Origin of the sequence: Hymenobacter sp. UYP22 (assembly GCF_040547285.1) — a bacterium.
Lineage (GTDB): Bacteria > Bacteroidota > Bacteroidia > Cytophagales > Hymenobacteraceae > Hymenobacter.
In genome coordinates this window covers 229,182-286,406 of sequence record NZ_JBEPPK010000004.1, presented here as the reverse complement: position 1 = coordinate 286,406, position 57,225 = coordinate 229,182, and the positions used below count along the sequence as shown (strand labels likewise).

The following is a 57,225-nucleotide window of genomic DNA, read 5'->3' as shown; positions in this document are numbered from 1 at the left end:
GAAGCCCGGGACCGGATACCGTTCAACAACCTTACCCCCCTGTTTGCCGAGGAGCGCCTCAAGCTGACTACCAAGCCCAGCCAATACAGCACCCGCATTCTGGATTTGTTTGCTCCCATTGGTAAGGGCCAGCGGGGCCTGATTGTGGCTCAGCCCAAAACCGGTAAAACGGTGCTGCTCCAGGAAATTGCCAACGCCATTTCGGAAAACCACCCCGAGGTGTACCTGATGATTCTGCTCATCGATGAACGCCCTGAGGAAGTAACGGATATGGCCCGCTCGGTGAAAGCCGAGGTGCTCAGCTCTACCTTTGATGAAACGGCGGACCGCCACGTAAAAATTGCCACCATTGCCATGGAGAAGGCCAAGCGCCTGGTGGAGTGTGGCCACGACGTAGTCATTCTGCTTGACTCCATTACCCGCCTGGCCCGGGCTTACAACACGGTGCAGCCCGCCTCCGGCAAAATCCTCTCGGGTGGGGTAGATGCCAACGCCTTGCACAAGCCCAAGCGCTTCTTCGGGGCGGCCCGCAACGTGGAGGATGGTGGCTCTTTGACCATCATTGCCACGGCCCTGATTGAAACCGGCTCCAAAATGGACGAGGTTATCTTCGAAGAGTTCAAAGGTACCGGCAACATGGAGCTGCAGTTGGACCGTAAATTGGCCAATAAGCGCATCTTCCCCTCCATTGACGTACCCGCTTCCGGCACCCGCCGCGAAGACCTGCTGATGAGCAAAGACGAGCTCAACCGCATCTGGGTGCTGCGCAAATTCATGTCGGATATGACGGCCTCCGAAGCTATGGAGTTCCTGAAAGACCGGATGAAAGGCACCCGCGACAACGAGGAGTTCCTGCTGGCTATGAATGGCTAAATGAGTTGCTACCGCATTAAAAAGCCCCTGCTACAGCGTAGCAGGGGCTTTTTAATGCGGTTCTGTAAGGTGGCGTGACTATTGCTGCCGTGCGAAACGCTGCACATTGCGCTTGCCCCCAGCAGTTAGCTCCAAGATATAAACGCCTGCAGGAATGCTTTGCACAGCAATACTGGAATTGCCCGCTGCGTTGCCAGCCAACAATACCTGGCCCGTAAGCGAATACACCCGGTACTCAACCACACCACTGACCGCAGGCAGCGTGATAGTGGAGTTGCTGGGATTAGGGTAGAAGGAAGCCTGCAGCTCATCCGTTGCTGATACCACCGCTATAGAGGACAGCTTAGCCGTACCATCTGCATCTACTTGCCGCAACTGGTAATAGGAGAGACCCGGCAATGCATAGTCATCTACAAAAGAATAGGTGGTACTGCTGTTCGTGGTGCCTTGGCCTTCAACGCGGCCTACGGACTGAAACGCTTTACCGTCGCTGCTGCGCAGCACCTCGAAATAGGCATTGTCTTTTTCAACAGCCGTGGCCCAATTTACTGCCACTGACTGACCTTGCCGTTTCACCGAAAAATTGGTAAGAGTAACCGGTAAGGGATTGTTACCAGCATCTTGGCTTAGTTGCGTGCTGGCTAATACAAAGTCGCCACCACCGCTGAAAGGCTGGCCCGAAGAAATAGTGCCGGAAAAGTATGGAGGAGTGGTAGAGGTGAAACTGGTATTGCCACCTAAATTAACCCAGGTTGCACCTACTGCCTGAGCCAACCGCAGGAAGTTGCTGTTATCCACTTGGTCGTCGGGACCAAAATTTAAAGTAATACGAGCATTATTAAAAGTGGCTCCAGATCCGGGAGTCAAAGTATAGTAGCGGATGCGGGATACCCGTTTGATACTACCGTCTGAGGGGAATGTGCGATTGGCAGGAGCTCCTTCAAATTGCTGAACAGTGTAGGTGCTAGCAGAAGGCTGATTGGGCGCGAAAGTAACAGGTCGATACGCCAGCGTACCAGCACGAACAGATCCAATGGGATACACAATATTTGGCTGACCACTGGCAGTTGCGCTAGTGGAACGGGTTAATGGGCCATTCACGAAGCTGGCGGTACTACCGCCTGTAACTAAAAAGTCCGTGTTGCTATTTACATTGTATGGTATCGTAAGCGCATTACTTACGCCGTCAACAGGTAAAGTAGTTAGCACACCATTGTTGAGCGTAAGACCTGCAGCTACCGTCAATGGTTTCAGGAACGTTACACCGGTAGTGGTGCCTGATGTGTTGTTGACGACTAAGCGAGCCAGTGAACCGAACGACAAAGTACTAGAGCCGCTACCCACTCCTACACCGCCTATCGATTGAGGTGCAGTGCCATTGAAAATAACGTTGCTGGCACTTGCAGGATTGAAATTCAGTGCGCCAGCTGTAAGTGCCGCGTTGCTATTAATAAAAACACTGCCACCGATAGTTGTGCCGGCCGCTGTACCAGTGCCAACCACGTTTAAATTAGCCGTGGAACCAGTTACAGTCAGGTCATTTAGAACCGTCATGTTAATGGTGCCAGCTACTGTAACCGAAGCCAGTAGTTGTAGATTGCCGTATTGTTGACCTTTATTGGAAAAAGTGCCGCCAGAATACATATAAGTGCTTCCTGCATTGAACACTGTTACCGGCGAGACGCCGTCACTAAAAGGTTCAGCACCAGATCTATGTTCAAATATAGAGCCTGAATTAAAGACTACCGAGCCTGCAGTGGTAGCAAGATCTTGAGTGCTGTTATTCCCGGAAGATGTAGTACCAGTACTTCCAAAAGGATATCCAATCACAGCTCGGGCAATAAACCGGGAGCCGTTTTGAAACTGCACGGCGTTGGGGGAGGCTGCAAGCAGCCGGTTAGGCACCACAGATAGGTTGCTGTTGCCGCTGAAATCCACTGTTCCGCTGATGGCTGCTGTAGCACCGGAGTTCAGTGACAGTACAACGTAACGGTTGGCAGTAGAGGCTGTGGAGCGAAGCAGCAGAGAAGAGTTTGGCTCAATGGATAAGTCAGTGCCCGTTAAGTTGCTGATAACTAGTGTGCCTTCGCCATTACCGTTTGTAGGTGCTATAAGCTCTACTGCTGCATTATTAATTATTACGAGCTGCCCTATCGTTTGGCTGCCAGCAGAAATCCTGGATTGTGGGTTAGGTGTTTGTGAGCCATCAAATACAAGTATATCCGAGGAAGTAGGTGCTTGATTGCCGCCAGTTTGGACATAAGTTACGGGGTTTACTACTACCCAGCTGGAAGCTGCTGTGAATGAGGCCCCCTCGTTGCCCGTTGTAGGATTAGGAGCTACCCATTTCAACGTCGCGCCAACTGAGGACAGGGGAGCCGCTAAGGCCAAAAACAGACTCGCTCTTGACAAAAGGTTCAAGCCGGGCTGCACAGGTGTAATTTTCTTGAGCATTTGAAAAGGCACAGAGTGATTGATATTTCGAATATAGGATCTATTTGTGGATAACTCTTTGTTCATTCCCATTTAGATACAAAAATGAAGCATTCAGACACTAAAATGGATCATATAGCAAGGAAATTAAAATTTGTAGGTAATTGTCTATACGTTAGGAGGTTAATCAAAAATAATTAAAGATATTCTATATAACAGTATCTGAAAAATTATTATTGAAATGCTTATATAAAGCAGAAATTGTTATATCGCATAGTTTTCGCAATCCGAACATTTCTAGGAATTGGAAATGGGGCTAGAATTATTTTTATTGTATTTAATTGATATGGTGTGTTGTCATACAGCAGATTGTGTACGTCTCGGATGGCCATCCGCTTTCAGATCTGCTGATGAGTTAGCATGCTAAAAAACACGCACGTATGGTTAGCGAGTAACGCTAACAGGGATGCTTAAGAGTGAGTAGTTAAGAAGGATAGGTATAGATGATCATATCAAAGCGGCTGACAATGCCGTAGGGGAAGAATATACAGCCTTATGTAAGGCAGGCACATTTCTTCTTTGTTTATGTCCTTCACCAACGAGCTGCTCAACACTGTTCTGCGCCACGCCGGCCAAGAGGTATCTCGCAAGGAGTTTTTGAATCTGGCGGGCCGGGGACTGGCGGTGAGCGTGGCGGCCGGCACGCTGGCCGGCTGCAACTCCGCCCCCGATAAGTCGTCGGCCGCCGGGCCCACCACCGGCACGCCCGCCAGCCAGGTAGACGCCTCCACCACCTACACTGCCCCCGGCGGTGCGCAGGTAGCATCTTCCGAGGCCGTGTCGCCGCCGGCCAAGGTGCCCGCCGCCCCCGATCAACCGATTGTGCTGGAGGAATGGAAATCTAAGGTAGACCCGGCATCGGGGCCCACGCCCACGCCCATGCCGCCCGACAAGCGGGTGGGGTATGCCCTGGTGGGCCTGGGTCACCTGACGCTGGAGGAGCTGCTGCCGGCTTTTGGGGAGTGCAAAAAATCGAAGCCCGTGGCTCTGGTCAGCGGCTCGCCGGAGAAGCTGAAGAAGGTAGCCGCCCAGTACGGCATCAAGCCCGAAAGCTGCTACAGCTACGAGAACTACGAAAAGCTCAAGGACAACCCCGAGGTGCAGGTTATTTACATTGTGCTGCCCAACTCCATGCACGCCGAATACGTGATTCGGGGGGCCAAAACCGGCAAGCACATCCTCTGCGAAAAGCCCATGGCCGTATCGGCCAAGGAGTGCGAGCTGATGATTGATGCCTGCAAAAAGGCCCAGGTGAAGCTGATGATTGCCTACCGCATCCAATATGAGCCCTACAACCGCCTGGTGCGCGACATGGTGCGGCAAAACAAGTTTGGCAAGCCCAAGTACATACAGGCCCAAAACAGCCAAAGCTCGGCCAACCCTGACCACTGGCGCCACAAAAAAGCCCTGGCCGGCGGCGGTGCCCTACCTGATATTGGCCTGTACTGCCTAAATACTGCCCGCTTTGTGCTGGGAACCGAGCCCACGGAGGTGTTCGGCTACATGCACAGCACCCCGGGTAACCCGCTATTCAAGGAAGTGGAGGAGGTAATGTCGTGGCAGATGCGCTTCCCGGATGGGGTACTCGTGGACAGCATCACGCACTACAATACCCACGACTCGCGCTTTTACCGCGTAAACTCGGAGAAAGGCTGGCTGCACCTCAACAACGCCTACGCCTACACCGGGCAGCAGCTGCAAACATCGCACGCTGAGGGTGAGGCCAAAATGCAGAACCAGATTACCATTCCGGCCAAAAACCAGTTTGCTGCCGAAATGGACCACTTTTCGGAGTGCATTCTGGAAAACAAGCAGCCACACACGCCGGGGGAGGAAGGCCTGCAGGACCACCGCATTATGGAGGCTATCTACCAATCGGTGCGGGAGGGGCGGCCGGTAAAGCTGCCGGCCGTATCGGGCACGGATGCGTTCCGGGGTTCTGAACCTACACAAGCCTGATGCTACTCCGGTCCGGGCACGGGCGCGTGGATTATCTTTGCAGCTATGGAACAACAACCTGACCTTCCTGAGGTACTCTATATTTCAGACCCCTTGTGCGCGTGGTGCTATGGCATGAGTCCGGTTATTCAGCGCGTGCAGCAGGAGTTTGCGGGCCAGGTAGCCGTGTCGGTCCTGTGCGGGGGAATGGTAACTGGCGAGCAGGTAGGCCCGATTCGGGAGGAGTGGCCGTTGCTGTCGGGGGCGCTGGCGCAGGTGCAACAGGTAACGGGCGTGGAGTTTGGGGCCGGGTTTCGGGCCCTGGGGCAGGAAGGAAGCTACCGGCTGAATTCGGAGTTGCCCAGCCGGGCCATTCATGCGTTTCGGCAGCTGCGGCAGGATGAAACGGCCCAGTTCGCCCACGAGGTGCAGCAAGCCTACTTCCTACACGGCTCCGACCTGAACAACCCCGCAACCTACGACGCCCTGGTTGCGCCCTATGGCCTCGGCGCAGCTGATTTTCGGGAGAGAATTGGGAGCCGGGAGGTTATCCGGGGTACCATCCTGGAGTTTGCGGCAGTGGGTAAAATTGGCGTGCAAGGCTTTCCCACGGCTATTCTGCGCGTAGGTTCGCAGGGCTACGTACTGGCCCGGGGCTATCAGCCCTACGCTACTTTCGCTGCTGGGCTGGAAAAAGCCTTGCAGCAAGCTGAGTAAGCTAAGGTCTGCGGATAGTAAGCAAACCTAAATAACGCCACGTCATGCTTCGCTGTGCTCGGCATGACGTTTCGCTTGGTAGTAAGAAGTGTTACTGTCCACGCAGCCTAGTAAACAGCACTAGGCTGACAGACCCAACGAGCAACACCCCGGTAGCTACTGTAAGCAGCTGCCGGGGTGTTGCTCGTTGGGTCTGACTCGTTAGGGAATATGTACTACCTGTTTGCGTAGCGGCGACCAGGCCACCGTACGCCGGTCTTCCTTACCAACCAGATAGTGAAAGGCCACGGCAGCAGGGCGGCTGCGCAGGTCATCCCAAGCGGCGCGGTCAAGGCCAGCCGGTGCTTCCGTAGACCCCGGAAAAATAGCGGACTTCGGCACGGCGGGTCGCTTGAAGTTCTTTTCCGCGAAGAACTCCTGCACCCGCTTCCGTACGTAGGCTTCCCGCTCGTTCTGGGTGGCGGTAGGGCCGGTCATTTCGTACACCATGGCGGCTTCCAGGTCCGAGGACGTTAGCATTTCCCGGAAAATTACTTCGCCGCCGGCCGTAGTGATGGTGAAGGCTGCCTCGCTGCTCAGTACCGAGGAACCGCGCAGTACCAATGAAAACACATCGGGGGTGCCCGGTGCCGAGAAGACGTGGCGGCTGCGGCTGGTGAGCAGCGTGTCGGCCTGCGCATCAACCGTGGCCGGGCGCACCGTATCCAGTGGCTCAAGCGGGGCCGCAGAAGAGTCAGCCAGGGGCGGTGTGGAGGTAGCCGGCTGTTCCGGCGAGGAGCACGCCCCGGCTAGCAGCAAGGGCAACAGCAGGATGGAACGCATAGTGGGGAAGGAAGAGGGAGTGAGCTGATCTGTACGCAGGCACCGGCTTTACCGTTCCGGCTACCACACCAGCATACAGGCAAAGGCAATACTCAGGCAAAGTGAGGAAACCTGGTTCATGCGCATGGTACGGTCGAAGTTGGCGGCGGCGGGGTTCTGCCACACTGCCCGCGCCCAGCTGCCAAACAACACGACCACCGGCCCGGTAGCCCCCAGAAACAGGAACAGGTGCCGCACCTCCTGGCGCTGCAGATACACCGTGGCCAGCAAGCCTGCCCCTGCTGCCAGGGCCAGCCCCGCCCACACAAACGTACCCCTGATGCCCAGACGCAGGCTTAGGGTTCGGTCGCCGCGCCGGGCATCTTCCTGGTGCTGATATACCTGCGTGAGCGGGTAGGAGCCGCAGAGAAACAAGCTGCTTACCAAGGCCAGCAGCAGGTTGCTGGGTTCCAGCAGCTGCGGCCAGCCGGCCCCCACCCCCACCTGCGTCATCAGGAAAGTGTAGGCCCCCTGAAACACGACTACCACGGCCGTACTGGCCAGCGGGTACTTCTTGAGCCTAATCCCATCAAAGCTATAGGCCTTGGAAACCAGCAGATAACCCGCCACCAAACCCGCAAAAGCCGGGCTGAGCAGCCAGCCGCCTACTACCGCCAGCCCATCAAACAGCCACACCAAATGCAGCAGCTCCCTTGATACTTTGGGTGGGTTGCGCAGGCCGCCAATGCTGCCCTCGTCCCGGTCGTAGTAGCTATTGTAGCCATTGGAGGCGGGGTAGGCCAGCAAGTGCAGCACGCCAAATACCCCGGCGGCCCGCCATCCGCTGAAGGGCTCCCGCAAGGCACTCAGCCCAAACCAGAAAACCGGCATCAGGTACACCGAAAACGGGATGCGCAGCAGGGGCAGAGCGCGGCGGTAAGCAACAAACGAGGGCATGAGTAGGGCGGAAGGGCGCGGGAACAGATGGTGGGCCGGCAGGTGCAACAGGCCGCCCAGACCACGCGCAAGCTACGGGTTATCCGGCACTGGAAACCGGGGTGCCAATCAGGTACGTCACTTCGGGGCCCCAGCGGTGGCGCACCCGGCCGGCCTCCCACGCAAACGTACCGGCTGGGTCGGCACGGTGGGCCAGCTGCAGCAACTGGGCCGGCGGATACATGCGCAGGATACTCACGCACCCATCCCAGATTGTGAACAGCGGAATTAGGGGGATGCAGTACGTAAAGAAGAGCCGGCTCAGGCTGAACGGCCGGATGAAGGGCGTAATCAGGAGTTGGGCTACCGGCAGCACCGTTAAGGCCAGTATTATCTCGAGCCAATGCTTGCCGGCCCCTTCAAACACCCCAATACCCGTTCGGCAACCGACGGCATCCGCCAGCAGCGCCTCGGCGGCAGAAGGCGGGAAGTGGTGGAAGGCGGAAAAAACTACCCGAAACCCCGGCATACCAGCCGGTACGGCGGTAGCATCCACGGGCTGGGGCTCAGCCTCCAGGCCGGGGTTACTGGCCAGCAACTCCTGCCAGGCTGCCGGCTGGGGGTACAAGTCGGTGAGGCGGATGCGGGCGGTGGGCAAGCCGGTAGCGCGCAGCTGCCGTAGTACGCCGGCCGTGCCGCCACCGGCCCCGGCGCACAGCTCCAGTACCTGGTGCTGCCCCGTATGCAGCAGCGCCTTCCGCAGCAGCGGGACTATGGGCTGGTAGATGCGCAAGGCCGAAATCATGAACCGAAGGTAGTCCATCATACCCGCCCGAATCACCCGGGGAAACCACGGCAAATCTTCAAACTCAAATAGCTGGCGGCGAAGCTTCATCAGGCTGCTTACGCTGAAGCCCGCCGGGAAGCTGCCTTCGGGAAGCTAAAAGAATGGGCAGCGGCTGTGGCAGCTACTCCGTGGCGGTTGCCACCTGGCGCTGAGCCGGCCCGTAAAGCCAGAACACCGTTAGTACAGCCGCCACCCCGTACGGCAACGACATGGGCAGCAGAGCCCGTAAAGAATCAACCGGGGAGAGAAGTACCAGCAACTGGTTGGTAAGCAGAAACAGCAGCAGTATTCCGCCCAGGGCCATGCTGCGGCGCGACCAGCCCGGCTTCACCCGGCTCATTACCGTGAAAAAAGGAATAACCAACGGTACAACGGCCAGCGAAACTATGGCGGCCACCATTCCGGCCAGCAGGGCAATGGAGTAGTCGGTTAATCGCTCGGCTGCGAAATCGAGCAGCAGCCACAGGGTACCGCCCACGTTGCTGAGCAGCCACAAAATTAGGGTCCGGACGGTAGTAGAGTGACTGGTAGTGGCGTAGTGGTATAGCATAGCTGCGGGAGGTAAAAGTGAAACTGCGGCCGCCGCGCGGGTGACAGCCTGGCCAGATATACGAACCCGTAAAATGCACTGGTTTGATTTAAACTTGTTTTTTGTTGGGAATACGGGTTTCAGAATGGGACGAATATAGTCGTGCGGCCGCCACCACCGAAGCCAGGAACCAGGGCAGGCTAAGCCTGAAGAACAGCTGGAGCAACAGCCCAATTGGCCGATATTCCCGGTTGGCATAGCCGGATGCAAACACAGGCAGGAAATACACCAGCATCAGTAAAAGCACCGATGCCTCAAACACGAAAGCTGTGCGCCAGAGTAGCTGCGCACGGGAAAGGCTGCTCCGGAAAACCCACTGCATCGCGCGGCGGCGTACCCAAGCTCCCAGCAACGCCGGCAAGCCCATAAAAAGCGTCAGGCCCAGCGCGTACCAGCGGAAATACGCCCCTAAGCTCTCGTCGGGCCTGCTCCAGCTCATGTACCCCCTGCACCGCCACTAGCCCCAGCAATACCAGCCCCAGGCCCCCAAACCATGACCACCACATGTGCCGCCGGGGCAGTTCTTCAAAAGATGAAGTCATAAAAAACAGGATAAGATTGGATAATGCGGATAAATATAGTTGCTTTGTAACGCAAAGTGCTTTTGCCTGAACTATGACGCAGCCCCCTCTCGACCCGCTTGCCCAGCTCACCGAAATCCGCTCCATTATGGAGAGGTCGTCGCGGTTTATCTCGCTCAGCGGCCTGTCGGGGGTGGGGGCGGGGGTGGTAGCCCTAATCGGTGCCGGGGTAGGGCACTGGTATTTGCAGCAGCGCTACGCCGCCGAGGGGTACTCTTACGGGGGCTTTATGCGCCTGCTGCAAAGCACCCCCGAAGAACGCCTGCAGGTGTTGCCGTTTCTGCTGCTGCTAGCGGCCGGCATCTTAGGGGGGGCGTTGGCCGTGGCCGTTTTCTTTACCCTGCGGCGGGCCCGCCGGGCCCGGCAGCCGGTTTGGAGTGCGCTGGGGCAGCGGCTGGCCCTGAGTCTGGCTATTCCGATAGGAGCGGGTGGCCTGTTCTGCATTGCCCTGTTCGTGCAGGGCGCAGTAGGGCTGGTGGTGCCCGGGCTACTGCTGTTTTACGGGTTGGCGCTGCTTAATGCCAGCAAGTATACCCTGGACGAAATCCGCTGGCTGGGCCTCACCGAAATAGGGCTGGGGCTGCTGGCCGTGTTGTTCCCTGGCTTCGGACTGGCGTTCTTTGCCCTCGGTTTCGGCCTGGGCCACATCGGCTACGGCCTGCTGATGTACAACCGGTATGAGCGGTAGGGTAGACGTTCGACGGGCCTGCTCACGCCATTCGCGCCATTCGCCTTACACATAGTGTCCGGCCTTCTGAACGACAGTCTCACCACTTCACTATTTCACCATTTCACTGCTTGAAACACCTGATTCACACGCTCAATAAGGCCTTCGACAACCGGGTACGACTGGGGGTAATGGCCGTGTTGATGGCTAACGAGTCGGTGAGCTTCAACGAACTGAAAGAGGCCCTGGACCTGACCGACGGCAACTTGGCCAGCCACGTGGCGGCTCTGGAAAAGGCCGGCTACGTGACCGTGAGCAAGCAATTCATCGGCAAGAAGCCCAACACCACGTATGCCGCATCAGCGGAGGGAAAGTCGGCTTTTCAAGAGCATTTAACGGCTCTGGAAAAGCTGCTGCGGGGGTAAGCTGTCTTTTTTTTGCCCCAATACTTTGAAATACAAAGTTCTTTTTAACTATTCGATAAAGCCATGACTACCCTTATTGCTCCACTCCCTGCCTCCGGGCCCACCGATGCGGTGCGCCGGGCGCCCGCTCCCCTCACGGCCCTGCAGAAGCTTTTAATTCCGGCCGGAGCCGTGCTGTTCGATATCCTGTTCTGGAACCAGGAAACCGGGCTTAACCTGGCGCTGTATACTGCATTTGTGCTGGTGGCCACGCTGGCTGGCCAGGCGCGGCAGACGGCTGTGTGGCGCTCCGGCTACTTCCGGCTGATGGTGGCCGGCACGGTGGTTAGCGCGGGTTGTGTGGTATGGTACGGCTCAGGGGCCGCCCGCCTGGCCTGCCTGGCCTCCTTGGTTATGCTGATAGGCTACGTGAACCAGCCCCACCTGAAGCTGGTAGCTTACGCCCTGCTGACGGGGCTGGGCGGGGCCCTACGCGCCGTGCCGGCGCTGCTGCCTTATTTGCGGCTGCCGCAGGGTGGGGCTGGCCGCTGGCCCCGCGCCCGGTTTTACGGTCGCCTGCTGGTGCTGCCGCTGGTGGTGCTGGTGGTCTTTCACATCCTGTTTGTGCTGGCTAACCCGCGCTACGGGGCCCTTGCCAGTGCTGTGTTTCGGCAGTTGGGCGAGTGGCTGGCGGCGCTGTGGCCGGCCTTTTCGGTGGTGCACGTGCTGTTTTTTCTGCTGGGCTTACTCCTGACGGTGGCGGCGCTGGTAGTGGTGCCGTTTCACTTTTTCCAGGATCAGGAGTCCCGGTTTGGGGAGTTTGTGCGGCGGCAGCGCGACCGGGTGGCGTCTTTTGGCGTTCGGCGCCCCGATTTCCGGGTGCGCGCCACCGGGCCCCTGGATTTGCGCAAGGAGTACTTGGCGGCACTGGCGGTATTTGGGCTGGTGAATGCGCTGCTGCTGCTGGTCAACGTCATTGATGTGCGCTGGATCTGGCTGGGCTTTACTCCGGAGCCCGGCTTCGACCTCACGCAGTTTGTGCACGAGGGCACCTACGTGCTGATTCTGAGCATTCTGGTGGCCATGGGGATTGTGCTGTGGTTTTTCCGCCGCAACCTTAACTTCTACCAGCCTGGTCTGCCGGCCCTGCGCTGGGGCGCTACCGTCTGGGTGCTGCAAAACCTGGTGCTAACCGTGTCGGTGGGTTTGCGCAACTACTACTACATCCTGCATACGGGCCTGGCCTACAAGCGCATTGGGGTGTATGGGTTTCTGCTGCTCACGGTGTTCGGGCTGCTCACGGTGCTGCTGAAAATCTGGCAGCGCCGCTCGGCTTATTCCCTGGTGCGCCTGAACGGGCTGGCGGCCTACGGCCTGCTGCTGCTGCTGGCTCTGGGCAACTGGGAAATCTGGATTGCCCGCTATAACCTCAGCCCCCGCTTCCGCACTGTAGATCTGGGTTTCCTGCTGGAGATGCCCGAGCGGGTGCTGCCTGAGCTGGCCGCCCGCCAAAGCGTGCTCGACGGGGCCACGCGCATCATCATCAGCCCGCCCGGCAGCTACTACGAAACCACGGCTACGCCCGCACAGGCCAAAGCGGCCATCCACAACCGCATTACGGCCTGGCAGCGCAACTACCCCGAGTACCACCACTGGCAGAGCTGGACCCAGACCGAGTCCTCGGCCTACGAGGCCTTACGCGGCCGCTAGCCCGCCCGGTTTTGCTTATCAAACTTCCACGCTAGAAACTATGAATCTTCTGCAAGTAGGTCTGTCCCTGCTCGGGCTATTGTGGTGCGTTGGCAGCATAGCCGCGCTGGCCGCTTTGCTTACCTGGCGGGAGCGGGCCGCCACCTTCGCCGCCCGCACTCAACGCCTGTTGGCCGTGGTATTGCCCTGCGCCACTCTGCTACTGGCCTCCGTGCTCTGGACGCTGCTGCACGTGATGCTCCTGTGGGGGCAAAATGGGCCACAACCTGTTGCCATCCGCTGATATGCCGACGACTCCTGTACTCCTGCAACCTCACTCCGCCGGCCGCAGCCTGGCGGTGCTGGTGGCCGCCTGCGCCCTACTCTGGACGTGGTGGCAAATTCCGGGTTGGTACCGCCTCGGTGCGGCCGATGAAGCCGTGCTTGCGCAGCTGGTACGGCTGTGGCAGCAGGCGTGGCTGGTAGGCGGCCTGGTAACGGCGGCCAATGCCGTAGTGCTGTACCAGGCCACCCTGCCGCTGGCGCTACCTTCGTCGCCGGGAAGCCTGCTGGATACTCGCCGTTATGTACCCAGCCTGGTGTTCTGGCTATGCGTGGTATTTCACCTGGGGAGTGTGCTGGGCCTGGCGCTGGTGGGAACCGGCCTTATTCACCTCAACCCACTGTGGCTATGATGGGCTGGCTGGATGCGCAGGCGGTCCGGCTGTGGCGGTTCGGGCAGGATACGGTGCGGCCGGCCGTACCCCGGGCGGCCTGGCTGCTGGCGGGCGTTGCGGTGTTCTGCGTCCTGAATCTGGTATTCGAGGATGAAATCTGGCCGAATCACCCGCAGACCGGGGTGTGGTTTGGCGCGACGTTCATCGGGTGCGTGGTGAGCTTGCCGTGGCTGGCAGCTTTTACAGCGGGCCGGATAGCCGCTACACTTAAGAATCGGGCTTGGCTGTGGGCATGGCGCTTAGTCTCTTGGGGCGGGTACGTCGGCGCGGCTTGCATAACCGTAGCAGTGGGTATCGGATTAGTAGTTCTCCTCAGTGGGCAAATGACGGATTAAGGAGCCTGCAACTGCCCTGATAAGTGCGGAAGTGAAGGGCAGGCAGGGGAGGTGTGTAGGGTCCCCATCTGATTATCCGCCGCACGCGCCTATCCGCCAATTGATAAACTACTCACGACCCCGCCGCAACTGGTATATTTGCGGCTCCCAAACCGGCCCCGCCGGTTCTGCTCGCCTCACTGCGCCCTGCATGCCTGCTTCTACGCCGTCGAATAAACCCGTTTCTGCTCCTGTTGCCCGCCGCTGGCCCAACCGCGTTTCCCGGGCGCTGTGGGCCATTTTTGTGCTGGGGGCCGGCACGTTTCTGCTGTACCCGATTTTGGTAGGCATGAACTTCCTGTTCCTGTTCGGGAAGTCGCCGAGCCTGGAGGAGCTGGAAAACCCGCGGGTAGAGCAGCCTTCCCAGGTGTTCACCGCCGATGGGATACTAATAGGCCGCTACTTCCGTGAAAACCGCTCCCCGGTGCCGCTCAGCAAAATGTCGCCTTGGCTGATCAAGGCGCTGGTTTCCACCGAGGATGTACGCTACCAGAACCACTCCGGCATCGACCCTACGGCCATTGCCCGGGCGGTAGTGGGGGCCGCTACCGGCGGCAGCGGGGGTGGGGGCTCTACCATCACGCAGCAGCTGGCCAAAAACCTCTACAAAACCCGCCGCAAGGAAAACACCGGCCTGCTGGGCCACGTGCCGCTGGTGGGTACCATCATCAGCAAAACCAAGGAGTGGCTCACGGCCGTGGAGCTGGAGCGCCGCTACACCAAGGACGAAATTCTGGCCCTGTACTTCAACACCGTGGAGTATGGCTCCCAGGCCTACGGGGTGAAAGTGGCCGCCAAAACCTTCTACAGCACTTCCCCCGACAGCCTGAGCATTGAGCAGGCGGCCATGCTGGTGGGCATGCTCAACAACCCCACGGCCTTCAACCCCAAGTTTCACCCTCAGGCGGCCAAGCGCCGCCGCGACCTGGTGCTCACGCGCATGGGCCAGGCGGGCGTGCTCACGGCCGCCCAGGTGCAGCAGGAGCAGGCCACGCCCATTGCCCTGCAATATCAGGTAGAAAAGCACGTGGACGGGCCCGAAACCTATTTCCGCGGGGCCATCAGCCAGGCTGTGAACGGGTGGTGCAAGCAGAATGGCTACGATATGTACCGGGACGGCCTGCGCATCTACACCACCATCGACTCGCGCATGCAGGGCTACGCCGAGGAAGCGGTGCAGAAGAAGATGAAAATTCTGCAGCGCACCTTTGATAACTTCTGGCGCAACCGAGACTCCAACCCCTGGGTGGATGAGGATGGCAAGGAAATTCCCAACTTCATTGAAACCCAGATGAAGCGCACCGAGCAGTATAAGGAGCTGGCCGCCCGCTACCGGGGCCGCCCCGACCTGCTCGACTCGGCTTTGCACCGCAAGCACCCCACCAAGGTATTCACCTGGAAGGGCGACGGGGATACTACGCTGATGTTGTCCCCGCTGGATTCGTTGGCCTACTACAAGCACTTCCTGCACGCCGGCATGATGACCATGGACCCCTTCACCGGCCAGGTAAAGGCCTGGGTGGGCGGCCTCAATTATCGCTTCTTCCAGTACGACCACGTGAAGCAGGGCAAGCGCCAGGCCGGTTCCACCTTCAAGCCTTTCGTCTACCTCACGGCCCTGGATAACGGCTACTCGCCCTGCGACCGAATCCGGGATGAGCGGGTAACCATCAACTACGTGGAAAATGGCAAGCCCATGGAGTGGCAGCCCGACAACGTAACCCGCGAGTACACCGGCATGAACATGACGCTGCGCTATGCCATGGCCCGCTCCGTCAACTCCGTCACGGCCCAGCTCACCGAGAAAGTGGGCTGGGACAACGTGGCCAAGTACGCCAATAAGGTCGGTATCCGGAGCAAGCTGCTGCCGGTACCCAGCATCGGGCTCGGCTCGGGCGGGGATGTGAGCGTATTTGAAATGGTGAATGCCTACAGCACCTTCGTCAACCAAGGCTTCCGGACTGAGCCCATGCTGGTTACGCGCATCGAGGACGTAAACGGCAACGTGCTGGCCCAGTTCGACCCCCAGCAGAAGCGCGTAATTCCGGCCGAAACGGCCTGGCTAATGACCTACATGCTGCGCGGTGGCATGGAGGAGCCCGGTGGTACTTCCCAGGCCTTGTGGGACTATGAGCTGTGGAAGAAAAACAACCAGATTGGCGGCAAAACCGGCACCACCAGCAACTACTCCGACGGCTGGTACATGGGCATCACCAAAGACCTGGTAACCGGCGTGTGGGTGGGCGGCGAAGACCGGAGCATCCACTTCCTGAATTCCCAGCAGGGCGAAGGGGGCCGCATGGCTTTGCCCATCTTCGGTACCTACATGGAGAAAGTGTACCAGGACCCAGACCTCGACATCCAGATGGGGCCCTTCCCCAAACCTACCGTTACCATCAGCAAAAAGTACGTGTGCACCACCGAGGAGCCCCGCCGCCGACAGCGCGAGGAGCCCGTGGATACCATCGTAGTCGATAACCTGCTGGAAAACCTCAACAACGGCACCGCCCCGCTTCCCGACAGCCTGGGCGGTAACTAGCCCGCCGCAAAACAGGTACGCAGCCCAACCCGGATGCACTATGCGTCCGGGCTGGGCTGCTTTTTACGATTCGTGAGCCGCCACAGCCCTACTATACAAAGCGTCACCGCCCCGGACAGCAACTGAAAAGACGTACGCCAGCCGGCCGCCGCCCTTAGTTGCTGCTGGGGCGCTACGGCGTTTCCCCAGGCAATAAATGCATCGGCAACGGGCAACTGGCCCAGCAGGTAAGATTTACGGTTGTCATTATGCCAGGGCAGGCCAAACGCCTCAATGCTGTTGCGCAAGCCCAGAGCCGTAGTTGTATCACCGAAACGCTGCATGGTGCGCCGGCCTACCAAAGAAGCGGCTCCACCAACGCCCCATATAACCGGGCCCGAATCAATATCTTCGGTAGCGGCGGTGCCCCGGGCCGATTCTCGTATGCCCGGCAAGCCCAGCCGACTCGTCAAGAATAGGGCGCGGTAACGTTGAAAATGCGGCCGCGCGTAGGCAGAGTCAATTTCAACCAGAAAGTTGAGCAGCTGGCTTTGCGAGGAGCCACGCGCGGGCGTGCGCACAGCGCCCGAGCCAGCCTCTACTTCGTGCGGAATCAGCTGGTGAGCATCCAGCCGGGAGGATACGGCCCCTAGCCACTGCTGAAGGACACCGTGGTACTGCGGGGGCGCCAGCCGGTCGTGCCAGGCCAGGGCGGCGGCGCACATCACGCCATCGGCTGGCCAGGCGGCTCCGCTGTACGATTCTGGGAAGGGTGAAGAACTGTTGTGGAGAGCCGTAGCAATCAAGGCGCACTGTTGCTTAAATCGTCGAACCGCCGCCGTATCCCGTTGGGCCGGCGGCAGCGCGTGCAGGTAGCGCCCCAGGCAATACGCCGACCAGCCTTGGTAGAACGCCCCGTAGGACAGCGGCAGCTCCGGCTCGAAGATGGATTGCGCCGTTGGGCTCTGGATTTCACGCAATGCCCACTCCGTTTCCCGCCGGGCCTGCTGGTGCAGCGCTGAAGCGGGGGGCAGGTGGGGCAACAGCTCGGTCCAGGTGAGAGCATACAGCGCATTCAGGTACACAAACCCCTCCGGGTACAGCTCCTGCATTTGCGCGCCCGCCCCATTGTGCAGGCGGCCTTGCAGGTGTTGCAATTGCGCTACCACATCTTGGTTGATGGCGGCCGAGCCCTGCACCGGCTCCAATAGGGGCGTATAGAGTAGCTGCCAGTTCAGGTAAGTCAACACCACCAGCGCGCTTGCCAGCAGAAACCGAGCAATGGCGCGGAACACGGTAGCCTATTCCTCGCTGTAGAATGACTCTAGGGCCCCGCGCAACTGCGGATGTTCGAAGGTGAAGCCCTGCTGCAACGTTTTCTCGGCGCTTACACGCTGGGAGGCCAGCACAATCTCGCTCATTTCGCCCATCATCAGCTTCAGACCAAACTCCGGTACTTTGGGCAGTACCAGCGGGCGGTGCAGCACGTCGGCCAAGGTGCGGGTAAACTCCTGGTTGGTTACGGGGTTGGGAGCCACGGCATTGTAGGTGCCCACCCAACGCGCGTCTTCCAGGGCCTGAATGAACAGGCGGCACAGGTCGTCGAGGTGAATCCAGGACATGTACTGCTTGCCCGAGCCCAAGGGCGCCCCAGCCATCAGCTTCACCGTCCGGGCCAGCGGCACCAGGGCTCCACCTTCCGGGCTCAGGACAATGCCAATGCGGAAAATAGCCGTCCGGACGCCATACTCGGCCACGCCCTGAGCGGCGGCTTCCCAGCGCTGGCACACTTCGGCCAGAAAGTCGCCCTCGGCCGGCGGGGTTTCCTCATTTACAATCTGGTTGTCCCGGTCGCCATAGATGCCAATGGCTGAGGCCGAAATAAACGCCTGCACATGGTGGTTTTGCTTGGCCAGCTGCCGGGCCATCAGTTGCGTGCCCGCCAACCTACTCGACAGAATTTCCCGCTTACGCTCCTGCGTCCACTTGCCATCCGATACGCTGCTGCCCGCCAGATTAATGATATAATCGGCGTAGGGCACGGCGGCCTCGTCAATGGTACCGGCCAAGGGGTCCCAGCGGAAGCTGCGGAACCGGCCGCTACCGGGAGTCCGGCTGAGCAGCGCTACTTCGTAGCCGCCATCAATCAGCATTTCCGCCAGGCGGGTGCCAATCATTCCGGTGCCCCCGGTAATCAGAACTTTACGGGACATAGTGTAGGGTACTTAGCGCGTAAGGCTTGGTGCTGAGCAGCCAGAGCCCCGTAAGCCGAGCAGGGAAAAAGTGGTTGTGTGAAATGTCAGGCGAAGGTAGAGTAAACCGTCGTCTTCTAAAGTCAGCTCCCGCCGGCCCCCAGGTGCTACTTGCCAATCAAACGGATAAACTCCTGGCGTAATGCCTCATTCTGGCCAAATGCCCCCCCGTACTCGGCCGTAATGGTGCTGCTGTTCGTGTCGTTTACGCCCCGGCTCATCACGCACAAGTGGTCGGCTTCAATCAGCACGGCCACATTCTCGGTACCCAAAGTCGTTTTCAACTCCTCGGCAATCTGGCGGGTGAGGCGCTCCTGCACCTGAGGGCGACGGGCAAAGTACTGCACTACTCGGTTCAGCTTACTCAGGCCCACCACATTCTCGCCCGGGAGGTAGGCCACGTGCGCCTTACCGATAATAGGCACGAAGTGATGCTCACAGCAGGAGAAAACCGTAATGTCGCGCTCCACCAGCATATTCTGGTAGTGGTAGCGGTTCTCAAACAGGCGCACCTCAGGGCGGTGTTTGGGGTCGAGACCTTTAAACCACTCGTGCACGTACATTTTGGCCACGCGCCGGGGCGTGCCACTCAGGCTGTCGTCGGTCAGGTCGAGGCCCAGCAGGTGCATAATCTGCTCGAAATGCCCAGCAATGGCGGTTACTTTTTCGTCGTCGCTGAGGGCAAAAGCATCGGCGCGAAGCGGGGTACGCAGGTCGGCGGGCAGCTGCCGGTCGAGGGGAGCGGGGCGGGGGGCGGCTCCGTCCGCGACGGGCGCCGCAGGCACGGGATTATCCATGGTATTCTACAAAATTACGTTCGGTCTCGTACAGCGTGACCGACAAGGCAAAGCGCTCTTCCAGGTGGGGGCGCAAACGGTTCCAGATAACTACGGCAATATTCTCGGCGGTGGGGTTCAACTGCCGAAAATCTTCAGTGTCCAGGTTCAGGTTCCGGTGGTCAAAGGTATCCAGAATCTCGCGTTTGATCAGGTCGCTCAGCCGCTTCATATCATACACGTACCCCGTAGCCGGATCAACCTCGCCCGTTAGGCGCACAATCAGCTCGTAGTTATGGCCATGATAATGAGGGTTGTTGCACTTGCCAAACGTGGCATTGTTCTGCTCCTCGCTCCACGCCGGGTTGTGCAGGCGGTGGGCGGCGTTAAAGTGCTCCTTGCGGCAAACGGTAACAGTCATAGTCAGAATAGAACAGGGCAGAGTTGCGTTTGTTCATCTTGTAAATAAAGGGGTTAGTGGCTGGAGTAGGCTCATTGCATAGGTGATTTTGAATATTTGTTGGTACCTAAATAATGCTAAATATTACTATTTGGATAAAAGGTGATTTTAGCCAAAAAAATCAATCGGCAGCCTAGTATGATGCTCAGAGTCTGGTTAAATTTGGTCAGTCGGATACAGCAATGCCGGCACTACTCACCTGCACAACATTTCTTCAACACTCTATTTCATCCCTTTATGAAACGAGGCGTACTTTTTTCTCTGCTGCTAACGCTGGCAACTACGGTGACGAGCTTCGCGCAAAAATCGCCCGTTGATGAAACGGATATGGCCATCAAAGGCATTCCGCGGAAAGGACAGCGCGTGTCTATGCAGCTTGACAGCAAACGCGTAGAGGATTCCTGGAAAAAGCAGCTGGACGAGCAGTTCGGCAGCAAAGTGAAAGCCGATAAAGGCGTCTACACGATGGATGGGGTGGTTATCGAAGCCATTGCCAAAACCCCCATCCGCGTTATCAGCAAAGTAGATGCCGTGCCTACCGGTACTACCGTGTGGTGGTCGATTGACCTGGGTAACGCTTACCTGAGCAAGGATGCTACCCCCGTGCAGTGGAAATCGGCCGAGGGCTATCTGAAAGACTTCGCCCGTAAGCTCTACCGCGAAGACTTGGCCCTGCAGGTTGCTACGGCCGAGAAAGCCCTGATGCAGTCACAGGACAACCACATGGCGGTTATTGCCAAGTCGGATGCCATCAAAAAGGACATCGAGAAAAACAAGCAGCGCAAAATTGATATCCAGCAGCAGCTGGCCCAGAACGCCGCTGAACTCCAGCAGTTCAACAACCAGGTAGACCTGAACTTGAAAGAGCAGGAAGCCGCTCGCGCCGACATTGTGAACATGCGCGTGGCGCTGGAAGCCGTGAAAGAGCGTATGAACAAAATTGAATAGTCTGGCAACAGAATATTTTGAAAAAGCCCCGCTGGCAGTGTGCTAACGGGGCTTTTTCGTGCGGGTTACTGCATGTGGGCGCGTACGTATTTTTCGGCTTCCTTTTCATCTTTCCAGCCCACTATGCGTGTTTCGGTGGGGCGGGTGCGGTGTTGAAACCAGAGGCTTAGGGAACTGCGCAGGCCGGGGTAGTGCTTGTTGAGCGCGGCCCAATCGGTGGCCTCGGGTAAAGTGCGCTGGCCGGGCCGGGCAGGCACGGCCAATAGCACCGACTGCAGCGCCCCATTGATATCCAGCGTGAGCAGCGCCACCGGGGTTACCTCCAGCACAGTGCCGGCGGGCTGAGCTTCAGCAAGTACTAAAGCTGGTAGGGGCTGCGTGGCCCCTGCTGCAAGCGCCGGAACCTGGGTGGCGGGCACAAAGCCGAGGTTGCCCGGCACCGGCAAAAACTCAATCAGGTCGTCGGAGCCGGCCTGCTGCTGCGGCTCGAACTCCTGGATAGCGGGGTTGTAGCGCTGGATGCGGTTGGTACCCGCGGGCATCTCCACCACTACCTGCAGCAGCTTACGCTCGGCCGAGTAGGTTGGCAAGTCGGCCAGGTTGGAGCCGCAGCCGCTAAGGCTGCCGGTTAGCAGCATGCCGGCCAGCATGAAAGCAGAAATTCGCATGGAGGAAGATACACAAGTCGGGGCACGGATGGCAAAAGATACAACGCCCGGCCGGCATCTCAGATGCTGGCCGGGCGTTGTATCTTTTGCTGGCAGAGGGTTAGCGGGCCAGCTGTTCATCCAGCAGGCGGAACGGGCTAAGTTGTTCCAGGTGCAGTACAAACCGGATGTTGTTGGTGAAGTCCCGGCGACTTTCGGGCAGGCCATTATCGAACTGGGAACCTGCTACCGGAATATATAACCGCAAAATATTCTTGGCTATGGGTAGTACCAAACCAGCCCCGTAGTACGTGCGGGTGCTGGTAGTGGAAGCGGTAGCGTTGAATATTTCTCCAACGCCCAGGTCGCCGTATACTGCCAGGGATGTCACCGGCAAGTCAGCTTCCAGGTTCAGCGTCGTCAGCCAAGTACGGCTCACGGCCGGCACGTAGCCTTTAAAGCCTCCGTCCCGGTCATCCGTCTGGTGCACTTGGGCAGTCAAGGCATCGGAAATTTGCTGCCGGTCGAGGTAGGTGTGCTGGCGGCGGTAATCGAAGCTGCCGCTCAGTCCCATCAGGAAGTCGTTGCTGGACTTCAGGAACGTGCCCCCGAACAGGCGGGCGCGGACCTGTTTTTTGGCGCTGTAGTAGCGGCCGTAGGTGGCCGTAGCGCGCAGCAGGGTAGCCTGCCGGGCCGTATTGTCACTGTTGGCATCCGAAGTCAGGAAATTCAGCTCCGCGTGCGCCGACCAGCTCTGCAGGGCGTTACCGTGCTTGGCGCCATACTCCAGCGTTTGGATACTGCTAGTCAGGTTTTCATCCTCGTTCTGGACGGAGGTGGTAGCCAGTCGCGCCCACTGCTGCACGCCGTTGTAGGCCGAGTGTGGCAGCTGCAGCGTGATGCTGGGCTCCAGCTTGGTAAACCGCTCAAAGCGCGTCAGCTGCACCTTGGTTACCAGCTGGCGCACGTTGCGCTGGGGTAGTACGTTCAGGGATACGCTGCCAATACCATTCACTTCCTTCTGGTTGAAGCTGTACATGGGCATGGCCAGGAAGTTCAGCCGTTTGGGCGTCAGCAGATTGGTATAAAAGGCGGCCCCCAGCATAAACTTGTCGGAGGTGTTGGCACCCAGCACCGGAACCCAATTAATGAAATGCCGGTCCCAGCGCTCAGGGCTGGCCAGGGGTTTCACCCGCAGAGGCTCCCAGGTCGGGAAGCTGCCTTCCAGCTGGCGCTGATCGTCACGGCGGTTAAGCTGGGGCGTCAGGTACTCGGGGTCTATGACTACCGCCGCCACGCCTTCGCGCCGGAAGTTGAGTTGAGTTTCGTCTTTCTCATCATCCTCAGTGCCGCCGAATACGGGCGTCCAGCGGGTTTCCAGCACCTTGCCCTGAGCATCCAGCGTGGCGACAGGTACCGCCAGCGGGGCCGGCGAATCGTTGCGGACCAGCACTTTCACGGCGCCCGGCTGTACCAGCATGTCAGATAGCGCTACCTCATAGTGGTTTTGAGTGGTGAGCATGTTCTGGAAAAACCAATCTAGTTTCTGGCCGGTAGTTTCCTCAAACACGGCCTGCATATCTTCGGGGTAGGGGTGGCGAAACTGCCAGCGCTGGTAATAGGCGTGCATGGCTGCATCAAACTTCTCCTGGCCCAGATAGCCCGCCAGGTACCTGAGCAGAGAAGCCGTCTTGCCATACACAATCACGCCGTAATTCAGCTTGCCGTACTCCCCGGATTTGGGGCCGCTCACGGGTTGGTCGAGGCCCCGGGAAGCCGCCGCCTGGTAAGGAATCTGGTTCAGAGCGGCGGCTGGAAGGCCCTCTACGCCCAGCTTGGTCGCAATTTTGGGTGATTTGGTCAGGAAGCCCAGTTGTCCCGCCGCTGGGTCGTTGCGTTCAGCTATGCGGTTTTCCACGTAGGAGTTCACGCCCTCATCCATCCACGGGAAGTCCCGCTCATTGGAACCCAGGATACCGTAAAACCAGTTGTGGCCCACCTCGTGCACAATGGCCGAAGGCTGCGTTACAGTCACCATGGGGTACTCCATCCCCGAGCCGGCGCTCAGGGCACCATCCACAGCCGTAGCCGAGGCGTACGGATACTCGCCTACCCATTGCGAGTAGTAGGTCAGGGCGTCGTTCACGTCCTGTAACCCCTTAATCCACTGCTGGGCATCCTTATTGGTGAACATGACCCAGGAGGTTACCTGCTTGCCTGACGGTAAGGTAACCCCACTTTTGAGCACGTTAAACCGCTTGTCAGCAAACCAGGCAAAATCGTGCACCCGGTCCTGCACGTAGCGCAGGGTTTTAGTTTCCGCTGCCGACGCCGGAAATTTCAAGTCAGTGCCGAAGTCCTGCTGCGTTTTCTTGCTGGCGGTAGCTGCGGCCAGCTGGTCGAGGCGCTGCTGCTCCTCCGGGTTTTGCAGCACGCCGGTAGCCCCCACGGTGTAGTTGGCCGGTAGCGTGATGCGCACATCAAACGAGCCAAATTCAGAGTAAAACTCGCCTTGGTCGAGGTAGGGCATGGGGTGCCAGCCCTTCTGGTCGTACACGGCCGGTTTGGGGTACCACTGCGTAATCTGGTAGCTCTGCTCTACGTGCCCAAAGCGCGAAAATGAGTCGGGAATTTTTACCCGAAATGGTGTGGTGATGTTTGCTTTGGCTCCGGGGGCCAGGGCCTGGGGAAGTACCAGCTTGGCCATATCAGGGTTGCTGGCATCGTACTCCAGGCGGGCTGCCTGGCCGTTTACCTGAAACTCCAGCCCATCAATGAAGCCCCGCTGGCTAGCCGTGGCAAACTGAAATTTGCGGCTGCCGTTGCGTAGCTGTTGCCGGGCGAAGGCCGTGCTATTGTCGCGGTAGGCGTTAGGCCAGAGGTGAAACCAAATATAGGTCAGCGGCTGAGGCGAATTGTTGGTGTATTCCAATTCCTCACGGCCGGTAAGCACGTGCTGGCGGTCATCAAGCGCCACATCAATAGAGTAATTAACCTGCTGCTGCCAGGTAGCCGACTGGGCCAAGCCCAGCAGCGGTTGGGCCAGTAGTAGGCTCAGTGCTAAAAATTTCTTCATACAGAAAAAACAGGGAGAGAAAAACGATGGTAGCAGCAACGAAAGTAGCCCTTCGGCCGGGAAGATGCGTCACAACCTTTGCTCGTTGCCTGCGTTTGGAAGCCTATTACCAACCTCCGCCGTACCAGGCGGACTAACATTTGCTACCGATGTCTTTCCACAAGCAACCAAAAGACGATACCCAACACCAGAACCACCTCGATGGTACAACCAAGCTCCTGGGCCTCGATTTGCAGGAAGAAGCCGACCGTTCCGGCCTCGATAACCACTTTCAGCGCTGGATTGAAGACCTGAAGGACGTTAACAATCCGGAGCTACACCAGCTGGTAACCGACCTGCAGGATTTGAAAGCCCACTTTAACGGTGGTAGCATTGACAAGGACAAAGTAGCTCAACTGCTGAGCCGCTTGGGTGAAAACACCACCAAAGCTGCCGTATTTGCCGAAAACCCCAATACGGCTGAGCGGGTGGAGAAACTGGGCGCTGCCCTTACCGCCGCCGCCAACCAGGTTAAATAGGCTGCTAAAAACTCAGTTGGTTCTCTCCAGCCCATAAGCTAAACTGCCCCGGTTTCTGCAAAGGAGCCGGGGCAGTTTCGTTAGCAGCTTACTGAATGAGCAACCACCTAGTAAATGCCAACGGCCGGCCTCTTATGCAGGGGCCGGCCGTTGTGGGTAAGTGCGAGGTGTGCTTAAGCAGCAACCACTACGCGACGCTTCTCCTTGATACGAGCTGCTTTGCCCGACAGGCCACGCAGGTAGAACAGACGGGCCCGACGAACCTGGCCACGACGGATAACTTCAATCTTGTCGATGTTGGGCGACAGGAGCGGGAAAATACGCTCGGTACCGATTTGGTTCGAAATTTTACGAACCGTAAAGGTTTCGCCGTTCGAGTTTGGGTTTTTGCGCTGAATCACCACGCCTTGGAACTGCTGAACGCGCTCCTTGTTGCCCTCGCGAATTTTCACGTGAACGATAATGGTGTCACCGGCTGCAAACTTGGGGAAGCTGGCGCGGCGCTCCTGGGATTCCTGCTGAATAAAATCGAGTAGTACGCTCATGGCTGGAAAAACTGTGAAGGACGGCCGCGCCGCCCTGAAGGGTTTCAGGTAAAGAGGCGCAAATATAGCCCTCTATTTTCAAATTGTGAAATGGTGAGTTTGTGAAATTGTGAGTTTGTGGTTCTTACTGCGCCAGTTACAGATTCTAGGCAGTAAATTCACCGTCCGCAGTTTCGCAACGTCACTCTGGTAATAAGTCTGGGCGGCGCTGCTGGGTGCGGGCCAAGGCCTGCTCATGCCGCCAGACGTCAATTTTGGGCGTATTACCGGAAAGTAATATCTCCGGCACTAAGAGGCCTCGCCATTCGGCCGGACGAGTGTACACGGGCGGGGCCAGCAGGTTATCCTGAAAGGAGTCGCTGAGGGCCGATTCCTCGTTACCCAGCACGCCGGGTAACAGCCGCACCACTGCATCTACCAGAATAGCAGCCCCTAATTCACCCCCGCTCAGCACGTAGTCACCTACACTGATTTCGTGGGTAATGTACGCCTGCCGAATCCGCTCGTCTACGCCCTTGTAGTGGCCGCACAGAATGAGCAGATTGCCGGCTAACGATAACCGGTTAACCAGCGGCTGCCGCATCGTTTCCCCATCTGGCGTCATGTAGATGACGGCCTCGTAGCTACGCTGGGCCAGCAACTCATCAAAGCAGGCGGCAATGGGCTCCACGCGCAGCACCATTCCGGCTCCACCCCCAAACACGTAATCGTCAATCTGACCGTGCTTGTTGATGGCATAGCGCCGAAGGTCGTGCAGATGAATTTCAGCCAAGCCTTTATCCTGCGCCCGCTTCACAATGGAATGGGCAAAGGGGCTCACCAGCAAATCTGGCTGACACGTAACGATGTCAATGCGCATAATTCGGCAGACAGCCTAAGGCTCTACAACTTCGTCGGGCTCGTCCCGCTCCCGGGAAGCCGGCGTGAGGTACACCTCCAGCAAGCCCTCCGGCAGATTCACGTAAAGCTTTTTGGCTTCCTGGTCGGCGCTCAGAATCAACTCATCCGCCACCGGAATCAGCACTTCCTGACCCTGGTAGCGCATGGATAGCACGTCCTGCTGGGGTAGTTCGTAGAAGGTCTCCACGTTACCTAACTCACCGAGCTGCTGATCGACTACCGTGAAGCCAACCACATCATGAAAGTAGAACTGGTCGTCTTTCAGAGCGGGCAGCTCCGCGAGGGGGCGCCAGAGCTTGGCGTTCCGCAACGGCTCCGCTTCCTCAATGCGCTCAATGCCTTTCAGCTTCAGCAATGCCCGCTCAGTGCCCTGGGGCTGTAGCTTCTCTACGGCATACTCGATAAGCTTGCCTGGGGCCGTGGGCATTTCCAGCAGCACCATTTTCAGCTTCCGATACGCCTCCAGGTCGTCTACGTCCAGCGCGGCCACCACGAAACCTTTCAGGCCGTGGGGCTTCACAATGGAACCCAGTTCGTAACAGTCGTCGAGCGTCATGGTAGGGAAGTTAGAAAGGTAGAGAGTTTGAAAGTTAGAAAATGGTGAGAGTGATGCGTTTAGCCACACCAACTGCCCATTCTTTAACTTCCAAACTCTCTACCTTCTAAACCTGAAATTAAGCGCCAGCTTCCTCCGTAGTCTCGGCCGGAGCTTCGGCTTCCGTGGTTTCAGCTTCGGCGGCCGGAGCAGCAGCAGCCAGAGCGGCGGCCTGCTTGGCGCGCTGCGCTTCAGCACGGGCTTCGTTTACTTTGGTTTCGGCGGCCAGACGCTGCTTGCGGGCATCCTCCTTGGCGTTGCCCAGGTTGGTGCGCTTGCCTTCGATTTTAGCATCTTTCTGCTCTTTCCAGTCGGTGAAGCGCTGGTCGGCAGTGTCCTGCGAAATAGCTCCTTTGATAACACCCAGTTGCAGGTGCTTGCGGTACAGCACACCGCGGTAGGAGAGCATGGCGCGCACGGTATCCGTGGGCTGGGCACCTTTCATAATCCAGTCGAACGCCTTTTCACCGTCGAAGTTGATGGTAGCGGGGTTAGTCTGGGGGTTGTAGGTACCGATTTTTTCGATGAAACGACCGTCGCGGGGCGAGCGGGAGTCAGCAACAACGATGTCGAACATTGCGGCCTTCTTGCGGCCACGACGGGCGAGGCGGATTTTAACTGCCATAAACCGGTTTGGTTAAGCGACGCATCCCGTGCGTCTGGTTGAAAATGAGGTGCAAAGGTAATCACAGATTTTGCGGATTAAAAGGATTACCCAGATTCAACGCTCACTTGTGAGGGGAGGGACTGCTCACCAGCCACATAAAAAGGCCCTTCCGCATCCGGAAGGGCCTTTTGTTCGTTTCTTCAACGGAAGATATTTTGCTTAAGCGGCCATCGGTACCGATTCCTGCCACTTGCGCTTTACTTTTACCACGCCCACCTTGTCCAGCATCCAGATGAATGCGTAGGTGGGGTCCAGCTCCCATTTCTTCACGCCGAAGTTGACGCGCATGGGCAGCTTGTGGTGGTTATTCTGGAACAGCTCGCCAAATGCCAGGAAGTCGAAGGGCAGCGTGTTTTTGGATTTGTCGTGGTTGTCGAAGTTCTGGTAGCCGTACTTGTGGCCGCCCCAGTTCACAATAGCGCCGTGGATGGGCCCCATCAGGAAGTGAATGGGCAACAGCAGAAACTGCCACCATGCTGTAGCAAACTGCACATAGAACAGCACGTATAGTGCGCCCCAGCCAATACGGCTATAGGCGGTACCACCGAATGCCTCCAGCGTCTTCCACTCCGGGGTGTCACCCTCAAAGCGCTTGGCCTCCTCGTAACGGTTTTCTACCACTTCCCCGTAAATCACTTTGGTTTTCCACATCATGCTGAAGGCGTTAGAGGAAAAGTGAGGCGAGTGGGGGTCCAACTCCGTGTCGGAGTAGGCATGGTGCATGCGGTGCAGCAACGCATAGGCCCGCGGCGAAAGGAACGAGGAACCCTGGCAGATGTAGGTAAACAGGAAGAAGAATTTCTCCCAGAACTTGTTCATGGTGAACATTTTGTGGGCCGCGTACCGGTGCAGGTAGAACGTCTGCGTGAAGAGCGACAGGTAGTAGTGCGCTACGAAGAAAACGAGTATTGCCATAGGGGCAGAAAAGTTAGAGGTCGGAACCAGGAGCGGCGGGCACGTTTGAGGCCAAAAGCTCAAATCCCCTGCTAAAGTTCAAGTGCCGCACCACAAAACTACGGCCCCTCAGCCCCCTAGTGCAATTCACCTTTCTAAAAGGACAAAATGTTATTCAGGGTAACGGCAGCAGCAAAGGAGAAACAACATGAGGAACGGTCATTGCCAGCCACTAGCCAACGCAGCATATTCCTGCTCATGTACGTGTCCGAAAAAGCAACCAAGTCCCGAACGTATGGTTTCAGCGTTCGGGACTTGGTTGGAAAGGGGAGTTGAGAGGCTGAAAACAACGAGTTGTTATGCTTCCGCTGTTGGCTTCCGTTAGTAGTATGCTTCCGCCGCTTCCCAATGAGCAATATCGGGTAGGGGGGCTTTGAAGCACATTTCCTCCTTGGTAACCGGGTGCTGAAACTCCAGCTGGCGGGCATGCAGCGCAATGCTTACGTCGGGCAGGGGCGCAAGGAAGCCGTACTTCACGTCGCCGACGATGGGAGTACCCAGGCCGGAACTGAGTTGCACCCGAATCTGGTGGGGCCGGCCGGTAATGGGGTTTACCTGCACCAGCCAGCGCGAACCGGCCTGGCCCAGCACCTGATAATCCAGATCAGCTTTCAGGCCCTGGCCATGACGTTCCGTGTAGGCTTTGGTGGTGTTGCGGATGGGGTCTTTCACCAGCCAGTGCGTAAGGTGGCCCTGCGCGGGGGCCGGACATTTGCCGGTGAGGGCCCAGTAGGTTTTGTGCACCTTATTATCCCGGAACAGCTCGTTGAGGCGGCTCAGGGCTTTGCTGGTTTTGGCCAGCGCCACTACGCCGCTCACGGGCCTATCGAGGCGATGGGCCACGCCTATGAAGGCCGCGCCGGGTTTCTTGTACTTGAAGCGCAGATATTCTTCGGCCTTGGCCGAAAGAGGCTCGTCGCCGGTGGCGTCGCCCTGTACCAGCAGGCCGGCGGGTTTGTTGATGATGAGCAGGTGGTTGTCCTCAAACAGGATTTCCCGGCCTTCTGCCCACAAATTTGGTCGATTCACTAGGGGGTAAAATTAAGCAGCTGAAGTTTCGGCGGCAGCATCTTTAGTATCATACCAATTGATACGCCGCGAGAGATACATCACGGTAGCCAGTACCAGCACTAGCCCCAGGCTGCCAATGAGCAGGGCATAGTCTTGGAGTTGCAACACCACAAACACAAAGCCATACACCAGCAACAGTACGCCAGCCGTGATAAGCGTGAGACGACGCTGCCGGAATATACTGGCAGCATAAGCCGTAACAAGTCCAATGATAGCCAACCCGGCCAAACCATACGCTGCGTTAAACGGCATGTGCTCGGAAAGGGCCAGCAACAGTACGTAGAATATAACGAGACCCAAGCCAACCAGAATGTACTGAAATGGATGGATTCGCTGGCGGTTAAGCACTTCTACGAAAAAGAAGATAAGGAACGTGAGTGAAATAGGCAGCAACGCATACTTGGCGGCCCGCATGTTTTTTTGGTATTCATCCACCGGAACAATCAGCCGGGCCCCGAATGCAGAGTTGTCAACATCGGGGCGGAAGTCGGCGGTGCGCCAGCGTTGGGGGTAGCTACGGTTGAGGTGAAGCACGCGCCATGTGGCCTGAAACCCCTGGGGGGTTACGCTGTGCTGGCGCGGCAGAAAAGCCCCCCCGAAGCTGGGGTCGGGCCAGGGCGCCTGCAGCTTAACCCGGGTTTCGCGGCCCAAGGGCGCGAAGAAAAGCGCCGAGCTGCCGTTGAGAGCAATAGTAAACTCGAAAGTGTGCTTTCGGGCTAGGCTAGCGGCATCAGGGAGGGGCACCGGGGAGCTCATGGCTTCCGTGACCGGGCCGTTGTTGCCAGCTGCCGCCTCAATTTCGGCGGTGCCCGCGTACCGGGTGGTGTACTGCGTCTCGGCGGTCAGGGAGTTACTCTGCGGAGCCGAGGATACGGGCATCACGTCGGGGGAGGGGACACCGGGTTCGAAAGCAATTGGCCGGCCGTCCCAGCGCAAGGCAATGCTATTGCGAATCCCTTTCATATCCGACAAGCCTACCGCCACAAAGGCTTCCGGCCACCGGATGTCGGCGGGGTTTATGTTCCAGTCAGCCAGGGAAGCAGTCTGGAAAGTGCCTTTCACGCGCAACTGAGAACTGTATACTACCACATCGTAAATGCCTCGCTGGCGACGTTCGGGAGCTAGTGAGCCATCAATGGACAGAGTATCGGGCAGGAAGCAGGCGTAACTGGTAGTTTCCAGCAACTGATTCTTGGCGTCGCGCTCCAGGCGGCGGTAGGGCACTACCAGTACGGGGCCGGTAAATTGCTGGGGCCCGCCCCATTTGGCGCTTACCTCTGCCGTGGCCACGTCGCGGGTGCTGGCCCGCTCCTGCACCAGGTTTTCTACCATCGAAGCCGGAATCAGCAGCAACAGCATCAAAATGCCAATGGATAGCAGCTTGATGGTAATTGAATGCCGGATCCACGCATTAATGCGTTCGAAGGTAGAGGGCGGAGACATGAAAGACGTCGGGTTTCGGGGCCGTAATTCTTAATGACTGGGGGCCGCTTGCCGGAGGCAGCAAGCGGACGCAACAACCTAGACGTAGCAGCGGGTTTGCTGCGTAACCGTAGCCTAGTAGGCTTCCTCCGAAGTAGGAAACTCGCGGGCTTTTACATCCTGAATGTAGCGCTGCACGGCGTCGTGCATCAGGCCGCCCAGCTCGGCGTAGCGGCGCAGGAAGCGGGGCTTGAACTCCTTGGTAATTCCCAGCATATCGTGCACCACCAGTACCTGCCCATCCACATCGGGGCCCGCGCCGATACCAATAACCGGAATAGTCAGCTTTTCGGCTACTTGCTTGGCCAGACTCGACGGAATTTTCTCGAGCACCAGGGCAAAGCAGCCAATTTCCTGCAGCAGCAGAGCATCTTCAATCAGCTTTTGGGCCTCCGCTTCTTCCTTGGCTCGTACGGTGTAGGTGCCAAATTTGTAGATGCTTTGGGGCGTAAGTCCCAAGTGGCCCATTACTGGAATGCCAGCCGTCAGAATCCGGGTGATGCTGTCCTTGATTTCGGCCCCGCCTTCCAGCTTGATGCCGTGCCCGCCCGATTCCTTCATGATACGAATGGCTGAGCGCAGGGCCTCCGAAGAGTTGCCCTGGTAGGAGCCGAAGGGCATATCCACCACCACAAAGGCCCGCTTTACGGCCCGTACCACGCTTTGGGCGTGGTAAATCATCTGGTCGAGGGTGATGGGTAGGGTGGTTTCGTGGCCGGCCATGACGTTGGAGGCCGAGTCGCCCACGAGCAGCACATCCACGCCGGCCCCATCCAGAATTTGCGCCATCGAGAAGTCGTAGGCGGTGAGCATGGATATTTTTTCGCCGCGCTGCTTCATGGCCAGCAACTGGTGCGTGGTCACGAGCTTGACTTCTTTGTGTTGGGACATAGTTTCTAGGGACTTAGGGGCTTGGGAACTTAGGGACTTAGATTCCAGCTGGCTATCCAACGTCCCAAACGTGAGGCCAAAGCTGCGGAATTTTTCAGAAAAGAACTCCGCAAGGCAACCCTACTGCTGCTAAAGCTTACACCCTAAGTCCCTAATAATTCAGGAAGGTGCGGTTGCGGCTGAGCTTGAGGCTCTGAAGCAGCGCCGACTTGGCCGCCACCGTCACGAAGTAGCCCCGGGTGGGGCCGAAGGGCCGCCAGTTGCCCGTAATCTGCCAGCAGTGCAGATCCTTGGTTACGTCTAGGTTGGTGAAGGCGGGCGTGCGGTTGATGAAGTCATAGTTGGTGCTGAAGCCGAAGCGCAGGGTTTCGGTAAGCTTTACGGAGCCGTTCAGGTTAAGCGTAGCGGCCGTGTAGGGCGCTTTGCGGGGCCGGGAAACTAACGCCGGCAGAGGGCCTTGGTTGGCGTAGGAGGCCGTAAAGCTGGTATTTAGCTCCCAGGGAATACTGAAATCCACGTAATCCTCGTAGGGGTTCAGCTCACGAGGTGAGCCAAGCTGCGGGTCGTTTACCGGGGCTGCGTCGCGGCTGATTGTAGACTTCTTGTTGCCCTGGCTGGGGTTGAACTGGTAGGAGAGGGAGGCGTTGGCTGTGGCTAGGCGGGCCAGCTTAATTCTTTTGGTGTTCTGCCACAGAAATTTGTCTTTCAATGTGCCGGTGGAGTCGCGCTGATAGAACTCGAAGTTGGCGTTCAGGGTCACATTCAGCTTGCGGGCTACCTGGGTGCGGAAAGTGGAGCTGAGCGGAGCCAGCTTCAGACGGTCGGCGGCGAAGTTGTAGCCGGTGCTAAAATCCAGGCCGTCAATCAGGCTTACTTTGGTAAAGGGCGTGTTGCCGGTGGTGTCGTTGGAATTGCGCACCTTCATTTCCACGGCGTTCTGGAGGGCAAAGCTAAGTTGGCTGACTTCGGTGGAAGTAGGATAGCCGTACGCAAACCCGTTGTACTGGGGCAGCAGGAAGCCGTTGCCATTTTGAATATAGGTGTCACCTTCCGAGTACAAACGGCCGGTAGAGGGGTCACGCAGCCCGGGTGTGGCAACACGCTCCAGTCCTGAGTTACGGGCCGAGCTGGTAGGCGTGTAGTTGTAGGTGAGGCTGGGGGTGATTTTGTGGCGCAGCGCCTGAATTTTGTGCGTGCCTTTCCGGACAAAGGTACCGTAGAGGTTGGTGCTCATACTCAGGCTGGCGTTGTAGCTGGAGAGACGGTTGAAGCCCGCCACGGTATCCACTTGAATGGCCCGGGCCGTTTCGTTGTAGGAGTAGTCCAGCTTTTTGAAATACCAGATTTCGTTGTAGGTAACGCCGGGGCTGAAATTGAGGTGGGCGAAATTGTAGCTGCCCAGCGTGATGCCAAAGTTGTGGCGCATGCCCGTTTGGGAGTTGCGCAGCAGCTTATCCAGGTTACCCAGCTTTACGGGCATCACGAAGGCCGCCGAGGAGCCACCCAGCAACGGAATAGCGCCGCCATTGATTTGCCGGGCCGCAATATTGTTGGAGAGACGGTTCTGGAAAGTCAGGTCGTAGGAAAAAGCCAGCTGCTCGTACGCCTTGCGGGGCCGGATTTTCAGGATGTCATACACGTACTGCCGGGCCAGCTGCGCCGATATATCGGGCAGGGTGAAATCCATGGTGCCGGTTTGCGTGTTCTGGCTCTGGGCCAGATTAATGCTATAGTTGATGGGGGCGTAGCGCAGCTGCTTGGAGTAGGAAACCGTGGACTGAAACGCCGAGGTGAGGTAGTTGCGCGGGTTGTAGGAGTTTTGGCGGTAGTAAGCGCCGTTGCTGCTGCTCACGTTCACGTTGGCCGAAAACCGCCCGCCGTTGGGGCGCGGTACCGGCGTGTGCGTCCACATCAGGGCAAACGTCTGCTGGGAGCGGGGTACGTTGTAGGTGGGGTTGGTATTGGCATCGGTGGTGCCCAGCAGCCGCTCAGTGGGCTGCCAGCTGTAGTTGAACGTGAACAGGCCCTGGTAGCGGTAGCGGGTGATGTACTGCATTTCGGCCGTACCCCGCCAGCCCCCAAACCGGTCGGCATTGCCGCTGTAGATGTCGCCAGTGAGGCGCACGCCAATATGCTCGTTGGCGGCCCAGTAGTAGCCCCCGTTGCGCAGGAAAAAACCTCGGTCGGCGGCCTGCCCGAATGTGGGAATAATAAGGCCCGAGGCGCGGCTTTTGTTTTTGGGAGTGGGAAAGTACCCGAACAAAAAGCCCAGTGGCGTGGGTATATCCCCAATAACTAGGTTGAAGGGGCCGGTTACCACGTTTTCACCGGGTATCACCTTCATTTTGGAGGCGTTGATGTAGAAGTGCGGGTGCTCCAGGTTGCAGGTGGTGTAGCGCCCGTGTACCCCAAACAGCTCGTTCCGGTCGTTTTTCTTGATGGTTTCGGCGTGGATGTATCCTTCCCCCTGTTGGGTGACCACATCGGTAATGCGGCCTCGCTTGCTTTTGATATTGTAGTCGATGCGGCCGGCCTGGTAGGTGGCCCCACCCTGCACAAATACGGGCTTGTCCTGGACCCGGCCCAGGGAGTCGGCCGCGCCCTCCGCCGTTACCACGTTCTTGCTGTAGTCAACCGTAATCAGGGCCGCCTTCAGATTCATGTCGCCGTAGTCCACATCGGCCTTGTCGTAGAGGATGGCGCGCTTGTTCTGTACCTCAAACCGGATGGAATCCTGGGCCTTGTACTTAACAGTGGTTTCCACGGCTCCCTTACGCCCGCCGGCCGCTACCCGCAAGGAGTCGGGGGTGCCCGTAACCAGCCCGGTCGTGTCACGCACCGGACCTGCTGGCGGCGGGTTCAGAATCTGGGGGGGCGTGTTGCGCACATCGGTGGGCACGTTGGTGGTGCGGGGGCGTTGCTGGGCGTGCAGGGGCAGCAGGAACCCCAGGCTCAGCAGGAGCGTGAGCAGGCTGGGTAGCCGCCGTAGCAGCCAGAACGCACGCAACATAGGAGGGAACACAGGCGCGGATGAGGCCACGTAGTTTTTATCGTTTATTTTGTGGCGGTTTGCAAAGGTAGCGGGTCGCTGCCCCAACTAACGAACACCGTGCGGAATATTGTCGCTCTGGGTGCGGCGGCCCTTTTAGTCCTCGCCGGCTTTACTTCTCCCCAGCTTCCGGCCGCGCCAACGGCCGGGGCGGAGCGGGCCCCCGTGCGGTATCGGCTGCGAACAGTAGTGCTGGATGCGGGGCATGGCGGCAAGGATAGGGGCTGCGCCGGCGTGAAAGCCCGCGAAGCGGATGTAGCACTAAAAATTATCTTGGCCCTGGGCCGGCAGATAGAGGAGAATATGCCGGAGGTGAAGGTGGTGTACACCCGCAAAACCGACGTGTTCGTGGAGCTAGCCGACCGGGCCGGTATTGCCAACAAAAATAGCGCCGACTTATTTATTTCCGTCCACTGCAACGCCTCCGCCGCCGCCGCCAACGGCACGGAAGTTTGGACCATGGGGCCGCACAAGACGGATGCGAACCTGAGTGTAGCCAAGCGCGAAAACTCAGTAATTCTGCAGGAAGACAATTATAAGGAGCGTTACAACGGCTTCGACCCTACTTCGCCCCAGAGCCATATTCTGTTTTCCCTGTTTCAAAGCGCCCACATGGTCAACAGCATCCGGTTTGCTCAGCAGGTAGACCGGCAGTTTCGCACCACGGTGGGCCGACCCTCCCGGGGCGTGAAGCAGGCGGGCTTTCTGGTGCTCTGGAAATCTACTATGCCGGCGGTACTTATTGAGTCGGGGTTCCTTACTAACCGGCAGGAAGAAGAGTATCTGAACGATAAGGCTAATCAGACGTATATGGCCTCGGGTATTTACCGGGCCTTCCGCGACTATAAGAATGAGCTGGAAGCCGCCTCGGGCGAGTAACCCTGCCGGGCTATGCAACCCGGCCGCCGGCTTTCTGACTCTCCCTCCAACCAACCGCTGACCACCGTGTCGAAAGAAATTAAAGTAGCCCTGTTGGGTATTGTGGCCATTGCCCTGCTCGTTGTGGGCTTTAACTTCCTGAAGGGAAGTAATATCCTGTCTTCGGACCGCACCTACTACGCCAAGTATGACAACGTGGACGGCCTGAACGTGGGCAACCCGGTTATCCTGAACGGCATCAAGGTGGGGCAAGTAAAGGAGATGGTGCTGGTGCCCGAGGAAGGCAACCGCGTGAAAGTGGCCGTAGAGCTCCAGAAGGGCGTGGTAGTGGGCGACTCCACCGTGGCCTCGCTGAGCGGCTCTCTGCTGGGCTCAAAAACCATCACGCTGTTTCTGGGCAAAAACTCCAAAGTGTTTGACGGGGGCGAAATTCTGAAATCCTACACTGTGGCCAGCATCACCGACGCCTTCCAGGCCAAAGCCCTGCCCGTGCTTGGTACCGTGGACTCCACGCTAATCAAGGTGAATGGCTTCCTGAACAAAGATGCCAAAGTAAGCCTGCAGGCTACCTTGCTCAACGCTCAGGGCAGCACCGAGGCTCTGAAAAATCTGCTGTTGATGAACCAGCGCAACATCAACCAGATTACTACTAACATGGCCCGTCTCACGGCCGACCTCAATAAAACCAGCGCCAAGTTTGACCGGATTGCCGCCAACTTCTCCACCCTCAGCGACTCGCTGAAGAGTGCTCCGGTGGGCCCGGCCATGCGCAAGCTTAACGCCACCATGACGGAGGCCCAGGGCACCATGACCACCCTTAACCGCTCTTTATCGGACCAGAAAGGCTCTTTGGGCAAGCTCATCAGCGACTCTACGCTCTACAATAACCTCAACGCTACGGCCGCTAGCTCTAACGCTCTGCTGCAGGATTTGAAGGCTAACCCCAAGAACTACGTGCACTTCTCGGTATTTGGCGGCGGCAAGGCAAAGAAGGAAGTAGAAACCACTACCGTAAAACCCAACGGCACCACCACCGAAACTGAAGTGAAAACGACCATCAAGTAGGAGCCTTTCCCAAACGGCATTCCTCTTACCTTTGAATCCGCCCCGCGAGGGGTGGATTTTTTGCTTCTACCCAAAGGTGAAATTGTGAAGTGGTGAGTTTGATGTGCTGATGGCCTATTCGGCACAAATAGCCCGGTACGGATTGTCAGCACATTAAACTCACCATTTCACCACTTCACAATTTCACCACCTCTCCCACCCATTCCCACCCCCATGAATCTCGAATTCAACAAAAACGAAGACAGCGTTAAGCAACTCAACTTTCAGCTGAAAAAGCGGCTGGAGAAAGTGGCCCTTGGCGGCGGCGAAAAGCGCATTGCGGCTCACAAGGCCAAAGGCAAGCTCACGGCCCGGGAGCGGATTGACTATTTGCTGGATAAAGACTCGCAGACCGTGGAAATTGGCGCGTTTGCGGGGGAGGGGATGTACCAGCAGGAGGGCGGTTGCCCCAGCGGCGGCGTGGTGGTGATAATTGGCTGGGTGCAGGGCCGGCAGTGCGTGGTAGTCGCCAACGACGCCACGGTGAAGGCCGGGGCCTGGTTCCCGATTACGGCTAAGAAAAACCTGCGGGCCCAGGAAATCAGCATAGAAAACAAGCTGCCTATTATTTACTTGGTGGACTCGGCCGGGGTGTATCTGCCCATGCAGGACGAAATCTTCCCCGATAAGGAACACTTCGGCCGCATCTTCCGCAACAATGCCGTGATGAGCAGCATGGGCATCGTGCAGCTGGCCGCCATCATGGGCCCCTGCGTGGCCGGTGGAGCCTACCTGCCGATTATGTCCGACGAGGCTATGATTGTGGATGGTACTGGCTCGGTGTTCCTGGCGGGCTCTTATTTGGTGAAGTCGGCCATTGGGGAAAGTATCGACAACGAAACGCTGGGTGGGGCTACCACGCACTCCGAAATTTCGGGGGTAACGGACTACAAGTTCCAGAGCGACGAGGAGTGCCTGGACCACATCCGCAACATCTTCGACAAGATGGGCGGGCAGGCCACGGCGGGCTTTTCGCGCAAAGCCCCCCAGGCCCCGGCCCAAAATGAGCAGGAAATTTACGGCCTGCTACCCGCCGACCGCGCCAAGCCTTACGACATGATGGACATCATCAACCGGCTGGTGGATAACTCGGAATTTGAGCCCTATAAGGACCTCTACGGGCAGAGCCTGATTTGTGGGTTGGCCCGCATTGACGGCTGGGCGGTAGGCATTGTGGCCAACCAGCGCAAAATCGTGAAGACCAAGAAGGGGGCTATGCAGATGGGCGGCGTCATCTACTCAGACTCAGCCGATAAAGCGGCGCGCTTCATCATGAACTGCAACCAGAAGAAGATTCCGCTGGTGTTTCTGCACGACGTGTCGGGCTTTATGGTGGGCAGCCAAAGTGAGCATGGCGGCATCATCAAGGACGGGGCGAAGATGGTGAATGCCATGGCCAACTCCGTGGTGCCCAAGTTCTCGGTTATCGTGGGCAACAGCTACGGGGCCGGTAACTACGCCATGTGCGGTAAAGCCTACGACCCCCGCCTCATCGTGGCTTGGCCTACCGCCCAGCTGGCGGTGATGAGCGGGGCCGCTGCGGCCAACACGCTGCTGCAAATCCAGGTAGCCGCTGCCGAAGCCAAGGGCGACAAGCTCACCGAGGAGGCCAAAAAGGAAATGTTCGACAAGATCAAAGCCCGCTACGACGAGCAACTCTCGCCCTACTACGCCGCCGCCCGCCTCTGGGTCGACGCCATCATCGACCCGCTGGAAACCCGCAACCTCATTTCCCAGGGCATCAGTATGGCCAACCACGCGCCCATCGAGAAGCAGTACAATGTGGGGGTGATTCAGGTGTGATGTCGATTCAACAATGGATAAGGTCTATTCCTTCGACTGGTACGACGGGGTAAGAGGCGGGGTAGCTACATATAACGGGCAGCCCTGCTACTTCGAGAGTCAGTGCGTAGATATTTTCACTGACGGAACCGATTGGTTTAAGCTGAGTCCGATATCAGAAGCAGCCTTCGAACAGAACAAAGAGCAATGGGCTTTGTGGCGTATCTACGACGCGGCCTTTCAAGCTGGGCAAATTGGTATTGAGCATCATCCATTTTTACCTGAGAACCGCGAACGAGGAGAAGAACTGCAACAGCAACTTGAGCATCAGTTGATAATTGATGACAACAATTTTATGATAGCTCAGGCTGAATTTCTTGGTTTAGATAAGCAGATGCAGCGAATGGATAGAGCTGAAATGGAAGTGCGTTGGAATATTCTTCTTGCACCACCTTCGGCGAGTTGGCGGGCTGGCTATGATGTCTAACTGAGACGCTCCACCTGCCCTTACTGCCCGCGCTGTTTGACTACCGCGAGTTCGTCAATGCCGACGGACTCGCTCGGGGCCTATCGCCATTTCAGCCCGAAGAAGTAGATGGATAGAACGAAAGAATCAGCAAATCAATTGGTAGAGCTACTCGTAACCATCGATCAGTTTGTAGATGACTTTCAACCCGGTTGGGTTAGAGGGTTGTTTAACGATATTGACGGTAAGCAATGGTCGATAATTGAGAAAGTACCTGTCGTAACAAAAGAGGACTTGGACAAGCACAGCAGCTATCCAGTGCAAGGATTTATTGCGTGCCAGATGGTTGAATCATCTATTCAAAGTGGGCGAGAAGTGGTGGTAATTGATTTGAGTCGACCGTATAGCATCTGCGCAGAAGATGGAACAGAAGTGTTTCAGGTTTTCAGAGAACAGCTAATCGAGACCTATCAATGACTGAGCGGGAGCAAATCGAGCACGCGCACCAGCAGTTACAGGAGGCACTGGATGCAGCCTATGAAAACATGCTGGCTTTCAAACGCTACAAACGAACTCCTGTAGTGGTTGTGCGCGAAGGGAAGGTGGTAGAAGTATCGCCGGATTCTCTGACACCCGTTGCTCAGACTGCCGCCTAACCTTTTTCAGCCTGCATAGAAACATAACGGCCCGCAGTACCGATTGGTACTGCGGGCCGTTGTTCTTTAAAGCTAAACCTTATTCGTCAGTAATACCCTGGTGCTACTCTTCCTCGGCCGAAATGGCGGCGGGGCCTTCGGGGAGGTTGAGCAGGGGGCCTAGCAGCAGGGCATTGGTGAACAGGCGGGAGGTGCCGTGCCAGTAGTGGCGGAAGTTGGGGTCGTCGGCGAACAGGATTACCCGGCCCGCGCCGGCCTTGCTCACTACCACGGCCGCCGAGTTGCGAATCTGCCGCAGGTTGTTCTGAGACACGTAGCCGCTTACCAGCGGAGTGGGCGTGTACTGCACCACCGTGGCGTAGGGGTTGCGGCTGGGGCGCAGAAACGTGGTGCCATTGCGGAACACGTACAGCTGCCGGCTGGGCAGGCCAAAGCCGATGGGGTTGGTCACGTCCACATCGGCGCGGTAGATGGAGCCGGCAATGGCGCGGGTGCCTTCCTGCTCCTGGGTCACGAAGTCGAGGCGTTGGGCTGCTGGGCTCTTGCCTTTGGCCGCCGTGGCGGTGGTATCGGCCCAGCCGCCGTTGGCCGGAATCAGCAGCTTTTCCTTCACGATACCCTGCTTGATGGCCCATTCTGAGGCGTTTTTCAGGGTAATGAGCGTGCCGCCATCCTGCACCCAGCGGCGCAGCTTGTCCACGGCGGCTTTGTCGAGGGATGCGTAGGAGCCGCCTACCAATACCAGGCTGTTGTAGCGGCCCAGCGGTGCTCGGCCAAAATTGCTCAGCTCCAGGCGCGTTAGGGGCAGGCCTAGCTGCTGGCTGGCCACGAACCAGGCTTCGCCCACTTCGGAGGCGTTCAGGCCGGGACCGACTAGCAAGGCGGCTTTGGTTTCGGGCAGCGTCCGCACGTTGTTCGAGCCCAGGTCGATGCCGCCCAGGCTGAAGCCTGTGCTCACGCCCGTAAACGTCACCTGCTGCTGCCGGCTCACCCGACTCACCACCTGAAATACCGAGTCGGCGGACAGTTTCTGGGCGGCTACTGGAATAACCAAGGTGCCATAGCCGAAGTCGGTGGGCTGCTCGGCGGTACCGGCCCGGAAAGGCTTGAAGCTGACTTTGGCCGTAATGCCAGCCCGCTGCAAGGCTACCAGAGCGCGCGGAGCGTTGTACTCTGACCACGGGAGCAGGTAGGCGTAGCTGCTCTGCCCGCCGCGCACGGTGCCGGCCAGGGCCAGCGGGGCCGATACGGGGGCACCCTGCACCAGGGCGGTGTTTTTCTGCTTGGAGAAGGGGAGGCCGTAGGCGTGGGCCTGGCTCCAGCCCGTTACGTCATAAAATACACTGTCGTGGAAGGTGGTCAGCTCCTCGAACAGGGAATGCACTACCCGGTACTGGGGCTGACTGGCGGGCACCACGTAGGCCTTGCCCGCCCGGAATTCCTGCTTATCCAGCGTGACGTTTTTGCCCAGCGCGTGCACTTCTATTTTGTGCTGCAGCAGTAAGGTCAGAAAACGGTTGGTCAGCGTCTCGTCTTGGGCGCTACCGAACACGTAGGCCTTGGTCGGGAACTTGCGGGCATCGGTGAGGGCGGAGGTGAAAAAGTCGCGTTGGTGGCGCAGGTACAGGTCTTTCTCTTCCACGGCCCCGCGCACCGTGGCCAGGCCGGTGGCCACGTGGTTGCGAATGGTGAACGGAAACGTCACCACGCCGTTACTGCCCTCCTGAGCCAGTCCCCGGGAGCTGCCCACTTCAAACGTAATGCCCACGCCGCCCTGAAAATCGGGGTAGGTAGAGCCGTAAATGGGCGAAAGGTTGTCGAATTGCTCCTTGGTCCAGTACAACGAGCCCAGGTTATCCAGGGACTTGGCGAAGTACTTGGCTAGGTGCACGTTCAGTACCTCGTAGGTAGCCCGGGGTATCAGGTCGTTTTCGGTGCTGAACGGCTTGGAGGGCTCGAAGTAGTAGGTGCCGTTGGTGCCCATTTCGTGAAAGTCTATCATCACGTTGGGGTACCACTCGTGGAAGAACGCCATGCGGGCCCGGCTTTCGGGCTGGGTCAGGGCCAGCCAGTCCCGGTTCAGGTCGGTGTAGAAGTGGTTGGTGCGCCCGCCCGGCCAGGCCTCGGTATGTTCCCGGTCCAGCGGGTCGGTGGGGTTGGGCCAGGATTTGTTCTGGTCGAACCAGTGCGAGGCTCGGTCTCGGCCGTCGGGGTTTTCCAGCGGGTCAATGGTAATAACAGCCTGCTCCAGCCACTGCTTGGTTTCGGGGGCGGTGGAGGCTGTGAGGTAATAGGCCAGCAGCAGGGCGGCTTCCGAGGAACTGCTTTCGTTACCGTGCACCCCAAAGTTGAGGCTCACTACCACCGGCAGCTTGCGATAGTCGGGCGCGGCCAGCTTAGGGTCCACCAAAGCCCGGCGGGCCTGCTGCAGGCCGGCCAGGTTCTGCTGATGCTCGGGGGCCGTGATGGTGGCCACTACCTGGGGGCGCTGCTCAAACGTCGTCCCGATAACGCGCAGGCTCACCTTGTCCGACACCCGGTCCAGCTCCCGCAAGTAGGCCACAATCTGGTCGGTGCGGGTGTAGTGCGAGCCGATGGGGTAGCCCAGGAACTGCTCGGGCGTGGGCACGGCCGGGTCGAAGCTGGCGGCCGAAGCCCCCGGAAAGAAGTAGGTGTTCTGGGCCGCCGCCGGGGCCGCCAAGGCCAGTGCCAACACGACGGTGCTCGATAAAGCTTTTAACATGCGGAAAAGAAAATAGTCAATTGGAGGACAGGTAGTTGGGTATGGGTGGTGGCATGAAATAGCTGCAGGCTGCGCACAAAAAAGCCGGGAACAGGCCCTAAGCCCGCTCCCGGCCAGGGAGTGGGTCACTATACCAGCACCTGAATAACGGCCTCGGAGAAGCGCTCCATTTCTTCCAGTTGTGGGCTACACTGTAGCAGGAACAAGTCCACGCCTACATCTTCAAAAGCACCGATGCGGTCGGCTACTTGCTGGGGCGTGCCGGTGAGGCCGGAGCGCAAGCCCCGGTTGGAAACCGAGTAATCCTGCAGGCTCACCTGCTTTTCGAGCTGGGTGCCGGCCAGCCACTGCTGGTAGTTTTTGTAGCCCGCCGCTGAGCCCTGCACGTTGGTAATGCGTTCCAGTTCTTTTTTCACCTCGGCCTCCGTGTTGCGCACAATGCTGTAGGCGGCCACCCCAAACTTCATGCGGGGCAAGCCCAGCTTTTCGCGCCGCTCACTCAGGTCCTGAATGCGGCGGCCAATGGCCTGCGGGTCGTCACCGTGCATCACGTACCCGTCGCACTGCGCCGCAATCAGGTTCTTGGCCGCCTCCGATTCACCGCCGGCGTACAGAAACGGCCGGGGCCGCGACACGGGCTTGGGCTGCAAAATCGAGTCAGTAACCTTATAGAATTTGCCCTCAAAGGTGAAGTGGTCCTGCTTCCAGAGGTTGTCCACCACGTGCAGCCACTCGGCAGTGCGGGCGTACCGGTCATCGTGCTGCTCAAAGTGTACGCCGTACTTCGTAGCCTCATCCTGCCACCACGACGATACCACGTTCAGGCTCAGCCGGCCGTTGCTGATGTGGTCGATGTTGGCGGCCTGTTTAGCCAACAGGGCGGGGGAGTGGAAGGTAGGACGCACAGCCACCATCAGCTCAATCTTTTTGGTGACGGCTGCTAGGGCCGCCGCCGTGCTCCAGGCATCCAACGAAGGAGCTTCCTCGCCCTTGATGTCGTTGAGGTTCAGCTCGGCAATCAGAGACAGGTCGTAGCCCAGGTCCTCACTGCGCTGGGCCAGGGTTTTTACGTAGTCCCAGTCGGCGCGCATGTTCTCGTCTTCCACGTTGCGCAGCCACCCGCCAAAAACGGGCATCCAATATCCGTACCGCATGATTTTTTTGGTGTTATAAGACCGTCATGCTGAGCCTGCCGAAGCATCTCTACCGTTTCGCCAGGTACTTCTCAACGAAGCGGTAGAGATGCTTCGCTCAGGCTCAGCATGACCGTTCTGGTTTAGTTGGTAGCCAAGCTCAGTTCTGGTTTGGCGGGGGTGCCAATCTGGGTTTCGAGGTAGTCCACGAAGCGGACGTAGGGGTCGAAGCCCACCACGTTCACGGCATCGGCCACGAAGTTGGACAGGGCATTGATGTCGTAGAAGAGCACGTCGCCGGTCCGGTCGTCAATCAGGTATTCAATGCCGCCCACGTCAATTTTGGCAGCGGCCACAATGCGCTCCACGGCCTCAATCACCTCGGACGGGGGCGTAAAGGCTTCCACCTGAATACCTTTCTTGGGCGCTTCCGTCAGGCAGAAGTCACCGGCCGCCGGCTCCTCCGGAATCTGGCAGATTTCGGCCGGGCACAGGTTGAAGCTCTCCCCGCTGGTATACACTTTCATGGCGTAGAGAAACTTGCCATTCAGAGTCTCTACCCGGTGAATATTGCCGCCGCGGGGCGTCACGTACTCCTGCACCAAGGCAGTTTGGTCGATGCCCAGGTCAATTTGCCCGGCGGCTACGGCGGCTTCCACGCCCTCAATGGTATCGAAGCGGATGATGCCGGCCCCACTGCCCCCAATGTTCACCTTCACCACAATGGGGAACTGCAGCTGCCGGGCCGCATCGGGCACGCGGGAGGCGTGGTTGATAACCAACGACTTCGGAAACTTCAGCCCCAGTGAGGCAAACAGGCTGAGCTGCCGGGCCTTGTTGGTTTCGATGGCCGTAGCCGCCGAGCCGTTGATAATGCGCGTGCCGATGCGCTCCAGGTGGGTGGCGTAGCCGGCCGTATGGAAAATGCCCTGGCCGTGCCCGCGCAGGTAGGCCGAGGAGCTCATGCGGTTTACCACCAGCGAGTAGCGGCTCTCTGTTTCCGAGGGGTCGAAGAGGTGGTGGGCGGCGTCAATTTTCTCGTAGGGCAGGCCGCGGCGGTCCAGCTCCGCAAACAGCGGCTTAAACCATTCGGGGTGCTCGAAATAAATACCGATGGGCTTGGGTGAATTTGCCATGGGATGGAAAATGTGAGAGAAGAAAAAAATGGTGGAATCAGGTTAATAGCCGGGATTCTGCTCTAGGTCGGGGTCGGCTACCAGGTCATTGAAGGGCAGAGGGAATATCCAGCGGCGCTGGTCGGTAACGCCAAGCACGGCCCCGGCCCGGCCGGTGCGCACCAAGTCAAACCACCGGTCGGCCTCGAAGGCAAACTCCACCCGCCGCTCGTTCTCAATAGCGAGTAGCAGAGCGTCGGCAGTAGCGGCGGTGCTGGCCGGCACTCCGGCACGGTTGCGCACGGCGTTCAGGTCGGTCAGGGCATCGGTGAGCTTGCCTTGCTTGGCGCGGGCCTCGGCCCGGATAAGGTACTGCTCGGCCAGGCGCAGCACGTAGCTAGGGTCGTCGCGCTGAGCTGAGCGGCTGTAGAGGTTGCCGTAGGTGACGTTGCTGCCGGCAATAACCGTGGTAGCCAGCAGGGCTGAGCGGCTGCCGCCCACGGTGGGGTCGTTGAGCAGGGCAATGGCGGCCGGTACGGGCTGAAAGTTAAACTGTCCGCCCAGGGCGCTCGGGAACCAGTTGTTCCACATGGAGTTGGCGTCGGAATTGCTGAACGTCAGCTCAAACACCGATTCCCGGCTCAGGAAGGGTGCCGTGGAAATGGTCCGGTAAGGTGTTACCAAGCCGTAATTGCTGCTCCCGATTACCTGAGTGGCGTAGGCTTCAGCATCGGCCCATTGCTGGCGGTAGAGGTGCAGGCGGGCCCGGAGGGCGCGGGCGGCGGCCTTTACGGCCCGGTTGCGAGTGGCAGCCTCGGGCAGTAAGTTTTCGGCCTGAGTTAGGTCGGCCAGCACCTGGTCGTAGGTTTGCTCGCGGGTGCTGCGCCGGATTCCCCGGCCGTTTTCCTTGGTGCGGGTGGGCGTGAGCACCAGCGGTACTCCACCCCAGCCCCGGCCCAAATCAAAGTACACCAGGGCCCGCAGGAAGTAAGCCTCGCCCAGTAGCTGGTTTTTCTCGGTTGCCGTCAGCAGCGGGTCACTGATGCCGGGTAGGGCTGCCAGCACGTTGTTGGCCCCGTTCACGGCCTGGTACATCTGGGTCCAGGCCTCGGTAATGAGCACGTTGTCGGCGCTGAGCTGGTTCTGGTCAATCTGCAGAAACTGGTTCAGCGTACCATTGAAGCGCACATTCTCGCCGGGCAGAAAACCCAGCACCGGCCAGTTGAGCTGATAGTAGGCCTGCACCCGGTCATACACGCCGATGGTGGCGGAGCGGGCACTGCTGGCATCGGTAATGGCCTGGTCGTCGGGGAGCTGCTGCACCGGCGTGGGGTCCAGCAGGTCGTTGCAAGCCGAAATGCTCAGGGTAAAAGCACCCAGCACGGCGGCAAACAGCAAGTGGTATAGCGAAGATTTCATCGAAGTCGGATTCTGAAAACAGGGTGTACTGTCATGCTGAGCGCAGCCGAAGCATCTCTGCCGCTGGCTAACTCAATCGTGTGGACGAAGCGGTAGAGATGCTTCGGCTGCGCTCAGCATGACGGGCTTATATCTTGGTTATAAGCCCACCGTGAGGCCCACCTGGAAGGTGCGGGGCTGGGGCACGGTGGCCCAGTCGAAGTTTTTGGTGTTGCTCACCCCGCTCTGGGAGTTCACCTCGGGGTCCAGGCCGGAGTAGGGCGTGATGGTGAAGAGGTTGGCGGCCTGCACGTACACGCGCAGGGAGTTGAGGCGGGCCCGGCCTACTACCTGCTGGGGCACCGTGTAGCCCAGCGAAATGGTGCGTAGGCGCAGAAAGGAGCCATCCTCCAGGTACCGGTCGCTCAGGTTCTGCACCACGCCGCCGTAGTTGTTGGAGGCCGGGTTGGTAGTCAGGCGCGGAATGTTGGTGATGTCGCCGGGCTTCTGCCAACGGTCCAGCTGTTCGCGCAGGTAGCCGATGTTGCTCTGCGTGCCACCGTGCACCAGGAAGAAGCGGTTCATGTTCATGATTTTCGCGCCTTGCTCGAAGTTCAGGGTGAAGCCAAAATCCAGGCCTTTGTAGCTCACCGAGTTGGTTACGCCCCCGAAATAGTTGGGCCAGGCGTTGCCCACCAGCTGGCGGTCGGCCACCGAAATCTGCCCGTCGCCATTCACGTCCTTGTACTGGGCGTCGCCGGTTTCGGGGTTCACGCCGGTTTGGTGATAAAGCCAGAAGGAATAGAGCGGAGCTCCCTCTTCGAGCCGGAATATGTCGCGGGAGCCGGAGGTAATGGGCGCGGCCAGCTTCTCGATGCGGTTCACATTGCGGGCCACGTTGGCGGTAGTGCTCCACTGCACGGCCGAGGTGCGGGGCAGCCAGTTGGCCGTTAGCTGCACCTCGAAGCCCTTGTTGCTCACGGCCCCGTAGTTTTCCACCACTGAGGCAAAACCCGTTTTGCGCGGCACCGGCACGTTCAGCAGCAGACCCGAGGTGTACTTGTCGTAGTAATTCAGCTCCAGCAGCAGGCGGTTTTGCAGCACAGCTGCATCCAGGCCTACGTTCCACTGCCGGGTGCTTTCCCAGCTCAAATTGGGGTTGGCCAGCTGAAGGGGGGCGGTACCGGGCAAATCGAGGTAGTTGGCCCCGCCCTGCACCAGCCCGCGGGCGGCAAAGTCGCTGATGCCGGCCTGGTTGCCCGTTTTGCCCAAGCTGCCGCGCAGCTTCAGCTCCTGAAACACGTTCAGGTTCCGGATAAACTCTTCCTCGCTCAGGCGCCAGCCCAGGCCCACGGCCGGGAAGTAGCCCCAGCGGTTGTCGGCCCCGAAGCGGGAGGATGCGTCGGCCCGCAAGCTCACATCGGCGGTATAGCGCTGCTTAAAGCTGTAGGTAGCTTTGCCGAAGAAGGATAACAGCCCGGCCTGGGAGCGGGACGAGGAACCCGTTTGGGTAGCGGCCGAGGCAATGCTGGTCAAATCATTGCTGGGGAACTGCTGGCCCGAGAGGCTGGTGCGCTGGAAGGTGTTTTTCTGGATGGTATTGCCCACCAGGGCCTGCAACGAATGGTCCTCGCCGAAATCCACCGAGTAGTTCAAAGTCTGCTCGTTGAGCAGAGTGATGTCGCGGGATAGGAAGGAAGTAGCCGTGCCCCGGGGCTGCCCGGCCAGGATGAGCGTGTTGTTGAAGTTGTTCTCGTACATGTCGTTGAAGTCGATGCTCCAACTGCTGCGCAGGGTCAGGTGCTTGCCGAATTGGTACTGCCCATACACATTTGAGATGACGCGGGAGCCCACCGCATCGTTGTTCAGATTGTCAATCAGGGCCTGGTGATTATCGAAGGAGCCGTACTTGGCGTAAGTGCCGTCGGGGTTGTAAATTGGCAGGTTGGTGCGCGGAAATAGGGCCGAGTTGATGACGCCCACCGGGTTGTTGTCGTTGCTGCTCACGTTGCGGTGGGTGCGCGTGAGGGCCGTACTGGTTCCAATGCGCAGCCTATCGGTCACGGAGTTATCCAGGTTCACGCGCAGGCTAAACCGGTCGAAGTTGGTAGGCTTGGCAATGCTTTCCTGCCGGAAATAGCCGCCTCCGATGTAGAACTGCGTTTTAGCCGAGCCCCCGGCCGCCGACAGCTCGTAGCTCTGGGTCTGGGCCGTGCGGAACACATCAGAAAGCCGGTCGTAGGTTTGCTGCTCCTCGGGTAGGCCGCGCCCCCCGGCGGCCACTGGGCGGTAGGGCAGCTGGGCGGGGTTGCCGCCGTCGTTCAGAAACCGCTCGTTTTCCAGCTGAGCCAGCTCCGGGCCGTTCACCAGCTCGTACTGTTTGGGCGCCTTCGACCAGCCGTGGTAGGTGTTGAAGGTGATGCGGGTTTTGTCGCCGGCCTTGCCGCGCTTGGTCTGGATGAGCACCACCCCATTGGCCCCGCGCGACCCATAGATGGCCGTGGCGTTGGCGTCCTTCAGGATTTCGATGCTCTCGATATCCTGGGGGTTGATGTCGGCCAGCGGGTTGCTGGATACCTGGTTGCCCAGGCCGGTGGCAATCAGGTTGGTGTTGTTGATGAACACCCCGTCCACCACGTACAGGGGGTCGTTGCTGGCATTCACGGAGTTGCTGCCCCGGATGCGGATGAACACCCCGCCGCCCGGCACCCCCGAGTTGGCCGATACCTGCACGCCGGGCGCTTTGCCCTGCAACAGCTGGTCGGGGCTGGCCGCCGGAATGTCCTTCAGCGCATCACCCTTCACCGAGCTGATAGCGCTGGTCAGGGTCTTGCGGTTTTGCTCGCTGTAGCCCGTCACCACCACCTCCGATAGTTGCTTCACGTCGGCTTTCAGGGCCACACGCACCGGGCCGGCGGAAGCATCCACGGTCTGGCTTTCGTAGCCAATGGCGCTAACTGTTAGGGTGCTGCTACCAGGCGGTAGGGTCAGCGAAAAAGTGCCATCGGGGCCGGTAGAGGCGCCTACGGTGGTGCCTTGGACCACCACCGTAACGCCCGGCAAGGGGCTGCGGTCCGTGGCATCTACGATGGTGCCGGTTATGGAGGAGGCGGCCGTCTGGGCGAAACTCGCCGGGGCCAGGCCTGCCACCACTGCTGGCACCGCCAGAAGGGTAGAGGATTTCATACTGCAGAAAAAGCAAGGGATGAGCATGCGCAGCCGTAACAGCAGCCTACTCGGGGGCTGCGCGGGCGCGTTGGGAGGTGAATACCAAAGAGGGCAAAAACCCTGGGGTAAAACTTCCGCTCCTACACCCAGCTTGTGCACAGCCGGGGGCCAGTAGGCCGGCAAGGGGCCGGTGGAACTAGCAGTTTGCGGAGAAAGGAAGTAGGGAGGATCAGGCTATTCCAGAGGCCGAAGCAGTCGGCGCACAGAAAAACCCCGCGGGCATGGTGGGCCCGGGTACGGCGTAGAACAGTGGCGCGCTACCGCTCCGCTCTACCGGCAAGCAAAAAGCAAGAAAGGGTAACCCTATGCCTTAGCAGCCCATGCCCACCATCCGCATACAGACGGCGCCACGCATCAGGCCACAACATCCATGCTGTACGGATGCGCGGGTACGGGTACTGCTGGGGGTGCTGGTGAAGGACTTCACGGCGTTGTTGTTTTTATATGGTCAGGACTTGGCACCGTTCCGGATGTTCCGGGGGTTGTCGGCGGTTCATCGAGCCTGTCTCTCCGCGCCTCTGTATAAAAACAATCCTTTGTGGGGTAAAGAATTGATGTTGCAAATGTACTGGCGCGCTTTTCGAAAAACCAAATTTTTGTTTCAGCGCCGGCTATTAGGGCAACAGTTCCACCTGGGCGTTCGTGCTCAAAATATTCCTTTTTGCTTATTTTAAGCGCTATTTAGGTGTTATAAATACCTGCTTTGTGGGTCTGATTGCCGCAGTTTTTCAATGAAATTATTCTGCTTTAAGAGCCGTCGGGCAACGTTTTGGCAAGCAGCAGGCGTCCTCTGGGCCAGCAGCTGCCAGCAACTGGCTTGTACCCGGCGGGCTCAAGCCAGTTGCTGACATACGCACCGGCCCGCGGGCCAGCAGCTGATTATCCGACCATTGATTGTAACTCGCGCTTCTAGAGCGTGTGGACAGTCGACGAAATGTTTTACATAGCACGTCATGCAGAGCGCAGCGAAGCATCTCGCGTGCTGATGTTGCGAGGGTAAGCAGACTTCCGCACACGAGATGCTTCGCTGCGCTCTGCATGACGTTCCTTCGGCGCGACTGTTCACATAGCCTAGCCGATTATCTACTTGCCATTCATGAAGAAAACCTGTCTTTCCATCCTGTTTGCCGCTTTTTCTTACGCCAGCTTGGCCCAGAAGCCCACCACCGAGGTTATGGTTGTGGGCTGCGACCATCTGAACCAGATTTACAAAGCCGATAAGCCCACCACCGATGTGCTGACGCCCCAAGGCCAGCAGAATATCAGCCGCTTCACGGCCGCCATTGCCAACTACCAACCCGATATGCTGGTGGTAGAAGCCCTGCCCGAGGAGCAGCCCCGCCTCGACAGCCTCTACGCCCTGTACCGCCAGGGTAAGCTGGACCTGGCCACCCTGCCCGGCGGCCGCAGTGAGATTTACCAGGTGGCGTTCCGGTTGGGCAAGCAGCTGCAACTGCCCAAAATTTACTGCGCCAATGCCCCGGGCGGTACATCGCAGGGTATTTTGCGCACCGGCCAGAATATTGAGGTATACCAGCAGGCTGGCGCGGAGCTGAGCAAAGTAGCCGGCGCCAAAAGGGCCGCGCTGGAAGATGGGAGCTTGCCCCTGTACCGGTACCTGGCCGCCATCAACCAGCCGGAGCTGTACAACCTGGTGTACCGGCTGCGCTACGTGACGCCCGCCCGGGTAATGAACAGCCGCTTCACCAACCCCGATGCGGCCGTGGATACGGCCTTCGTAAACCCCCGCTACATTGGGGCGGAGTTGATTTCGGTGTTCAAAAACCGGGACTATAAAATCTACTCCAACATCGTCACGCAGGCCTTGCAGAGCCGCCCGCAGCGGGTGCTGGCGCTGTTCGGGGCCGCGCACATCGGCTCCCTGCAAAGCATCTTCGCCAGTGACCCGGAGTTTCGGGTGATGGAGTCGCGGAAGTACCTGAAGAAGTAAGCCAATGGTTGTGCTATTGGCGTCGGCCATCAGAGCAGGTGAGTATATTCTTTGCCACCTGTTGAAAGAAAGGCATGCGGTGGCGTGAGGCAAATTCCTGAACTGAAATCTGCAGCCGGGATACCTCCGCACTGTCTGTAGTGAAATGCAACCCAGTTAGCCACAGATACACTTGATAGTAATCAAGTAGCCAAGTGTGCGTGTCTAGGGTAAATAGGGCTTGCAGGCCTTCTGGTCTGGTAGTTGTTTGGCCGGTACGCAAATGAGCTACCGCCTCAAAAGCCCGCAGTAGCTCGGCGTATACATTCTGTTGTAGGGCAGCTACCGTTGGAAATGCCGCCCACGTTGTGGCTATCCAATCAGTCAGAGCGGCAAACTGCTGAGTAAGGAATAGTGCCTCCGCTACCAGAAAATGATAACCGGCCGGAAAGAGATTATAAAAATCAGGTAAGGCTGGCGAGGGCAGAGTAGGCTGCGGAATGCTAGCTGCTTCCTGCTGCAACTGCTGCAACAGCGCGTTTGATAATGGCTGATTAGGCGCTTCATACCAAGCTGCCATTATCTGGGCAAACGCTCGTCGTCCCCGGGGAAAGGCGTGCGTTTTGGGGGGCACAGGTAAGGCTAGTAGCAACGGCAGGCGCGTCTGCCAGGCGGCGGTATCTTCGGCCAGAAACTCTCCCAAAAACAAGGTGCAGTGCCCGAAAAGCTGGGCTTCAGGAGTGCGTTTGTGCCGTAGGTATTCCGTCAGTATTTCTCCGTACGCTCCGGTCAGGTAAGCTAGGTCAACAAATGACTCCACAAACAGCTCTTGACCGGCCGGGTGGGCCGCCAACCGCAAAGCCAGCGGGGCGGCCGCGCCAGTAGGAGCAACCGGGCGTGTAACCCGCCCCAGAAAGTAACCCAATAGCAGCCGCTCTGGGTAAGAAAGCAGCGCCATGCCCAGCAGCTCCGGAATATCGGGTGGGGGAGAACTGGTGAGTGGAGCAGTTACCAATGCGGATACAGAGCGTCCAAACGCCGCAAAGTCGGGGTGACCCGCATAGCGGGCCAGCGTATCGAGAGTATGCAGATGATAGCCGCCTTCTTTGCTTACCAGCCCAAAAAAACGCCGTAATGTACTCGGACTTAGGCGCCGCCCACCAGTGGCCGCGGTTTTTTGCAGCTCTGCCTCCAAGGCGTCACAGTGGCTGGGGTAGCGCAAAGGCTGGCCAAAGCGGGTGGCTACGGCTTCGCGCAAAGCCGAGTGAAGAGGAGGAGCAAGATGTGGCACGGAGTAAAGTTGGAATTCAACAGTTAAAGAAAAGAAATTTTTGGCCTTTGCGCCTTGGTCCTATCAACGCGCACTTTTGGGCAGTCATTTATGCGTCTACTACTATGAAATGCACGAACTGCGGCCGGGAAAAGGTCTTTTTTGGTGATATCTGCAGCTATTGCGGCACTCGCAACCACGATAATAACCAGTCGCTGGACGGTTTCTGGGGGAGGTTTTCCTCTAAGCAGCCGTAGACTAAGCCCAAAAAGAAAAAATCCTTTTTCCGCCCATTATGGGCCTTGCCTTTCAAACTGCTGTGGCTACCGATGCGGTTGCTGTGGTGGTCATTCAAGGGAGCATTTTAATTCTTTCCTGCAAGCTCATGACCTTTTCAATTACCTGTCGCCTTATGCTAATGGTGCTGCTGTTCGGCCAGTTTTCCAGCAGTTTCGCGCAGCAAGTGTATGTTAAACGCACGTATTACGACTACAATCGTCAGCACCTACACGAGGAGTATCAGTTCATCCGCACAGCAAATAAGCTGGAAGTGAAAAATGGCTACTATAAAGAGTATGATGAGCAGGGGGTGCTATGGAAGAAAGGCAATTACCGGAATGGCCACGCGGAAGGCAGGCAGTTGGAATATCTCAACGTGGAGGGCAAGCCCCAGCTTCAGTACGATATAACGGTGCGAAACGATATTCCTAACGGGCCATATATCCGCTACAAAGGACCGAACGATAAAATGTCGGCCGGTGCTTATGTGAACGGTTCGCGGGAGGGAACATGGAAATTCTACTACGCGGAGGGCTACGAAGTGTGCACGTATAAAAATGATGCGAAAGAAGGCCCGGCGGCCTTATATTATACAGGAGGTAACCTAGCGGAGCAGTATGTCTATCGGAACGATAAGCGGTATAACGACGGAAACAGTAAGAGTTACTACGAAGATGGCAGCCCCAAGAAAATAGGTCATTTTACGGAGGGCCTGATGGATGGAAAGTTTCAGGCCTGGTACCCAAACGGGCAGTTGCGTTACGAGGAAAACTACGTGAATGACATTCCGCAAGGCCGTTTTCTGGCGTATAGTGAAGACGGGCAGCTAACAACCGATGATACGTATGCCAATGGTCAGCTGATTGAGCACAAAAAAACGGCTCAGGAAATAGCCGAAGAAGCGCGACGTCAGCAGTTAGCGGCGCAGCAGCAACATCAGCAGCAGGAACAGCAGGCAGCGGAACAAGCATATAGGCAGGCTGAAGCCGCCCGGCAGCAGCAAGTAGAGTTGGAGCACCAGGCTTCGTCACTGGCGTACGAGGCGGCCCACAAGCAGGAAATGATGCGCAACGAAGCGGCGGTAGGCTATCGGCGGCAGCTTGATACCCGGTTGTACGTGGAGGTATATCAGCAGGTGCTGACAGAATATCAGGCAGCAACTACGCCCTTCGCCAAGCTTGCCCAGGCCCAGCGGCTGGAAAAGCTGTTGAAGCTGACCGAGCAATTAGAAAGAGGGGAGCAACCCGAACTGAAGAAAGCACTTCGCAAGGCAACCGACCCAACTACAATTCAGACCTTAATTGGACTATAACCATTCACAGCCCACACAGATCAGAAAGATGCCTGCTATTGCATTTGCTGGAAATTTTATTTTCTTGAACATAGGCCGGTTGTACCAAGAGGGGATGAGCGAGGAGGAGTTATACAACGTGACCCGTAAGGCTTGGCGGGCGGCTGCCCGTCGACGTGGGCTGGTGCAGTATGCCGCCGGAGTGCAGGGAGGCATTATCCGGTCTGTATACTGCGTGGAGAGTTGGCAGCCTTGCACCGAACCTCAGTTCGCCAGGCGCTGGGAGTTCACGCAACTACCACCGAATGACGACTTGCGTCAGCGTTATGTCGGGCAATCTTCGGCACCATATATGCCACCCGGGGCACGATTTGTAGTCCAGTATAACTTTAGTTAAAGCTGTTTTTAGGAAGTTACTCGGTATGCTAAATCGTCATGCAGGGCGCAGCAAAGTAGCCCGCTTGTTGATGTGTAGCAGTATTCAAACCTTAGCATGCGGGATGGTTCGCTGCACGCTGCATGAAAACCTATTTTCCAAACTGTTTCATTGTTAGTGAGAATCCGATAAAAAGTATCCTGTGCTTTTATGTAACGCCCCAGCAGTGCTAGTTGAGCACTGTTGGGGCGTTTGTCTTCTGGGCACACCACGTAGAAGAAATGTAACGGAAGTGCCGCAAAACCGAAAGCTGCCGTATAGCCTCCGGATGTAAACCCCGAAGACGATGGCAAAGAAAACCGTAGCGGAAATACTGGTAGATACTTTGGTGGCGGCCGGCGTGCGGCGCGTGTACGGCGTGGTGGGCGACTCACTCAATGGCCTCACCGACGAAATCCGGAAGCGGGAGGGCATAGAGTGGGTGCACGTGCGCAACGAGGAGGCCGGCGCGTTTGCCGCCGGCGCGGAGGCCCACCTCACCGGTTCCCTGGCCGTGTGCGCCGGTAGCTGCGGCCCTGGCAATACCCACCTCATCAACGGCCTGTATGACTGCCACCGCAGCCGGGTGCCCGTGCTGGCCATTGCGGCCCAGATTCCGAGCGTGGAAATTGGCACCGGCTACTTCCAGGAAACCCACCCCGAAACTACCTTTAAGGAGTGTAGCGCCTACTGCGAGTTGCTGGGTAACCCCGGCCAAGCTGTACGCATGGTGGAGTCGGCGGTGCAAACGGCGCTTACGCAGCGCGGCGTAGCGGTACTGGTGATTCCCGGCGACATCAACTACGAGGAAACTGAAGCGCCCGAGCCCCGCCTGCCGGTGCTACGCAGCCGGGCCAAGCTGATGCCGGCCATCGAAGATTTGCGGGCCGCCGCCGACCTGCTCAACACTGCTAGCAAGGTAACCATTATGGCCGGGGCTGGCTGCGCCGAGGCTCACGCCGAGCTGCTGCAAGCGGCCGAGGCTCTCGGGGCTCCCGTGGTGCACGCCCTGCGCGGCAAGGAGCACGTGGAGGGCAACAACCCTTACGATGTGGGCCTGAGCGGCTTGCTGGGTTTTACCTCTGGCTACCAAGCCCTGATGGATGCTGACGCCTTGCTGATGCTCGGTACCGACTTTCCCTACACCCAGTTTCTGCCCCAGGAAACCCGCACGGTGCAGGTAGATTTGCGCGGGGAGCACATTGGCCGCCGCACGCGGGTGGAGGTAGGGTTGGTGGGCGACGTGGCGGCCACCTTGCAGGCCTTGCTGCCCCTTCTCAACCACAAGCAGGACCGCCGCCACCTCGCAACGTCTCTGGAGCACTACCGGGAAGCCCGCCACAGCCTGGATGAGCTGGCTACGGGTGAGGCCGGGGATACCAGCATGCACCCGCAGTACGTGGCCCGGCTCCTGAACGAGCAAGCCGCCGAAGACGCCATTTTCACCTGCGACGTAGGTACGCCCACCATTTGGGCCGCCCGCTACCTGCGCATGAATGGGCAGCGCCGGCTCATTGGCTCCTTCAACCACGGCAGCATGGCCAACGCCATGCCCCAGGCCCTAGGGGCGCAACTGGCCTGCCCCGGCCGCCAAGTAATTGCCCTGGCCGGCGACGGGGGCTTTGCCATGCTGCTCGGAGAACTACTGACGCTGAAGCAGCTGAAAACGCCCACTAAAATCGTCATCTTCAACAACGCCAGTCTATCATTTGTGGAGCTGGAAATGAAGGCAGCCGGCATTCTGGAGTACGGCACCGAGTTGGAAAACCCTAACTTTGCCGCCCTGGCCGAAGCAGCCGGGGTGCGGGGTATCCGCGTATCGGACCCGGCGGATCTGCCCGGGGCCGTTGCCGCCATGCTGGCTCATCCTGGTCCGGTAGTGCTGGATGCCGTAGTGAAGCGCACGGAGCTGTCGATGCCGCCCACCATTCAGGCCAGTCAGGTGAAGGGTTTCAGCCTGTACGCGCTGAAAGCCATTATGAGTGGGCGGGGCGACGAAGTGCTGGAGCTGGCCAAAACCAACCTGCTGCGGTAGAGGGCTGGTAGAAAAACTGTCATCCTGAGCGCAATGAAGGACCTTATCACGCCTGGGCAAACCGTTGCAACGTGATAAGGTTCTTCATTGCGCTCAGGATAACCGGTATCGGCCGCTAAAAATCCTGCTGCACGAACAAAACGGCCTTTACTGGCTGTTGTTTGCTGATACGCCCGTGGGTTGAAACGCGCGGGTTGTGTTTATTTGCTACTTCTGCCTTGCGCGGCCTCGGCCGCCCCTCCGCGCTTCCATGACCAACAAAGAAATTAAAGCTCTTATCTCCCTGCTCGACGACCCGGAAGTTGCCCCGCAGATTCAGGAGAAAATCCAGACGCTGGGCGAAACCATTATTCCGTTTCTGGAGGAAAGCTGGGAAGAAACCCTGGACCCGCAGCAGCAGCAGCGCCTCGAAGACCTGATCCACCATTTGCAGTTTGAGGGCCTGCAGCAGCGTCTGCGCGTGTGGCGCGACTCGGGCGGGGAAAACCTGTTGGAAGGCATGTGGC

The 57,225-nt window shown here is 58.3% G+C and carries 48 protein-coding genes and 1 riboswitch (2 of these 49 running past the window's edge); of the genes, 21 read left to right on the top strand and 27 right to left on the bottom strand.

Annotation, left to right across the window (positions count from 1 at the left end):
• A protein-coding gene (rho, locus tag ABIB60_RS09760) for a transcription termination factor Rho (protein WP_354579509.1) crosses the window boundary here: on the top strand, positions 1-873 show its end. Its footprint begins 1,374 nt before the window's first position; only the last 873 of its 2,247 coding nucleotides appear in the window; the start codon falls outside the window, past its left edge; its stop codon occupies positions 871-873.
• Positions 874-951: 78 nt separating this feature from the next.
• Here the strand turns inward: rho and ABIB60_RS09755 are convergent, their stop codons facing one another.
• The gene (locus tag ABIB60_RS09755; RefSeq protein WP_354579508.1) at positions 952-3,393 is read right to left on the bottom strand and encodes a T9SS type A sorting domain-containing protein; all 2,442 of its coding nucleotides are present in this window, start codon (positions 3,391-3,393) and stop codon (positions 952-954) included.
• 498 nt (positions 3,394-3,891) lie between these two features.
• Here ABIB60_RS09755 and ABIB60_RS09750 point away from each other — a divergent pair, with 498 nt between their 5' ends.
• Together ABIB60_RS09750 and ABIB60_RS09745 are read left to right on the top strand one after the other, a co-directional pair.
• On the top strand, positions 3,892-5,325 hold the full coding sequence (locus ABIB60_RS09750; RefSeq protein ID WP_354579507.1) for a Gfo/Idh/MocA family protein: 1,434 nt from the start codon (positions 3,892-3,894) through the stop codon (positions 5,323-5,325).
• Between the two features lie 45 nt (positions 5,326-5,370).
• A complete protein-coding gene (locus tag ABIB60_RS09745; protein ID WP_354579505.1) occupies positions 5,371-6,021 on the top strand; it encodes a DsbA family protein in 651 nt (216 codons plus the stop codon).
• Positions 6,022-6,222: 201 nt separating this feature from the next.
• Here the strand turns inward: ABIB60_RS09745 and ABIB60_RS09740 are convergent, their stop codons facing one another.
• The 5 genes from ABIB60_RS09740 to ABIB60_RS09720 form a co-directional block, all read right to left on the bottom strand.
• Positions 6,223-6,843, bottom strand: coding sequence for a hypothetical protein (locus tag ABIB60_RS09740; RefSeq protein WP_354579503.1), 621 nt, complete (start codon positions 6,841-6,843; stop codon positions 6,223-6,225).
• Between the two features lie 60 nt (positions 6,844-6,903).
• Complete coding sequence (locus tag ABIB60_RS09735) at positions 6,904-7,779, bottom strand: UbiA family prenyltransferase (protein WP_354579502.1); 876 nt, start codon at positions 7,777-7,779, stop codon at positions 6,904-6,906.
• Positions 7,780-7,858: 79 nt separating this feature from the next.
• The gene (locus ABIB60_RS09730; protein WP_354579500.1) at positions 7,859-8,653 is read right to left on the bottom strand and encodes a class I SAM-dependent methyltransferase; all 795 of its coding nucleotides are present in this window, start codon (positions 8,651-8,653) and stop codon (positions 7,859-7,861) included.
• 73 nt (positions 8,654-8,726) lie between these two features.
• Complete coding sequence (locus ABIB60_RS09725; protein WP_354579499.1) at positions 8,727-9,155, bottom strand: hypothetical protein; 429 nt, start codon at positions 9,153-9,155, stop codon at positions 8,727-8,729.
• 88 nt (positions 9,156-9,243) lie between these two features.
• Positions 9,244-9,561: a hypothetical protein gene (locus ABIB60_RS09720; RefSeq protein WP_354579498.1), complete on the bottom strand. Its 318-nt coding sequence runs from the start codon at positions 9,559-9,561 to the stop codon at positions 9,244-9,246.
• A 248-nt stretch (positions 9,562-9,809) separates the two neighbouring features.
• Here ABIB60_RS09720 and ABIB60_RS09715 point away from each other — a divergent pair, with 248 nt between their 5' ends.
• The 7 genes from ABIB60_RS09715 (at position 9,810) to ABIB60_RS09685 (ending at position 16,185) form a co-directional block, all read left to right on the top strand.
• Positions 9,810-10,463 carry a hypothetical protein gene (locus ABIB60_RS09715; RefSeq protein ID WP_354579497.1) on the top strand — a complete coding sequence of 218 codons (654 nt, stop codon included), beginning with the start codon at positions 9,810-9,812 and terminating at the stop codon, positions 10,461-10,463.
• 110 nt (positions 10,464-10,573) lie between these two features.
• On the top strand, positions 10,574-10,867 hold the full coding sequence (locus tag ABIB60_RS09710) for a winged helix-turn-helix domain-containing protein (RefSeq protein ID WP_315999384.1): 294 nt from the start codon (positions 10,574-10,576) through the stop codon (positions 10,865-10,867).
• A 63-nt stretch (positions 10,868-10,930) separates the two neighbouring features.
• A complete protein-coding gene (locus ABIB60_RS09705; protein WP_354579495.1) occupies positions 10,931-12,556 on the top strand; it encodes a DUF4153 domain-containing protein in 1,626 nt (541 codons plus the stop codon).
• Positions 12,557-12,596: 40 nt separating this feature from the next.
• Positions 12,597-12,839: a hypothetical protein gene (locus ABIB60_RS09700; RefSeq protein WP_354579494.1), complete on the top strand. Its 243-nt coding sequence runs from the start codon at positions 12,597-12,599 to the stop codon at positions 12,837-12,839.
• 1 nt (position 12,840) lies between these two features.
• A complete protein-coding gene (locus ABIB60_RS09695; RefSeq protein ID WP_354579493.1) occupies positions 12,841-13,230 on the top strand; it encodes a hypothetical protein in 390 nt (129 codons plus the stop codon).
• Positions 13,227-13,607: a hypothetical protein gene (locus ABIB60_RS09690; RefSeq protein ID WP_354579491.1), complete on the top strand. Its 381-nt coding sequence runs from the start codon at positions 13,227-13,229 to the stop codon at positions 13,605-13,607. Before ABIB60_RS09695 ends, ABIB60_RS09690 begins: the two co-directional genes overlap by 4 nt.
• 190 nt (positions 13,608-13,797) lie before the next feature.
• Positions 13,798-16,185, top strand: a complete 2,388-nt coding sequence (locus tag ABIB60_RS09685; RefSeq protein WP_354579489.1) for a transglycosylase domain-containing protein — start codon at positions 13,798-13,800, stop codon at positions 16,183-16,185.
• 38 nt (positions 16,186-16,223) lie between these two features.
• Here the strand turns inward: ABIB60_RS09685 and ABIB60_RS09680 are convergent, their stop codons facing one another.
• From ABIB60_RS09680 to ABIB60_RS09665, 4 genes are all read right to left on the bottom strand, one after another.
• Positions 16,224-17,459, bottom strand: coding sequence for a hypothetical protein (locus tag ABIB60_RS09680; protein WP_354579487.1), 1,236 nt, complete (start codon positions 17,457-17,459; stop codon positions 16,224-16,226).
• A 6-nt stretch (positions 17,460-17,465) separates the two neighbouring features.
• Positions 17,466-18,377, bottom strand: a complete 912-nt coding sequence (locus ABIB60_RS09675) for a TIGR01777 family oxidoreductase (protein ID WP_354579485.1) — start codon at positions 18,375-18,377, stop codon at positions 17,466-17,468.
• Between the two features lie 146 nt (positions 18,378-18,523).
• Entirely contained in the window at positions 18,524-19,213 is a 690-nt protein-coding gene (gene folE, locus ABIB60_RS09670; protein WP_354579484.1) for a GTP cyclohydrolase I FolE, read from the bottom strand.
• A complete protein-coding gene (locus tag ABIB60_RS09665; RefSeq protein ID WP_354579483.1) occupies positions 19,206-19,613 on the bottom strand; it encodes a 6-pyruvoyl trahydropterin synthase family protein in 408 nt (135 codons plus the stop codon). Before ABIB60_RS09665 ends, folE begins: the two co-directional genes overlap by 8 nt.
• A gap of 276 nt (positions 19,614-19,889) precedes the next feature.
• Between ABIB60_RS09665 and ABIB60_RS09660 the strand changes: the two genes are divergently transcribed.
• Entirely contained in the window at positions 19,890-20,600 is a 711-nt protein-coding gene (locus ABIB60_RS09660) for a DNA repair ATPase (RefSeq protein ID WP_315999394.1), read from the top strand.
• 65 nt (positions 20,601-20,665) lie between these two features.
• Here ABIB60_RS09660 and ABIB60_RS09655 read toward each other — a convergent pair whose 3' ends face one another.
• Together ABIB60_RS09655 and ABIB60_RS09650 are read right to left on the bottom strand one after the other, a co-directional pair.
• Positions 20,666-21,268 (bottom strand): inorganic diphosphatase, encoded by a 603-nt coding sequence (locus ABIB60_RS09655; RefSeq protein WP_354579481.1) that lies wholly within the window; start codon positions 21,266-21,268, stop codon positions 20,666-20,668.
• Positions 21,269-21,368: 100 nt separating this feature from the next.
• A complete protein-coding gene (locus tag ABIB60_RS09650; protein WP_354579479.1) occupies positions 21,369-24,323 on the bottom strand; it encodes a M1 family metallopeptidase in 2,955 nt (984 codons plus the stop codon).
• 149 nt (positions 24,324-24,472) lie between these two features.
• On the opposite strand from ABIB60_RS09650, the gene ABIB60_RS09645 reads away from it, so the two are divergent.
• Positions 24,473-24,841 carry a hypothetical protein gene (locus ABIB60_RS09645; protein ID WP_354579478.1) on the top strand — a complete coding sequence of 123 codons (369 nt, stop codon included), beginning with the start codon at positions 24,473-24,475 and terminating at the stop codon, positions 24,839-24,841.
• Positions 24,842-25,014: 173 nt separating this feature from the next.
• Here the strand turns inward: ABIB60_RS09645 and rplS are convergent, their stop codons facing one another.
• The 9 genes from rplS to ABIB60_RS09600 all read right to left on the bottom strand — a co-directional run bounded on the left by rplS (position 25,015) and on the right by ABIB60_RS09600 (position 34,956).
• The gene (gene rplS / locus ABIB60_RS09640; RefSeq protein ID WP_315999398.1) at positions 25,015-25,386 is read right to left on the bottom strand and encodes a 50S ribosomal protein L19; all 372 of its coding nucleotides are present in this window, start codon (positions 25,384-25,386) and stop codon (positions 25,015-25,017) included.
• Between the two features lie 181 nt (positions 25,387-25,567).
• A complete protein-coding gene (trmD, locus tag ABIB60_RS09635) occupies positions 25,568-26,245 on the bottom strand; it encodes a tRNA (guanosine(37)-N1)-methyltransferase TrmD (protein ID WP_354579476.1) in 678 nt (225 codons plus the stop codon).
• Between the two features lie 15 nt (positions 26,246-26,260).
• Positions 26,261-26,842, bottom strand: coding sequence for a ribosome maturation factor RimM (gene rimM, locus ABIB60_RS09630; RefSeq protein WP_354579475.1), 582 nt, complete (start codon positions 26,840-26,842; stop codon positions 26,261-26,263).
• A 118-nt stretch (positions 26,843-26,960) separates the two neighbouring features.
• Positions 26,961-27,506, bottom strand: a complete 546-nt coding sequence (locus tag ABIB60_RS09625) for a 30S ribosomal protein S16 (protein ID WP_354579473.1) — start codon at positions 27,504-27,506, stop codon at positions 26,961-26,963.
• A 201-nt stretch (positions 27,507-27,707) separates the two neighbouring features.
• Positions 27,708-28,463, bottom strand: a complete 756-nt coding sequence (locus ABIB60_RS09620) for an acyl-CoA desaturase (RefSeq protein WP_315999402.1) — start codon at positions 28,461-28,463, stop codon at positions 27,708-27,710.
• A 360-nt stretch (positions 28,464-28,823) separates the two neighbouring features.
• On the bottom strand, positions 28,824-29,531 hold the full coding sequence (locus ABIB60_RS09615) for an RluA family pseudouridine synthase (RefSeq protein ID WP_315999403.1): 708 nt from the start codon (positions 29,529-29,531) through the stop codon (positions 28,824-28,826).
• Between the two features lie 12 nt (positions 29,532-29,543).
• The gene (gene creD / locus ABIB60_RS09610; protein WP_354579471.1) at positions 29,544-31,016 is read right to left on the bottom strand and encodes a cell envelope integrity protein CreD; all 1,473 of its coding nucleotides are present in this window, start codon (positions 31,014-31,016) and stop codon (positions 29,544-29,546) included.
• Positions 31,017-31,130: 114 nt separating this feature from the next.
• Positions 31,131-31,946, bottom strand: a complete 816-nt coding sequence (gene panB / locus ABIB60_RS09605) for a 3-methyl-2-oxobutanoate hydroxymethyltransferase (protein ID WP_315999405.1) — start codon at positions 31,944-31,946, stop codon at positions 31,131-31,133.
• Positions 31,947-32,097: 151 nt separating this feature from the next.
• A complete protein-coding gene (locus tag ABIB60_RS09600) occupies positions 32,098-34,956 on the bottom strand; it encodes a putative LPS assembly protein LptD (RefSeq protein ID WP_354579469.1) in 2,859 nt (952 codons plus the stop codon).
• Between the two features lie 99 nt (positions 34,957-35,055).
• On the opposite strand from ABIB60_RS09600, the gene ABIB60_RS09595 reads away from it, so the two are divergent.
• The 5 genes from ABIB60_RS09595 to ABIB60_RS09575 all read left to right on the top strand — a co-directional run bounded on the left by ABIB60_RS09595 (position 35,056) and on the right by ABIB60_RS09575 (position 39,703).
• Positions 35,056-35,874 carry an N-acetylmuramoyl-L-alanine amidase family protein gene (locus tag ABIB60_RS09595; RefSeq protein ID WP_502915115.1) on the top strand — a complete coding sequence of 273 codons (819 nt, stop codon included), beginning with the start codon at positions 35,056-35,058 and terminating at the stop codon, positions 35,872-35,874.
• A 12-nt stretch (positions 35,875-35,886) separates the two neighbouring features.
• On the top strand, positions 35,887-36,939 hold the full coding sequence (locus ABIB60_RS09590) for an MlaD family protein (RefSeq protein ID WP_354579468.1): 1,053 nt from the start codon (positions 35,887-35,889) through the stop codon (positions 36,937-36,939).
• Positions 36,940-37,152: 213 nt separating this feature from the next.
• Entirely contained in the window at positions 37,153-38,781 is a 1,629-nt protein-coding gene (locus ABIB60_RS09585) for an acyl-CoA carboxylase subunit beta (protein ID WP_354579467.1), read from the top strand.
• Between the two features lie 13 nt (positions 38,782-38,794).
• Positions 38,795-39,247 carry a hypothetical protein gene (locus tag ABIB60_RS09580; protein WP_354579465.1) on the top strand — a complete coding sequence of 151 codons (453 nt, stop codon included), beginning with the start codon at positions 38,795-38,797 and terminating at the stop codon, positions 39,245-39,247.
• 108 nt (positions 39,248-39,355) lie between these two features.
• On the top strand, positions 39,356-39,703 hold the full coding sequence (locus ABIB60_RS09575; protein ID WP_354579463.1) for a hypothetical protein: 348 nt from the start codon (positions 39,356-39,358) through the stop codon (positions 39,701-39,703).
• 282 nt (positions 39,704-39,985) lie between these two features.
• Here ABIB60_RS09575 and ABIB60_RS09570 read toward each other — a convergent pair whose 3' ends face one another.
• The 5 genes from ABIB60_RS09570 to ABIB60_RS09550 all read right to left on the bottom strand — a co-directional run bounded on the left by ABIB60_RS09570 (position 39,986) and on the right by ABIB60_RS09550 (position 49,457).
• Positions 39,986-42,625, bottom strand: a complete 2,640-nt coding sequence (locus tag ABIB60_RS09570) for a M14 family zinc carboxypeptidase (RefSeq protein ID WP_354579461.1) — start codon at positions 42,623-42,625, stop codon at positions 39,986-39,988.
• A 128-nt stretch (positions 42,626-42,753) separates the two neighbouring features.
• On the bottom strand, positions 42,754-43,779 hold the full coding sequence (locus ABIB60_RS09565) for an LLM class flavin-dependent oxidoreductase (protein WP_354579459.1): 1,026 nt from the start codon (positions 43,777-43,779) through the stop codon (positions 42,754-42,756).
• 122 nt (positions 43,780-43,901) lie between these two features.
• Entirely contained in the window at positions 43,902-44,894 is a 993-nt protein-coding gene (locus tag ABIB60_RS09560; RefSeq protein ID WP_354579457.1) for an ATP-grasp domain-containing protein, read from the bottom strand.
• 42 nt (positions 44,895-44,936) lie between these two features.
• Positions 44,937-46,292: a RagB/SusD family nutrient uptake outer membrane protein gene (locus ABIB60_RS09555; RefSeq protein ID WP_354579455.1), complete on the bottom strand. Its 1,356-nt coding sequence runs from the start codon at positions 46,290-46,292 to the stop codon at positions 44,937-44,939.
• 138 nt (positions 46,293-46,430) lie between these two features.
• Positions 46,431-49,457: a SusC/RagA family TonB-linked outer membrane protein gene (locus ABIB60_RS09550; protein WP_354579454.1), complete on the bottom strand. Its 3,027-nt coding sequence runs from the start codon at positions 49,455-49,457 to the stop codon at positions 46,431-46,433.
• A gap of 479 nt (positions 49,458-49,936) precedes the next feature.
• Positions 49,937-50,028: riboswitch (SAM riboswitch) on the bottom strand.
• Between the two features lie 567 nt (positions 50,029-50,595).
• Between ABIB60_RS09550 and ABIB60_RS09545 the strand changes: the two genes are divergently transcribed.
• On the top strand, positions 50,596-51,450 hold the full coding sequence (locus tag ABIB60_RS09545) for a DUF5694 domain-containing protein (RefSeq protein WP_354579452.1): 855 nt from the start codon (positions 50,596-50,598) through the stop codon (positions 51,448-51,450).
• A gap of 13 nt (positions 51,451-51,463) precedes the next feature.
• Here ABIB60_RS09545 and ABIB60_RS09540 read toward each other — a convergent pair whose 3' ends face one another.
• Positions 51,464-52,687: a hypothetical protein gene (locus ABIB60_RS09540; RefSeq protein ID WP_354579450.1), complete on the bottom strand. Its 1,224-nt coding sequence runs from the start codon at positions 52,685-52,687 to the stop codon at positions 51,464-51,466.
• 307 nt (positions 52,688-52,994) lie between these two features.
• Here ABIB60_RS09540 and ABIB60_RS09535 point away from each other — a divergent pair, with 307 nt between their 5' ends.
• From ABIB60_RS09535 to ABIB60_RS09525, 3 genes are all read left to right on the top strand, one after another.
• Complete coding sequence (locus ABIB60_RS09535) at positions 52,995-54,290, top strand: toxin-antitoxin system YwqK family antitoxin (RefSeq protein WP_354579449.1); 1,296 nt, start codon at positions 52,995-52,997, stop codon at positions 54,288-54,290.
• Between the two features lie 701 nt (positions 54,291-54,991).
• The gene (poxB, locus tag ABIB60_RS09530; protein WP_354579447.1) at positions 54,992-56,719 is read left to right on the top strand and encodes a ubiquinone-dependent pyruvate dehydrogenase; all 1,728 of its coding nucleotides are present in this window, start codon (positions 54,992-54,994) and stop codon (positions 56,717-56,719) included.
• 250 nt (positions 56,720-56,969) lie between these two features.
• Positions 56,970-57,225 carry the 5' end (the start) of a transglutaminase-like domain-containing protein gene (locus ABIB60_RS09525; RefSeq protein ID WP_354579446.1) on the top strand. 620 nt of this gene lie beyond the right edge of the window, so the window shows 256 of its 876 coding nt (coding positions 1-256); it begins with the start codon at positions 56,970-56,972; its stop codon lies off the right edge, out of view.

Excerpts from the sequence above, each read along its gene's own strand:
- ABIB60_RS09675 (WP_354579485.1), bottom strand. The coding sequence starts at position 18,377 with ATGTCCCGTAAAGTTCTGATTACCGGGGGCACCGGAATGATTGGCACC.
- panB (WP_315999405.1), bottom strand. The coding sequence starts at position 31,946 with ATGTCCCAACACAAAGAAGTCAAGCTCGTGACCACGCACCAGTTGCTG.
- ABIB60_RS09655 (WP_354579481.1), bottom strand. The coding sequence starts at position 21,268 with ATGCGAATTTCTGCTTTCATGCTGGCCGGCATGCTGCTAACCGGCAGC.
- ABIB60_RS09700 (WP_354579494.1), top strand. The coding sequence starts at position 12,597 with ATGAATCTTCTGCAAGTAGGTCTGTCCCTGCTCGGGCTATTGTGGTGC.
- creD (WP_354579471.1), bottom strand. The coding sequence starts at position 31,016 with ATGTCTCCGCCCTCTACCTTCGAACGCATTAATGCGTGGATCCGGCAT.
- ABIB60_RS09650 (WP_354579479.1), bottom strand. The coding sequence starts at position 24,323 with ATGAAGAAATTTTTAGCACTGAGCCTACTACTGGCCCAACCGCTGCTG.
- ABIB60_RS09755 (WP_354579508.1), bottom strand. The coding sequence starts at position 3,393 with ATGAACAAAGAGTTATCCACAAATAGATCCTATATTCGAAATATCAAT.
- ABIB60_RS09750 (WP_354579507.1), top strand. The coding sequence starts at position 3,892 with ATGTCCTTCACCAACGAGCTGCTCAACACTGTTCTGCGCCACGCCGGC.
- ABIB60_RS09725 (WP_354579499.1), bottom strand. The coding sequence starts at position 9,155 with ATGCTATACCACTACGCCACTACCAGTCACTCTACTACCGTCCGGACC.
- ABIB60_RS09665 (WP_354579483.1), bottom strand. The coding sequence starts at position 19,613 with ATGACTGTTACCGTTTGCCGCAAGGAGCACTTTAACGCCGCCCACCGC.
- ABIB60_RS09695 (WP_354579493.1), top strand. The coding sequence starts at position 12,841 with ATGCCGACGACTCCTGTACTCCTGCAACCTCACTCCGCCGGCCGCAGC.
- ABIB60_RS09575 (WP_354579463.1), top strand. The coding sequence starts at position 39,356 with ATGGATAGAACGAAAGAATCAGCAAATCAATTGGTAGAGCTACTCGTA.
- ABIB60_RS09590 (WP_354579468.1), top strand. The coding sequence starts at position 35,887 with ATGCAACCCGGCCGCCGGCTTTCTGACTCTCCCTCCAACCAACCGCTG.
- ABIB60_RS09660 (WP_315999394.1), top strand. The coding sequence starts at position 19,890 with ATGAAACGAGGCGTACTTTTTTCTCTGCTGCTAACGCTGGCAACTACG.
- ABIB60_RS09720 (WP_354579498.1), bottom strand. The coding sequence starts at position 9,561 with ATGGGCTTGCCGGCGTTGCTGGGAGCTTGGGTACGCCGCCGCGCGATG.
- folE (WP_354579484.1), bottom strand. The coding sequence starts at position 19,213 with ATGGATAATCCCGTGCCTGCGGCGCCCGTCGCGGACGGAGCCGCCCCC.
- ABIB60_RS09560 (WP_354579457.1), bottom strand. The coding sequence starts at position 44,894 with ATGGCAAATTCACCCAAGCCCATCGGTATTTATTTCGAGCACCCCGAA.
- trmD (WP_354579476.1), bottom strand. The coding sequence starts at position 26,245 with ATGCGCATTGACATCGTTACGTGTCAGCCAGATTTGCTGGTGAGCCCC.
- ABIB60_RS09745 (WP_354579505.1), top strand. The coding sequence starts at position 5,371 with ATGGAACAACAACCTGACCTTCCTGAGGTACTCTATATTTCAGACCCC.
- poxB (WP_354579447.1), top strand. The coding sequence starts at position 54,992 with ATGGCAAAGAAAACCGTAGCGGAAATACTGGTAGATACTTTGGTGGCG.
- rimM (WP_354579475.1), bottom strand. The coding sequence starts at position 26,842 with ATGACGCTCGACGACTGTTACGAACTGGGTTCCATTGTGAAGCCCCAC.
- ABIB60_RS09565 (WP_354579459.1), bottom strand. The coding sequence starts at position 43,779 with ATGCGGTACGGATATTGGATGCCCGTTTTTGGCGGGTGGCTGCGCAAC.
- ABIB60_RS09620 (WP_315999402.1), bottom strand. The coding sequence starts at position 28,463 with ATGGCAATACTCGTTTTCTTCGTAGCGCACTACTACCTGTCGCTCTTC.
- ABIB60_RS09730 (WP_354579500.1), bottom strand. The coding sequence starts at position 8,653 with ATGAAGCTTCGCCGCCAGCTATTTGAGTTTGAAGATTTGCCGTGGTTT.
- ABIB60_RS09705 (WP_354579495.1), top strand. The coding sequence starts at position 10,931 with ATGACTACCCTTATTGCTCCACTCCCTGCCTCCGGGCCCACCGATGCG.
- ABIB60_RS09555 (WP_354579455.1), bottom strand. The coding sequence starts at position 46,292 with ATGAAATCTTCGCTATACCACTTGCTGTTTGCCGCCGTGCTGGGTGCT.
- ABIB60_RS09645 (WP_354579478.1), top strand. The coding sequence starts at position 24,473 with ATGTCTTTCCACAAGCAACCAAAAGACGATACCCAACACCAGAACCAC.
- ABIB60_RS09585 (WP_354579467.1), top strand. The coding sequence starts at position 37,153 with ATGAATCTCGAATTCAACAAAAACGAAGACAGCGTTAAGCAACTCAAC.
- ABIB60_RS09580 (WP_354579465.1), top strand. The coding sequence starts at position 38,795 with ATGGATAAGGTCTATTCCTTCGACTGGTACGACGGGGTAAGAGGCGGG.
- ABIB60_RS09740 (WP_354579503.1), bottom strand. The coding sequence starts at position 6,843 with ATGCGTTCCATCCTGCTGTTGCCCTTGCTGCTAGCCGGGGCGTGCTCC.
- ABIB60_RS09535 (WP_354579449.1), top strand. The coding sequence starts at position 52,995 with ATGGGCCTTGCCTTTCAAACTGCTGTGGCTACCGATGCGGTTGCTGTG.
- ABIB60_RS09550 (WP_354579454.1), bottom strand. The coding sequence starts at position 49,457 with ATGAAATCCTCTACCCTTCTGGCGGTGCCAGCAGTGGTGGCAGGCCTG.
- ABIB60_RS09625 (WP_354579473.1), bottom strand. The coding sequence starts at position 27,506 with ATGGCAGTTAAAATCCGCCTCGCCCGTCGTGGCCGCAAGAAGGCCGCA.
- ABIB60_RS09690 (WP_354579491.1), top strand. The coding sequence starts at position 13,227 with ATGATGGGCTGGCTGGATGCGCAGGCGGTCCGGCTGTGGCGGTTCGGG.
- ABIB60_RS09570 (WP_354579461.1), bottom strand. The coding sequence starts at position 42,625 with ATGTTAAAAGCTTTATCGAGCACCGTCGTGTTGGCACTGGCCTTGGCG.
- ABIB60_RS09685 (WP_354579489.1), top strand. The coding sequence starts at position 13,798 with ATGCCTGCTTCTACGCCGTCGAATAAACCCGTTTCTGCTCCTGTTGCC.
- rplS (WP_315999398.1), bottom strand. The coding sequence starts at position 25,386 with ATGAGCGTACTACTCGATTTTATTCAGCAGGAATCCCAGGAGCGCCGC.
- ABIB60_RS09545 (WP_354579452.1), top strand. The coding sequence starts at position 50,596 with ATGAAGAAAACCTGTCTTTCCATCCTGTTTGCCGCTTTTTCTTACGCC.
- ABIB60_RS09715 (WP_354579497.1), top strand. The coding sequence starts at position 9,810 with ATGACGCAGCCCCCTCTCGACCCGCTTGCCCAGCTCACCGAAATCCGC.
- ABIB60_RS09600 (WP_354579469.1), bottom strand. The coding sequence starts at position 34,956 with ATGTTGCGTGCGTTCTGGCTGCTACGGCGGCTACCCAGCCTGCTCACG.
- ABIB60_RS09735 (WP_354579502.1), bottom strand. The coding sequence starts at position 7,779 with ATGCCCTCGTTTGTTGCTTACCGCCGCGCTCTGCCCCTGCTGCGCATC.